Below are 57671 nucleotides of genomic sequence, written 5' to 3'. Positions count from 1 at the left end.
CCGACCAGGAACTGGTCGAGGAGGCGGAGGCCATAGAGCGGGACCCCAGCCTGGAGATCCCGGCCCTCACCGCCCGGCGCGAGCTGGAGCTGCCCGAGCCGACGCACGAGCTGGCCGACGAGCTTCTCGTGCACGAGACGGAGTGGCTGCGTGAGGTGCGCGATCTGCTGTGGGACGAGCGGCAGTTGGTGCTGTACGGGCCGCCGGGCACCGGAAAGACGTATCTGGCGCTGAAGCTGGCCGAGTTCCTCGGCGGCGGGCCCGAGCAGGTCAAGCTCGTGCAGTTCCATCCCTCGTACGCCTATGAGGACTTCTTCGAGGGGTTCCGGCCGCAGGAAGACTCACAGACGAGGGAGGTCGCGTTCCGTCTCACCGCCGGACCGCTGCGGGAACTCGCCGACCTCGCCTCCCGCGAGGGCAACCGGCACATCCCGCACTTCCTGATCATCGACGAGATCAACCGCGCCAACCTGGCGAAGGTCTTCGGCGAGCTGTACTTCCTGCTGGAGTACCGCAACAAGTCGGTGCGGCTGACGTACTCCGGCGACGACTTCGCCCTGCCGTCGAACCTGTTCGTCATCGGCACGATGAACACCGCTGACCGCTCGATCGCCCTTGTGGACGCGGCGATGCGGCGCCGGTTCGCGTTCGTGGAGCTGTCGCCGCGAACCGAACCGACAAGCGGTCTGCTGCGCCGCTGGCTGGAGAAGGAGGGCAGGAACACCGAGCCCGCCGACCTGCTCGACGTACTCAACTCCCGTATCGACGACGCGGACTTCCGCATAGGACCGTCCTATCTGATGAAGAAGGGTGTCTACCGGGAGGGTGGTCTGGAGCGGACCTGGCGGACGAAGATCCTGCCGCTGCTGGAAGAGCACCACTACGGGGAGGGCCTGGACATCGAGAAGCGGTACGGGCTGGCCGCGCTGCGGGAGTCGCTCGGGTGACCGCCATCGCGGAATCCGTGAACTCCGTGGCGCCCGTCGAGCTGGTGGAGCACGCGCCGGCCGTCCGCCGTGCCCTTCCCGACCCTGTCGGTCGGGCGCTGGCCGACGCCGAGATCGTGGAGGCGACCCGCGACCCGTACTCGCCCGGGCACTGGTCGCTGCGGGCGGGCAGCAAGGTCGGGGCGGTGACGGTCACTGTCCCGGGTGGCGCGCCGCTCACCGTGCGCGTCACGTCCAAGGTGCCCATCGTCCGTCTCTTCTTCCTGCTGGGCTACAGCCTCGATCGCAAGAGCAGTTGGCGGGACGGGGAGGTCGAGATCGCCGAGCACCGCGACCTGGTGCCCGCGCTCGCCCACGCTGTGGAACGGCAGGTCGACCGATCACTGCGGCGAGGACTGCTGCAGGGGTACAAGGCAACGGAAGAAACCGCTCTCGTCATACGGGGACGGCTTCGGGAGGCCGAGCAGATACGGCGCCGCTTCGGGGCGACACTGCCGGTGGAGGTGGCGTACGACGAGTTCACCACCGACATCGCGGAGAACCGCATCCTGCGTACAGCCGTCGAGCGTCTCCTGCGGCTGCCCGGTGTCCCGCACGAGGTACGCCGCAGGCTGCTGCACCAGCGGATCCGGTTGGCCGACGTGACCGCGATCGTACGTGGGAAGCCGATCCCCAACTGGCAGCCGACTCGTCTCAACGCCCGGTACCACCATGCACTGCACCTCGCCCGCGCGGTCCTGGACGGCGTCTCCGCCGAGCACGCGCCCGGAGGGCTCCGCGTCGACGGGTTCATGTTCGACATGAACAAACTCTTCGAGGACTTCGTGACCGTCGCGCTGCGGGACGCCTGTTGCGGCACCGGGCACACGGCCCGGCTCCAGGACCCGCACCACCTCGACGAGGCGGCCGCGATCCGCATGAAACCCGACTTCGTGCTCTACGGGCCGGACGGCACCCCGTGTGCCGTCGTGGACGCCAAGTACAAGGCGGAGAAACGCGGAGGCTATCCCGACGACGACCTCTACCAGATGCTGGCGTACTGCACCGCGCTGGGCCTTCGAGAGGGACATCTCGTGTATGCGAAGGGCAACGCCGCGCACGCGGCCCACACCGTGCGGCACGCCGGCATCGTCATCCACCAACACGCGCTCGACCTGGACCAGGAGCCCTCCGGTGTACTCACGGACATCGAGCAGATCGCACTCCGACTGGTGAACACACCGCGCGTATGATCGACTGCGGAGTGTCCGTCCAGGGTGGGGAGTTCACCTCGTGCCGCAGCTCGCGTTCGCCAACAGTTTCTGGGAGAGCTACGACCTCCTGGAGAAGCCCGTCAGGGCCGGCGTGCGCAAGGCGATGCAGAAGTTCCAGCAGCTCACCGTGGCCGAACTGCACGCGGACAAGGGACTGCACCTGGAGTCCGTGGAGAACGCCCGCGACCGGCGCATGCGGACGATCCGCGTCAACGACTTCTGGCGGGGCGTGGTCCTCGCCCCGGACGACGGCAGCGATGTCTTCCTGCTGGTCAACGTCGTCCGGCATGACGACGCCTACACATGGGCGGCCAAACGCCTGTACACGACGAACTCCGCGACGCGGGCGCTGGAAGTCCGCAACGTGGCCGCCATCGAGCAGCTGACCCCGGCGCTGGAGAAGGCGGCGGCCGCCGCGCCCTCACTGCTGTTCGCGAAGTACTCCGACACCGTGCTGCGTGAGCTGGGCATCGACGACCAGGTCATGAGGGCTGTACGGACCATCGTCGACAAAGCGCAGCTGGAGGCGTTCGGCACACTGCTGCCCGAGGACCAGTTCGAGGCGCTGCAGTATCTCGCGGAGGGGTTCAGCGCCGAGGATGTGTACCGGGACGTGGTGGCCGTGCGGCGACCGGTCGACGCCGCTCCCGACCCGGACGAGAGCCTCGCCGTCGCCATCGCCAACACCACCAGCCGCATCACCCTGGTCACCGGCCCGCAGGAACTCTCCGACATCCTGGAGAAGCCGTTCGCGGCCTGGCGGGTGTTCCTGCACCCGTCGCAGCGCCGAGTCGCCTATCGGGTGTCGTACGGCGGGCCGGTCCAGGTAACCGGTGGTCCGGGCACGGGCAAGACGGTCGCGGCACTGCACCGGGTCAAACACCTCCTCGCCCGTTCCCCCGACACCCGCGTCCTGCTCACCACCTTCACCAATGCGCTGGCCTCCTCCCTGCGCGAGAGCCTGTCCCTGCTCCTCGACGGCGACGTCTCGCTGCTCGACCGGGTGGACGTGACCACGGTCAACGCCTACGCGCACGGTGTGGTGACCCGCCACGACGGCAGGGCTCCTTCTCCCGTCAACGACCGGGAGGAACGGCAGCTGTGGGAACGCGTCGTCAAGAAACTCGGCCTACCGTGGACCGAACAGTTCCTGGCGCAGGAATACCGGCACGTCGTCCTTGCTCAGGATCTGCGAACCCTGGACGCCTACCGCGCCGCCTCCCGGCGCGGTCGCGGCAGCGCGCTGCCGTCCGCGCGACGGGACCAGCTCTGGCCCGCCGTCCAACTTTTCGAGTCGATGCTGCGCGAGCAGCGAGCCACGACGCATCTGGGGGTGTGCTCGCGTGCGGCAGAGCTGTTGAGCGGCTCGGCTCCCACCCATGACCACGTCGTGGTCGACGAGGCGCAGGATTTGCACCCCGCCCAGTGGCGAGTACTGCGTGGCGCGGTGGCACCCGGCCCTGACGATCTGTTCCTCACGGGCGATCCCCATCAACGCATCTACGACTCGAAGGTGTCGCTCGGTTCGCTGGGCATCCGGGTGACCGGGCGCGCCCATCGCCTCCGCATCAACTACCGCAGCACGGAGGAGATCCTCGCCTGGTCGACCGGCATTCTCAGCCCGGTGACCATCGACGACCTGGGCGGCGACGGCAGCGACAGCCTCGCCGGTTACCGCTCACTGCTGCACGGCCACCGACCGCACACCGACGGGTACGGCTCCGAGCAGGCGGAGGTCGCGGCTCTCGTCGACCGCGTCCAGGCATGGATCTCGCAGGGCGTCCGACCGTCCGAGATCGGCGTGTGCGCCCGTTTCAACGTCCTCCTCGACAAGGTCCACGACAAGCTCGCCGCGTCCCGGGTGCCGGTGGTCCGGGTCCGGGACGACCCCGGGCCGGGCGTGGAGGGTGTACGGCTCGCCACGATGCACGCCATGAAGGGATTGGAGTTCCGCTGTGTCGCCGTCCTGGGGGTGACCGCGAGCGCCGTACCGTTCGCCCGCGAGGTGACACCCGCTTCCGTGGACGCGTTGCAGCACGATTCGGATCTGCTGCGGGAGCGGTGCCTGCTTTTCGTGGCATGTACGCGAGCGCGGGAAGCACTGGCTGTCTCCTGGAGCGGGGTCGGCAGCCCGTTCCTCAACCCCGCGGGGTGAGAGCTCCGTTGCCCAACCCGTCCCGTGCCAGCGCCGCCGCCTCCCGGCTCAGCTCGGTCACCCGCCGCGCCCGCTCCTCGAACTCCTGGAGGGCTCGGAAGACGGCTCCGAACCGGCGTTGTTGGGCGATGTCCATCTGTGGGACACGGGCGCCCTTGCCATCGAGTCGGAAGGTGCCGCTCGCGCTCGTCGAGCGCCGGGTGTTCACCGCGCTGCGCAGAAAGCCCTGTAGGTAGTCGGTGTCGAGGTGCTCACTGACAGAGACCGGCTCCGGACGTTCCGGACCGCCGTACTCGACAAGACCGGCGCGTGCGAGGTCCGCGACGCTGACGGAGGGGCCGTCCAGGACGCCGGGATCCTCCCCCGCGGCCAACGCCGGCAACAGCTCGGCCAGCAACCGAACTTGTTCCGTCAACTCCTGTCGCAAATTTTCGTATTCAGACGCGTAGTTACGGTGTGACTCCTCGACATGGCGGCCGGGAGTAAGGTCCACCGTGTCGTCCAACAGGTCGATCAGCGGCACGTCCGCGGCTTGGCCGGGCCCTGGTTCCAACGTGCCGTCGGGATCGTTCGCGGTCAGGTCGACCATGCGCACAGTTCCCCCGGTGTCGCCGAGGGTTCGAGGGCGACGCAGGTGCCACAGGTGGACGGGCAGCGCGTGCGAGGAAGCGGTGCCAGGCGCAAGGGCGGTGATCTGGGTGAGAATGCCGCGCCGTACGAGCTCGGCACGGATGCGACGGCCGGCCTTGCGGTAGGCCACCGAGGCCGGCATGACCATCAGCACGCGGCCACCGGGCGCGGTGTGCGCGTAGGCGTGTTGCAGCCAGGCGAGCTCGCCTTCGGCACGTGAGGGGGTGCCGAGCTCCCAGCGAGAGTCGAGCAGCAGTTCCTCACGGCCCCAGTCCGTGTCGCCGACCGGCGGGTCACAGACGACGAGATCGGCCTTGAGGTCGGCCCAGCGGTCGTCCCGCAGGGAGTCACCGGTGGCGATGTCCACCCCGCCGCGTCCGGCCAGGTCGACACGCGATTGGGCGAAGGAGGCGCTGCGGGCGTCGGACTCCTGGCCATAGCGCCTTGGCCCGCGCTCCGGGCCGACGGCCAACAACAGTGTGCCGATACCGCAGGCCGGGTCGAAGAGCGTCGTGTCCGCCGACACCTCACCGGCGCAGTGGCGAACGGCACGGACCACGCGCGGTGACGTGACCTGATCCGATCCGGCCCTGCGTACCGAGTCGGTGAAGCGTTCGGCGAGCGCGTCGACGACCTCGGCGGCCGATCCCTGCGCTGCCAGTTCCCGCGCCAACCGGACGGCCTCGTCCGGCAGCCCGGTCGGCACCTCCGCGTCGGAGTGGGCGAGGAGCTGGGCGACGTCGGCGAGAGCCCCGACCATCTCGTCTCCGTACGCTCCGCGCAACGCCTGCCACAGTTGGACCTCCGCCGACACCTGCTGCCCCTTGCGCTGGCTGTCCAGCCAGGCCTGCACCTCGGCCAGATCGAAAAGCGGGCTGTTGACTCCACCACCCGCGGGCGCGGGGAAGTCGTCGTACCGCCGCCTCCAGTTGGATACGGCGGCACGGGTGACGCCTGCGAGCCTGGCGATCTCAGCGCCCGTGACCAGTGCGTTGACGGGAGCCGCAGGGGTGTCTGACATACCTGCCACCGTACACAGCGCAGCCGGACGACATCAATGAAGAACATTGTTGACGGCGTCAACGAGACACAGCAGTTTAGTTGCACACGCGCTGTGAATGAGCCCTCACTCGTTGAGTGGGGCCTCGAACAAGCGAGCTGCCCCTCGTCGTCGCTCTTCGCGCATTCCGGTGAACCCTCCGGACCAGGCGCGGCGTCCTCCACCCCTCCCCGTCCTCACGCAGCTCTGCCGTCGGCTTCTCCTTCCCGTCGGCCGTGGTGTCGTCCCTCCGCGCGGGGAGCACACACCGCGCGCCGGTGGCCGCCCCCCGACGGTCACCGGGACGAGGCTGTCAGGTGATGGGGGGCACGTCCTTGCAGTCGGGTACGCCCGCCAGCCAGGCCGGTCCCTTGATGTAGATGTTGGTGACCCAGGCCCGGTAGTCCGGCAGGTAGGACCAGACGTCGTTCTCGTAGCCCTCCGCCCTGACCATCTCCGCGTGCTTCTGGCAGTACACGCGGATGGTGGTCGAGTACGGGAAGGCGTAGACGCGGCGGGCCGCGAGGCTGGGCTCGGCCTTGGTCCAGACGCCGGTGCCCCAGGTCTGGTGGATGTTGCCGGTGGGCGCACCTGTGTTGACGCGCACGGCGCCGAAGTAGGTGCTGCCCAGGCGGACGTCACTGACCATCAGCTTGGTGCCGGACTGCCGGGCCTCGACCATCCTGCCGGCGCCGAGGTAGATGGCGATGTGCTGCATGTCCGTCGAGTCCTTGCCGTAGGCGAGGAGATCGCCGGGCAGCAGCGGGGCGAGACCCTGGGCGGCGGTGAAGCGGGCGGCGGCGCGGTGCGTGTAGAACTGCTGGCTGGCGACGCCGTTGAGGATGTCCGTGCCACCGGTGGCCTGGGCGTACGCGTACCGGACGAGGCCGGAGCAGTCGAACCCGCGTCGCTCGGGGTCGTGCTCGCTGGCCGGGTCGCTGGGGTCGACCTGCCCGTAGGTGGCCCCGGGGGTCGCGCCGTGGCCGCCGCCCCAGGTGTACCAGGTGCCGGCCGCGACCTCGGCGCAGGCGGCGGCGATCGCCCGCTCGGCGGCCGCGGACGCGCCGGGGGCGAGGGGGCGGCAGTCGCCGGCGGCGGGTGCGGCCGGTGCCGCGTGCGCGGTGGCGGTCGTGGCCACCGGTACCCAGAAGAGGACGGCCAGGAGTGCGATCAGTGTGCGTGTGATCAGTGTGCGGTTGAGTCCGGTCCGGCTCACCATGCCGGGACCCCCGATTCCTGGTTGACGTGGATCATGCGGTCGTTGTGGTCGTGCGGCGCTTGCGGTCGTGCAGCAGCTTGCCGTTTCTCCGCCCCGGCGCGGAGGCCCGGGTGTCGCCCCATCGGATCGGGCAACCGGGAAACACCTGGGAAACCCCCTGTGAGCAGGGCCGTCGGCCACTCACGTCCTCCCGCACCTCGGTCCCGACGAGACCGGCGTGCCCGGCAGCAGGCTGCCGCGTTCGGCGGGGCCGAGCCCGGCGCTGACGCGGCAGATCTTCTCCAGGCGTGCCCCGGGGTCGAGATCCCACAGCCGTACCGTCCCGTCGGTGCTGCTGCTGGCCACCGTCCGCCCGTCGGGCGCGAAGTCCACGCCCCACACGGCGTTGTTGTGGCCTGACAGCGTCGCCCAGGGCTGCCGCGCCCGCATGTCCCACAGCCGCACCGTGCGGTCGTTGCCACTGCTGGCGAGCATGCGGCCGTCCGGTGAGAAGGCGAGGCCCCGGGCCGAGCCGGTGTGTCCGGTGAGGGTTGCCTCGAAACGACGCGTGCGCACGTCCCACAGGCGTACGGCGCCGTCGTTGCCGCTGCTGGCGAGGGTACGGCCGTCCGGGCTGAACGCGACGCTGCGTACCGCGCCGGTGTGGCCGGTGAGTTCGTCCAGGGCCCGGTGCGAGGCGACGTCCCACAGCCGTACGGTCAGGTCGTCGCCGGCGCTCGCCAGGGTGCGGCCGTCCGGGCTGAAGGCGACGGCGTTGGCGTAGTCCTCGTGTCCTTCGAGGACGGCGATGTCGCGTCGTGCGGCGACGTCCCAGAGGCGGACCGTGCGGTCGGCGCCGGCCGAGGCGAGGGTCCTGCCGTTCGGCGCGAAGACCACCGAGAAGACCTCCCCGGTGTGGCCGGTGAGCTTCGCCAGGGCCTTGCGCCCGGCCACGTCCCACAGGCGGATCGTGCCGTCGGAGCTCGCTGAGGCGAGGGTCCTGCCGTCGGGGGCGAACGCCACCGAGAAGACCGCCTCGGTGTGGCCGGTGAGCCTCTTGAGGAGGCGGTGCGTGCGTACGTCCCAGAGCCGCACCGTGTGGTCGGTGTCGGCGGTGGCCAGCAGCTTCCCGTCGGGGCTGTAGGCCACCTGCCAGACCTCCGTGAACGGACGTGCCGTCAGCACCTGCCCGCCCAGGTCCCACAGGACGACGGACTGGTCGAAGCCGGCCGTGGCCAGCCGGGTCCCGTCGGAGGTCACGGCGACCCCCAGGACGTAGTCGGTGTGTCCGGCGAGCACGGCGGTCTGCCGACCGCCGCGCACGTCCCACAGGCGGGTCGTGCCGTCGCCGACCGCGCCGATCACCGCCGTACCGTCGGGCGTGTAGGCGACGGCGTTGATGTCGTCGCTGCTCCCGGTGAACACCGCTGTCTGCTCGCCGTCGCGCACGTCCCACAGCCGTACGGTGCGGTCGATGCCCCCGGAGACGACCTGCCGTCCGTCCGGGGAGAACGCCGCGCCCAGCACTTCGTCGGTGTGCCCTTCGAGGACGTCGAGCCGTTTCGCTCGGTCGGTGTCCCACAGGCGTACGGTCCGGTCGGCTCCGGCGGAGACGAGTTTCGTGCCGTCGGGGGCGTACGCCAGCGCGTTGAGGGTGCCCTTGTGACCGGTGAGCGAGGCCGTGCGCCGGGGCGTGCGCCCGGTGCTCCAGAGTTCGACGGTCCCGTCGGCGGTGGCGACGGCGAGCGTGCCGCCGCGCGGGTCGAAGGCCACCGCCCGGTCGCCCTTGGTGCCGGACGGGAGGGTGGCCGTCCGACGCCGGTCGCGGACGTCCCAGAGGGTCACGGGGCCGTCCGTCGACGTCGCCGCGACGGTCCGGCCGTCGGGGCTGAAGGCGACCGAGCGGACCCGGCCGGGGACGGTGAAGGTGGCCAGCGTCCGGTGGTCGCCGGTCGCGCGGCGCACGATGACGGTGCCGTCGGAGCTGGCCGTCGCCAGGGTGCGGTCGTCGGGGGCGAAGGCCACCGCGTTGACCGGGCCCCGGTAGCCGCCGAGCCGGGCGGAGAAGGGCTGGGCCTGGGTGCTGAGGAGGGCGCCGCGTGCCTCCACGGTGGTGTCGGCGCGGTAGGCCTCCTCCGCGAGCAGCATCGACGCCTCCGGCCGGCCCCCGGCGAGGGACGCGGACCGGACGGCGAGGGCCTGGGAGCGGGCGGCGCGCTCCTGGTCGAGGGCGCCCTCGCGCTGCTGGTAGGCGAGGCCGCCGGCGATCACGGCGAGCCCGAGCAGGACGGCGAGCGTGGCCAGCAGGGACTGCCGCAGCCGGACCTGCCGTGCGGCCTGTCGGCGGCGGCCGTCCTCCTCCGCCTGACTGGCCCTCAGGAAGGCCTCCTCGCCGGGGCCGAGGCGGCGCCGACCGTCGGACTCGTCGGCCCAGGCCCGTACGGTCTCCAGCCGGGTGCCCCGGTAGAGGGCGGACGGGTCGCGTCTCTCGCGCTCCCATTCGACGGCGGCGTGGGCGAGTTGCTGGTGCAGGAGGAGGCCGGCACGGTCGGCGTGGATCCAGTCGCGCAGCCGGGGCCAGGCGTGCAGCAGGGCCTCGTGGGTGATCTGGACCGTGTCGCTGTCCAGGGTGATGAGCCGGGCGCGGACGAACGCGTCGAGCGCGGCGGCCGCGCCGTCGGCGTCGCCGAGCTGTGCCATCAGCGCGGCCCGGCTCGTCCGGCGGCGGGTCGCTCCGGCGCCGTCCGCGACGACCACGAGCCGGGACAGGATGCGGCGGATCGTCCGCTGCTCGGCCGGGTACAGCCGGGCGAAGACGTTCTCGGCGGTGCGGGCGATGGCTCCCTGGATGCCGCCGGCGCGTTCGTAGCCGTCGACGGTGAGGGCGGAGTCCGTACGGCGCTGCCAGGTGGCGAGCAGTGCGTGGGAGACGAGCGGGAGCGCGCCGGACGGCGTCTCGTCGGCGCCGATCGCGGTGGGGTGCGCGGGGCCCGTCCCGGTGGGGAGCGCGGCGCCGGCCCCCGTGGTGTGCGCGGCGCCCCGGAGCGTCGCGTCCGGTGCGTCGCGCAGTCCGGCGTCGCGCAGGAGGAGCGGGACGAGGCCGGGTTCGAGGGTGACGCCGGCGAGTTCGGCGGGCCGGGTGATCGACTCCCGCAGCTCCGCCACGGACATGGGCGCCAGGACGAAGAGTCCGTCGGTGAGCACCGGGGTCAGTTCGGGCAGGCCCAGACAGCTGCCGGTGAAGTCGGCGCGGACGCCGAGCACCACGACGGCCGGCGCGTGCGTGTCGTCGCCCGGTCCGGTGGTCGCGAGGGCGCACAGCACCCGGACGTAGGCACGGCGTTCCTCGTCGTCGGGGCAGAGCGTGAACAGTTCCTCGAACTGGTCCACGATCAGGACGGGGCGCGGGGGCGGGGGTCTGCGGCTCCCCGGGGCCGGCGGCGGTTCGTCGGCCATCGCGCGTACGGCGGCGAGCAGGGCGGCGGGGTTCTCCCGCACCGTCTCCACGCTGACGCCGAGGTCGCCGCCGACGGCCTTGGCGGTGCGTTCCAGCAGTTCGTCGAGGGGGCGTGAGGTGGGGGTGAGCAGCACCACCGGCCAGCGGTCGGCGCCCGGCATGGGGAAGTCGCCGCGTTTCAGGGCGGGCACGAGTCCGGCGTTGAGCAGGGACGACTTGCCCGCGCCGGACGGGGCGACCAGCATCAGCGGCCCGCTGCCGACCCGTTCGAAGACCCGCTCCACCAGGGCGGCCGTGGCGCGCTCCCGCCCGAAGAACCACTCGGCGTCCTGCGGGGTGAACGCCGACAGGCCGCGATACGGACACGGGGCGTCGGACTGCCGCGCCGCGCTCTCCCCGTCGGGTCGCGCGTCACGGGGCGGGGCCTGCTGCACCAGCCGTAGCAACTCGCCCTCCGCGCGCAGTACTTCGTCGCAGAGACGGGCGACGTCGACGGTGGCGCGCTTGGCACCGGTCTCGATCTTGCTGAGGTAGCCCTTGCTGTAGTGGGTGCGGCGGGCCAGGTCGGTGAGCGACAGTCCGCGTTCCCGTCTCAGGCGTCTGAGTTGCGCGGGGAAGGACGGCGTGGTCAGCGCGGTCCCGTCCCCGTCGTTCCGGCGGTCCGGGTCCTCTCCGAACGGCGGGTCCCCCAAGGTGTCCCCCAAGGCAGTGCGGGCCGTGAGACGGCGGATGCCCAGGTTACTGTCGGGGCGGCGAGGACGACCAAACCTTTCACTCGGAGTGGCGAAAACACGAGCGTCCGGAACCGCGGGCCGATGCGGTTCCGGACGTCGTCCCCCGTTCTCCCCGTGGGGAGGCTACGGGCGGTTGAGGCGGATCGAGTTGATCGGCGTCATGTCCTTGTCGATCGACCAGCCACCGCCCGGGAGGTGCCCCTCGCAGCCCGTGCCGTTGTACCCGGTGCAGGTCTGCATGGTCGCGCCGCCGGTCTGGTTGTTGATGATGCGGTGGATCCCGTACATGTTGCTGAGGTTGTGGTAGCCGTACGTGTAGTACTTGTGCGACGGCACGTCGTTGTTCCAGCCCGCGTTCTCGGGATAGATACACACGTAGCCCTCCGGGCAGCCGTGAATGGTGGCTGCGGGCTTGGCCTGTGCCTGGGTGACGGAGGCGGTCATCACCGCGCCGGTCGCCAGTACGAGTGCCGCCGCGGTCCGCATCGCCTTGAGCTTGCGCATCGTTCCCCCTTGGTCATGGGTTCTGGGTGACGCATCCAGAGTTGCCCGGCCGCACCCCAGGGGTCGACGGGTTTCCTGTTGCCCGCCTGTGAGGCTGCCGGGAAACCGTTCGCGACCTGGGACGACGCCCCGTCGGAGGCAACCGCGGCGCCCCGGTCCGCGGAAAAGCGGAACCCCGTCTCGCACAATCAACGCTCAACCCATTGACGCGCTCATGCCCCCCTCTTATCTTCTGACCGAAGTTCCGCACGATGTACGACATATCGAACAAAACAACATCCCCACGCCTCAGGGCAGTTCACGCAGAAATGGGACGAGCGTTGAACAGAACCCTCAGGGCGGTCCTCGCCCTCCTCACCTCGGTGGCCGCCCTTCTGGGGCTCACCACCGCCTTCGCCGGCGCGGCCGGAGCCGCCCACCCGCCGGCGGGACAGGCGACGCGGTACACCATGACCGCGTTCACCAACAGCAGCGAGTCGAACATGTACGTCTACGACTCGCCGGACGCGACCGGGTTCACCCTCCGCAAGGGCCCCGCGTACACCCCGCCCTCCGGCCTCATCCGTGACCCCAGCATCTTCAAGCACACGGACGGCTACTACTACCTGACCTACACCACCCGCACCTGGTCGGCGCTCTCCACCACCATCGGCTTCGCCCGCTCCACCGACCGCCTCAACTGGACCTTCCTCTACGACTACACGGTCCCGATCAGCGGTCTGCAGCGCGCCTGGGCGCCGGAGTGGTTCGTCGACACCAACGGCAGCGTCAACATCATCCTGTCCGCGTCGATCGCCGCCGAGGGCGAGTACATCTTCAAGCCGTACAAGCTGACGGCGACGAACTCCGCCCTCACCGCGTGGTCGGCGCCCACCCGGCTTTCCGGCATCGGCCCGAACTACATCGACACCTTCATCGTCAAGATCGGCTCCACCTACCACGCGTTCACCAAGAACGAGACGACGAAGTACATCGAGTACGGCACCGCCTCCAGCCTCACCGGCCCGTACACCATCACGAAGACGGGCAACTGGGCGGGCTTCGGCTCCGGCATGGAGGGCCCGGCACTGGTCCAGCTCGACAACGGCGGCTGGCGGATCTACTACGACGCCTACGGCGCCGGGCAGTACTGGTACAGCGACAGCTACGACAACTTCGCCACCTGGTCGACCCCGACGCAACTCCCGGGCCTCACCGGCTTCGTCCGCCATCTGACGGTCCTCAAGGAGACGGTCTCCGGAGGCGTCACCCTCCCCACCAACACCACCCGCTCCCTCCAGTCCGTCAACTTCCCGGGCCGCTACGCCGTCGCCCGCACCGACAACCTCGGCTATGTCGACCCGGTGACGTCCTCCAGCACCACCGCCGTCAAGCAGAGCGCGACCTTCACCGTCGTACCCGGCCTCGCCGACGCCAACTGCTACTCCTTCCGCAACTCCGCCGGCCGCTATCTGCGCCACTGGGACTACCGCCTCCGCTTCGACCCGGACGACGGCACCACGGTCTTCGACAAGGACGCGACGTACTGCGCCCGCCCGGGCACGACCTCCGGTTCCGTCCGCCTGGAGTCGTACAACTACCCGGGCCGCTACATCCGCCACTACAACTACGAACTACGCCTGGACACCTACCAGGCCACGGACACCTTCCGAGCCGACAGCTCCTTCGCTGCGGTGAGCCCCTGGGCCTGACGCCGAGGAAATCCCCGCGCCCCGTCAGGGGCGCGGGGAACTGCGCGAGAAGCCCCACCGAACGGACGCTTGGGGGTCAAAGGGGCGCAGCCCCTTGAGGATGGGACGGGTAGGGGCGGCGGGGGCGAGAAAACCCCCACGCACCCCCACCCACCGACTCACCGCACCCGACTCACCCCTCACTCACCACCACACCCGGCGCCCGCACATACCCCGCCGGCCGAGCCGTGAACGTCCCCCGCCCCTGCGTCCGACTACGCAACCGCGTCGCATACCCGAACAGCTCCGCCAACGGCACGGTCGCGGTGACGACCACCGCCCCACCCCGCGCGACGGAGTCCGACACCCGCCCCCGCCGCGCGGCGAGATCCCCGAGCACCCCGCCCACCGCGTCCGAGGGCACGGTCACGGTGACATCGGCGACAGGCTCCAGAACCCCCATCACCCCGGCCCGCATGGCCTCCCGCAGAGCGAACCGCCCCGCCGTACGGAACGCCATCTCCGAGGAGTCCTTGGAGTGGGTCGCCCCGTCGACCAGCGTGACGGCGACCCCCGTCACCGGGTGCCCACCGAGCGGCCCCTCCACGAGCGCGTCCCGGCAGCCGGCCTCGACCGCGCGGACGTACTCCTGCGGCACCCGGCCGCCGACGACGGCCGAACGGAACACGAAGCCCGTCGCGGCCCCGTCGCTCTCCGCCTCCAGCGGTGCCACGTCCAGCACGACATGCGCGAACTGCCCGGCCCCGCCGTCCTGTTTGACGTGCCGGTACACCAGCCCGGCCACGCCCTGGACGAGGGTCTCGCGGTAGGCCACCCGGGGCCGGCCGACGGCGACGTCGAGCCCCTGGCTCTGCCTGACCTTCTCCACGGCGACCTCCAGATGCAGTTCACCCATGCCGGACAGCAGGGTCTGCCCGGTCTCGGGGTCGGTCCGTACGACCAGCGAGGGATCCTCCTCGGCGAGCCGTGCGAGGGCCGTGGCGAGCCGGTCGGTGTCGGTGCTGCGGCGTGCCTCGACGGCCACCGACACCACCGGGTCGGCGACGGACGGCGGTTCGAGGAGCAGCGGCGCCGCCGGAGCGCACAGCGTCGTCCCCGCGCGGGCGGACTTCAGCCCGACGACCGCGACGATGTCGCCGGCCACGGCCCGCTCCAGCTCGGCGTGCCGGTCGGCCTGGACCCGCAGGATCCGGCCGATCCGCTCGGTGCGCCGCGTCCCGGCGTCCAGCACGGTGTCCCCCTTCCGGATCGTGCCCGAGTACAGCCTTATGTACGTCAACCGTCCCGTGGCCGTGGCGCTCACCTTGAACGCCAGGGCCGCGACCGGCGCCTCGGCCTCGGCGGCGCGCTCCTGCTCAGTACCGTCATGCGTGCCGCGCACGGCCGGCACGTCCAGGGGCGACGGCAGATACGCCACCACCGCGTCGAGCAGCGGTTCGATGCCACGGTTGCGGTAGGCGGAGCCGCAGAGCACGACCACTCCCTCACCCGTGCGGGTGAGGTCGCGCAGCGCGGCGGCCAGCGTCGGCGCGGAGAGCGTGCCCTGCGCGCAGAACTCCTCCAGCGCCGTCGGATGCAGTTCCGCCACGGCCTCTTCCAGCCGCCGCCGTCGCAGCCCGGCCTCGTCCCTCAGCTCGTCGGGGACCGGGCCCTCCACGGCCGTGTCGGAACCGTCCGCCCACACCAGCGCCCGCATGCGCACCAGATCCACCACACCGACGAACCCGTCCTCCGTACCGATCGGCGACTGCACCACCAGCGGCGCCGGATGGAGCCGCTGCCGGATCGACTCGACGGCCGTGTCCAGGTCGGCGCCCGCGCGGTCGAGCTTGTTGACGAAGGCGATGCGGGGCACGCCGTGCCGGTCGGCCTGCCGCCAGACCGACTCGCTCTGCGGCTCGACGCCCGCGACGGCGTCGAACACCGCGATCGCGCCGTCGAGCACCCTGAGCGAACGCTCCACCTCGTCGGCGAAGTCGACGTGGCCGGGCGTGTCGATGAGGTTGATCCGATGCCCGTCCCAGGCGCAGCTGACGGCCGCCGCGAAGATGGTGATCCCCCGGTCGCGCTCCTGCGGATCGAAGTCGGTGACGGTCGTCCCGTCGTGGACCTCGCCCCGCTTGTGCGTGGTCCCGGTGGCGTACAGGAACCGCTCGGTGACGGTGGTCTTGCCGGCGTCGACATGGGCGAGGATGCCCAGGTTGCGGACGGCGTGCAGAGGGTTGGCGAGGGTGGTGACGTTGCTGCGCATGGCCCGTGGCCTTTCAGCTGAGCTGTTTCAGGGCAGCGCGATTCCCGTGCGTGGGCGCCATGCGAGGACGTCAGGCGTACGTCACGGGCTCCGGTACCGGCCGCGCAGCGGGCACCGGCCGGACGAGGACACGAGGATCACCTCGTACAGGGAACGGGGAACGACGACAGCGGTGCGCTCACACACGGCCGGCTCCCCTCATCTCGTCGTTTCGGTGGGGCGAGTCTAGAGAGATCGACGGGGCCGGGGCATCGCATTTTTCCGGGGGCCCCGAGCAGCCCGACGACAACGAAAAACCCCACCGACCGGAAACGGTCGACGGGGTCGATTCGATCTATGTGCTTGTTCTCTGTGCTTCTGTGGTGTCCGAGGGGGGACTTGAACCCCCACGCCCAATAAAGGGCACTAGCACCTCAAGCTAGCGCGTCTGCCATTCCGCCACCCGGACCAGGTGTCTGTCGCCTGGACGGGGGTGTTCCCCGCGGCGACATGGACAACAATACCAAGGTTTCGGAGTGCCCTTCACCTGCATATCCGGGCTCCGGGCGGGGTCGTGCGGGCCCCCGCGAGCGGGGCCGCACGACCTCACCTGGGGTGATCGGACGGTCACGATCCGGACAGGTCCGGCGTGGGTCAGGCGACGGACGGCATGAGGTGGTAGTCGGGGAAGTTGCCCGGCAGCCGCTCCCCCGCCGGGCCCCGGGTGACCGCCTTGACGAGCAGGTCGCCGCCGACGAAGGCGCCCCGCCAGGAGGCGCCGAAGCCGCCGAAGAGCTCGTCGCGGTCGCCGCGTGAGCGGGGCCTGCCGTGGCCGACCTTGAACGCCCGGATCTGGGGTGCGAGCCGCTCGTACGTCGCCCGGTCGTCGGTGGAGAGGGTGGCGACGAGCGCGCCGTTCGAGGCGTTCATGGCAGCGAGCAGCTCGGCCTCGGTGTCGACCAGGACGATCGTGTCGACCGGGCCGAAGGGTTCCGCGTGGTGGAGCGGGGAGGACGGGGGCGGGTCGAGGAGGGTGACGGGCTGGACGTACGCGCCGGTGTCCTGGCCGGGCAGGAAGCGCGCGTCGGCGAGCCGGCCCCGGTGCAGCGGGACGGCGCCCCGGTCGACGGCCTCGGCGACCTGGTCGGTGAGTTCCTTGGCCTTGGCCGCGTTGATGACGGGGCCGAAGTCCAGCGTCGGGTACGGGTCGTCGGGGTGCTCCACGGCCAGTGGGTGGCCGACCCTGAGGGTGCGGACCGCCGGAAGGTAGGCCGCCAGGAACTCGTCGAACAGTTCCCGCTGGACGACGAAGCGCGGGTACGCCGTGCAGCGCTGTTTGCCGTAGTCGAAGAGTTTGGGGATGACGGCGGACAGGGTGTCCCAGTCGGTGTGGTTCCAGATGCCCCAGGTGTTCAGGCCCTCCTGTTCCAGGACGTGGCGTTTGCCGAGGTCGGCGACGGCGGTGGCGACCGCGGCGCCGGTGTCGCGGCCGCCTACGAAGGAGACGCAGCCGATCTCGGGGGCGCGGACCAGCGCCTCGGACAGCTCGCGTCCGCTGCCGCTGACGAGGGTGACGGGGATGCCCTCGCGGGCGGCCAGCGCGGCGGCGAGGGTGAGGCAGGCGACGCCGCCGTCGGTGGGAGTCTTGGCGATGACGGCGTTGCCCGCCAGGGCCTGGACCAGCATCGCGTGGACGAGCACACTCATCGGGTAGTTCCAGCTGGCGATGTTGGAGACCGGGCCGTCGAGGGGGACGCGCCCCTCGACCATCGGTTCGATGCCGTCGACGTACCAGCGGACGCCGTCGATGGCCCGGTCCACGTCGGCCTGGGCCAGTCGCCAGGGTTTGCCGATCTCCCAGACGAGGAGCAGGGCGAGCAGTTCGCGGTGCTGGGTGAGGGCGTCGAGGGTGGCGGCGACCCGGGCGCGGCGTTCGGCGAGGGGGACGTGGCGCCATGCGCGGTGCTGGTCGAGGGAGGCCCGGACGGCGTGGTGCGCGGTGGCGCCGTCCAGGCGGGGCGGGCCGGCGATGGGGCTGCCGTCGACGGGGCTGGTGGCGGGCAGGGTCCGGCCGTCGGGCTGCCAGGCACCGTTCCAGAGGTTGAGGACCCGGTCGTCCCGGAAGGCCTCGGGGGCGACGGCCTGGCAGCGCCGCCAGGCGTCGGTCCAGGCCGTGCCGGACTTCAGGGTGAGGGTGGCGGGCGTGAGGGTGGGTGGTGCCATGGGTGTCTCCGCTCTCGGTGCACAGTCGGGGGCGGGAGGTGCGCCGGCCCCGTGCGGGGCCGGGCGGGCAGGGTGTCGTGCGGGAGGGTCAGGCCTCGGTCTCCAGGGCGGCGAGCACCAGCCGGGCCGTTTCGGTGGGCGTGCTGCCGACCCGCACCCCGACCGCCTCCAGCGCCTCCTTCTTCGCCTGCGCCGTGCCGGTGGAGCCGGAGACGATCGCGCCGGCGTGGCCCATCGTCTTGCCCTCGGGCGCGGTGAACCCGGCGATGTAGCCGACGACGGGCTTGGTGACGTGGTCGCGGACGTACGCGGCGGCCCGTTCCTCGGCGTCGCCGCCGATCTCGCCGATGAGGACGATCAGTTCGGTGTCGGGGTCGTCCTGGAAGGCGGCGAGGCAGTCGATGTGGGTGGTGCCGACGACGGGGTCGCCGCCGATGCCGACACAGGTGGAGAACCCGATGTCGCGGAGTTCGTACATCAGTTGGTAGGTGAGGGTGCCGGACTTGGAGACCAGGCCGATGCGTCCCGGCTTGGCGATGTCGGCGGGGATGATGCCCGCGTCGGACTGGCCCGGGGTGATCAGGCCGGGGCAGTTGGGTCCGACGATCCGGGTCCCCTTGGCCCGCGCGTACGCCGTGAAGGCGACGGAGTCGTGGACGGGGATGCCCTCGGTGATGACGACGGCGAGGCCGATGCCGGCGTCGGCGGCCTCGACGACGGCCGCCTTGGCGAAGGCGGGCGGGACGAAGACGACGGTGACGTCGGCGCCGGTGACCTCGATGCCCTCGGCGACCGAGCCGAAGACGGGGACGGCACGCTCGTCGAAGTCGACGGTGCGGCCCGCCTTGCGGGGGTTGACGCCGCCGACGACGTTCGTGCCGGCCGCGAGCATGCGGCGGGTGTGCTTCACGCCCTCGCCGCCGGTCATGCCCTGGACGAGGACCTTGCTCTCCTTGGTGAGGTAGATGGCCATGTCCGGGCTCCTCAGTTCGCGTGGGCGAGGTCGGCGGCGCGGCGCGCGGCGCCGTCCATGGTGGTGGCCTGGTGGACGAGGGGGTGGTCGCGGTCGTCGAGGATCGCCCGGCCGCGCACGGCGTTGTTGCCGTCGAGGCGGACGACGAGCGGTTTGGTCAACTGGACGCTGTCCAGCGCCTGGACGATGCCGTCGGCGACCGCGTCGCAGGCGGTGATGCCGCCGAAGACGTTGACGAGGACGGACTTCACATCCGGGTCGGAGAGGACGACGGAGAGGCCGTCGGCCATGATCCGGGCGGAGGCGCCGCCGCCGATGTCGAGGAAGTTGGCGGGGCGCGCGCCGCAGCCCGCGACCACGTCGAGGGTGGACATGACGAGTCCGGCGCCGTTGCCGATGACGCCGACCTGCCCGTCCAGCTTCACGTAGTTGAGGCCCTTGGCGGCGGCCGCCGCCTCCAGCGGGTCGTCGTGCGCGAAGCCCTCGTCACCCCAACGGGTCTGCCGGAAGCTCGCGTTGTCGTCGAGGGTGACCTTGCCGTCGAGGGCGAGGATCCGGCCCTGTTCGGTGCGGACGAGGGGGTTGACCTCGACGAGGAGGGCGTCCTCGCGGGTCAGCACCTCCCAGAGCCGCATCAGGACGTCGACGGTCTGCGGCGGCAGACCGGCCGCCTCGGCGATCTCGGACGCCTTCGCGGAGGTGACGCCCTCGACGGGGTCGATCGGGATGCGGGCCACGGCCTCGGGCCGGGTCGCCGCCACCTCCTCGATGTCCATGCCGCCCTCGGCCGAGGCGATCGCGAGGAAGCGGCCGGCGGCGCGGTCGAGGACGTACGAGACGTAGAACTCGCTCTCGATCGCGACGGGTTCGGCGACCATCACCGTGCGGACGGTGTGGCCCTTGATGTCCATGCCGAGGATCTGCCGTGCGGTCAGTTCGGTGGCGGCGGGGTCGGCGGCGAGCTTCACCCCGCCCGCCTTGCCGCGTCCGCCGGTCTTCACCTGGGCCTTGACGACGACGCGCCCGCCGAACCGGCGGGCGATCTCGCGTGCCTCCTTGGGCGAGTCCGTGACCTCGGCGCGTGGCACCGAGATGCCGTGTTCCTCGAACAGTTGCCTTGCCTGGTGCTCGAACAGGTCCATTCCGGCTCCTGACTCAAAAGTGCCGCACGCCCCCTGGACACCACCCACCGGATGCGGGATAACAAGCTTCATACAGTATTCGTCGACTGTATGCAATCAACCGCGAGCACACTCCAATCCCCTACGAAGGGACAGGACTTCGCCATGCCCGACGGCAACAGCCAGGACCTCATTTCCGGTGGTCACCTCGTCGCGAAGGCACTCAAAGCGGAGGGTGTGGAGGTCATCTACACCCTGTGCGGCGGCCACATCATCGACATCTACGACGGCTGCGTCGACGAGGGCATCGAGGTCGTCGACGTCCGCCACGAACAGGTCGCCGCACACGCCGCCGACGGTTACGCCCGCATCACCGGCAAGCCCGGCTGCGCGGTCGTCACCGCCGGCCCCGGTACGACCGACGCCGTGACCGGTGTCGCCAACGCCTTCCGCGCGGAGTCCCCGATGCTGCTGATCGGTGGTCAGGGCGCGCACACCCAGCACAAGATGGGGTCCCTCCAGGACCTGCCGCACGTCGACATGATGACGCCGATCACCAAGTTCGCGGCGACCGTCCCGGACACGGCCCGCGCCGCCGACATGGTGTCGATGGCGTTCCGCGAGTGCTACCACGGCGCCCCCGGGCCCTCCTTCCTGGAGATCCCGCGCGACGTGCTGGACGCCAAGGTGCCCGTGGAGAAGGCACGTGTGCCGAAGGCCGGCGCCTACCGGGCCTCGACCCGCTCCGCCGGTGACCCCGAGGCGATCGAGAAGCTCGCCGACCTGCTGGTGCACGCCGAGAAGCCCGCGATCCTGCTGGGCAGCCAGGTATGGACGACCCGGGGCACCGAGTCCGCCATCGAACTCGTCCGCACGCTCAACATCCCGGCGTACATGAACGGCGCGGGGCGCGGCACCCTGCCGCCCGGCGACCCGCACCACTTCCAGCTCTCCCGCCGGTACGCCTTCTCCAACGCCGATGTCATCGTCATCGTCGGTACGCCCTTCGACTTCCGCATGGGCTACGGCAAGCGGCTGTCGCCGGACGCCACCGTCGTGCAGATCGACCTCGACTACCGGACCGTCGGCAAGAACCGCGACATCGACCTCGGGATCGTCGGCGACGCGGGTCTGGTGCTCAAGTCCGTGACGGAGGCGGCTTCCGGGCACGCTTTTAATGGATACAGCAACGGGGGCGCGTCGAAGCGCAAGGAGTGGCTCGACGAGCTGCGGGCCGCCGAACAGACCGCCATCGAGAAGCGGCTGCCCAGCCTGAAGTCGGACGCCTCACCCATCCACCCGTACCGGCTGGTGAGCGAGATCAACGACTTCCTCACCGAGGACTCCATCTACATCGGCGACGGCGGCGACATCGTCACCTTCTCCGGGCAGGTCGTGCAGCCCAAGTCGCCCGGGCACTGGATGGACCCGGGCCCCCTCGGCACGCTCGGCGTCGGTGTTCCCTTCGTGCTCGCCGCGAAGAAGGCGCGGCCCGACAAGGAGGTGGTGGCACTCTTCGGCGACGGCGCCTTCTCCCTCACCGGCTGGGACTTCGAGACCCTCGTCCGCTACGACCTCCCCTTCGTCGGGATCATCGGCAACAACTCCTCCATGAACCAGATCCGTTACGGCCAGAAGGCCAAGTACGGCGAGGAACGCGAGCGCGTCGGCAACACCCTCGGCGACGTCCACTACGACAAGTTCGCCCAGATGCTGGGCGGTTACGGCGAGGAGGTCCGCGACCCCGCCGACATCGGCCCCGCGCTCCGGCGCGCCCGGGAGTCCGGCAAGCCGTCGCTCATCAACGTCTGGGTCGACCCGGACGCGTACGCCCCCGGAACCATGAACCAGACGATGTACAAGTGAGGTGCCCCCGATGACCCCTACCGCAGGCACGTCGACCAAGGCTCTCGAAGGCATCCGCGTCCTCGACATGACGCACGTCCAGTCCGGCCCGTCCGCCACCCAACTGCTCGCCTGGCTCGGCGCGGACGTGGTGAAGCTGGAGGCGCCGACCGGGGACATCACGCGCAAGCAGCTGCGCGACCTCCCGGACGTCGACTCCCTCTACTTCACGATGCTCAACTGCAACAAGCGGAGCATCACCCTCAACACCAAGACCGAGCGCGGCAAGGAGATCCTCACCGAGCTGATCCGGCGCTCCGACGTCATGGTCGAGAACTTCGGGCCGGGCGCGGTCGACCGCATGGGCTTCACCTGGGACCGTATCCAGGAGATCAATCCGCGGATCGTCTATGCCTCCATCAAGGGGTTCGGGGACGGTCCGTACACCAACTTCAAGGCGTACGAGGTGGTCGCGCAGGCCATGGGCGGGTCCATGGCGACGACCGGCTTCGAGGACGGACCGCCGCTGGCGACGGGGGCCCAGATCGGGGACTCGGGCACGGGCATCCACGCTGTGGCGGGGATCCTCGCGGCGCTCTACCAGCGGGAGAGCACCGGGCGCGGGCAGCGGGTCAACGTGGCCATGCAGCACGCCGTCCTCAACCTCTGTCGGGTGAAGCTGAGGGACCAGCAGCGGCTGGCACACGGCCCGCTCCGTGAATATCCCAACGAGGACTTCGGCGACGAGGTTCCCAGGTCCGGGAACGCGTCCGGCGGCGGCCAGCCCGGCTGGGCCGTGAAGTGCGCGCCGGGCGGCCCGAACGACTACGTGTACGTCATCGTGCAGCCCGTCGGCTGGCAGCCCATCAGCGAACTCATCGGCCGGCCCGAACTGGCGGACGACCCCGAGTGGGCGACCCCGGAGGCCCGCCTGCCCAAGCTCAACAAGATGTTCCAGCTGATCGAGGAGTGGTCGTCCACCCTGCCCAAGTGGGAGGTGCTGGAGCGGCTCAACGCCCACAACATCCCGTGCGGGCCGATCCTCTCCACCAAGGAGATCATCGAGGACGAGTCGCTGGTCTCCAACGAGATGGTCGTCACCGTGCCACACCCCGAGCGCGGCGAGTTCGTGACCGTCGGCAGCCCGCTGAAGCTGTCCGACTCCCCGGTGAACGTGGTCAGTTCACCGCTGCTCGGCGAGCACAACGAAGAGGTCTACGTCGGCGAGCTGGGGCTCGGCGACGAGGAGCTGCGCCTGCTCAAGTCGAACGGAGTGATCTGATTGATGGCCGAAGACCGGGTGCTGAGGGTGCGCGGACTCCTCGACGCCGTACGGGCCGAGGGCCGGAGCGCGCTGACCGCTCCCGAGGGCAAGGTGATCGCCGACGCGTACGGGATCGCCGTACCGGGCGAGGAGTTGGCGCGGGACGTCGACGAGGCGGTGTCGTACGCGGCGCGCTTCGGCGGGCCGGTGGTGATGAAGATCGTGTCGCCGGACATCCTGCACAAGACCGACGCGGGCGGTGTGATCGTCGGGGTGGAGGGCGCGGCCGACGTGAAGGCCGCGTTCCACCAGATCGTGGACAACGCGCGCGCGTACGCGCCCGCCGCCCGTATCGAGGGCGTCCAGGTGCAGGAGCTGCTGCCGAAGGGGCAGGAGGTCATCGTCGGCGCGGTGACGGACCCGACGTTCGGGAAGGTGGTGGCGTTCGGGCTCGGCGGGGTGCTGGTGGAGGTCCTCAAGGACGTCACGTTCCGGCTCGCGCCGGTCGACGCGGACGAGGCGCTCTCCATGCTGGACTCGATCCGCGCGGCGGAGGTTCTGCGCGGGGTGCGCGGGGCGGCGGCGGTGGACCGGTGGGCGATCGCCGAGCAGATCCGCCGGGTCTCCGAACTCGTCGCGGACTTCCCGGAGATCGCCGAGGTGGACCTCAACCCGGTGATCGCGACCCCGGAGGGGGCGGTCGCGGCGGACATCCGGGTGATCCTCGCGGAGTCGGTGCCCAAGCCGAGGCGCAGGTACTCGCGTGAGGAGATCCTCACCTCGATGCGCCGGCTGATGCAGCCCGCGTCGGTGGCCGTGGTCGGCGCCTCCAACGAGCAGGGCAAGATCGGCAACTCGGTGATGCGCAACCTCGTCGACGGGGGTTTCGCGGGCGAGATCCATCCGGTGAACCCCAAGGCCGATGACATTCTGGGCCGCAAGGCGTACAAGAGTGTCACGGACGTTCCCGGTGAGGTGGATGTGGCGGTCTTCGCGATCCCCGCCAAGTTCGTGGCCGCGGCGCTGGAGGAGGTGGGTCGCAAGGGCATCCCCAACGCCGTACTGATCCCCTCGGGTTTCGCGGAGACCGGCGAGCACGAACTCCAGGACGAGATCGTGGCCATCGCCGAACGGCACGGCATCCGGCTGCTCGGGCCGAACATCTACGGCTACTACTCGACCTGGCAGGACCTCTGCGCCACCTTCTGCACGCCGTACGACGTCAAGGGCGGGGTGGCGCTGACCTCGCAGTCCGGCGGCATCGGGATGGCCATCCTGGGCTTCGCGCGGACCACGAAGACGGGTGTCTCGGCGATCGTCGGGCTCGGCAACAAGTCGGACTTGGACGAGGACGACCTGCTGACCTGGTTCGGCGAGGACCCGCACACCGAGTGCATCGCCATGCACCTGGAGGACCTGAAGGACGGGCGGGCCTTCGTGGAGGCCGCGCGGGCGACCGTCCCGAAGAAGCCGGTGGTGGTCCTGAAGGCGGGCCGTACGGCGGCCGGGGCGAAGGCGGCTGGCTCGCACACGGGCGCGCTGGCGGGCGACGACGCCGTGTACGAGGACATCCTCAAGCAGGCCGGTGTCATCCGCGCGCCCGGCCTGAACGACATGCTGGAGTACGCGCGCGCGTTGCCGGTGCTGCCGGCTCCGCAGGGCGACAACGTCGTGATCATCACGGGGGCCGGCGGCAGCGGCGTACTGCTGTCGGACGCGGTGACCGACAACGGGCTGCACCTGATGGAGATCCCCCCGGACCTGGACGCCTCCTTCCGGACGTTCATCCCGCCGTTCGGGGCCGCGGGCAATCCGGTCGACATCACCGGCGGCGAGCCTCCGTCGACGTACGAGGCGACGATCCGGCTGGGCCTGGAGGACCCGCGCATCCACGCGCTCGTCCTCGGCTACTGGCACACCATCGTCACTCCCCCGATGGTCTTCGCGGAGCTCACCGCGCGCGTGGTGGCCGAGTTCCGGGAGCGGGGCGTCGAGAAGCCGGTCGTGGCGTCGCTCGCGGGTGACGTCGAGGTGGAGGAGGCCTGCCAGTACCTCTTCGAGCGTGGGGTCGTGGCCTACCCGTACACGACCGAGAAGCCGGTGGCGGTGCTCGGCGCGAAGTACCGGTGGGCCAGGGCCGCGGGACTGTTGGGGGGCGGTCGATGAGCTGAGCGACTGCTCGAACCACGGGGCCCGCGGACGACCGCTCGCCGCGGGCCCCGGCGCAAAGAAGCACGGACAGGGGGCGCTGGCCAGACTTACACGCGGAGGGTTCGATCGACATGGCAACAACTGACATCTCCACACCCGTCCCCTACCGGGAGGTGACGGACGCCAACGGCCGGATGTACCGGATCGGCGAGTCCGACCTGGACATCATGGGGCGCAAACGCAAGTGGATGGTCATCCTGCCGTGGGTGGGCATGATGGGCATCAGCTCGGCGGAGTACGCGTTCGCGTCCGCCGAGGAGACCCTGCACACGGCGCACAGCTGGAGCAACCAGCACATCTTCTGGATGCTGGGCGTCTGGGTGTTCTTCCAGGCCGCGGTGGCCTTCCCGGCCGGGAAGCTGCGTGAGAGCGGCAAACTGCCCGCCCGCTGGGCGATGATGCTGGGCGCCGTCGGCACCCTCCTCGGATACGTGTCCCTCGCGTTCGCGCCGCACGTCGTCGTCGCGTACATCGGGTTCGGCATGTTCAGCGGCATGGGCGCCGGCATGGTCTACGCGACCTGCGTCAACATGGTCGGCAAGTGGTACCCGGAGCGCAAGGGCGGCAAGACCGGCTTCGTCAACGGCGGTTTCGCCTACGGTTCGGTGCCCTTCGTGTTCATCTTCACCGGGTACATGGACCTGACGAACTTCCGCTGGGTGCTCGTCTCCGTCGGTGTGTTCCTCGCGGCGGTCGTCGCCGTGGCGGGCTACTTCTTCCAGGACCCGCCGAAGAACTGGTGGCCGGCCGAGGTCGACCCGCTGCGCAAGCCGGACGACCCGCGCGCGCGGCGCGCACTGGAGAAGAACCCGCCGGCCGTGAAGCAGTACACGCCGAGCGAGGCCTGGCGCACGGGCCGGGTGGCGCTGATGTGGTTCTGTCTGCTGTGCACCTCGGGTGTGAACATCTTCGGTATCGCCTTCCAGGTGCCGTTCGGCAACGAGGCCGGTTTCGCGGGCGGGATCGTGGCCACGGCGATGTCCTTGAAGGCGATCGTCAACGGCACGGGACGCGGTGTCATCGGCTGGCTCTCCGACCGCTACGGCCGCAAGCAGTGCCTGATCTTCGTCTGCATCGTGCTGGGCCTGTCCCAGTACGGCATCCTCTGGTCCGGCAACATCGGCAACCTGCCGCTCTTCCTGGTGTTCTCCAGCATCTCCGGATTCGGCGGCGGCGCCATCTTCCCGATGTTCGCGGCGATGACCGCGGACTACTTCGGCGAGAACAACAACGCCTCCAACTACGGCCTCGTGTACAGCTCCAAGCTGGTGTCCGGTCTGCTCGGCTCCGGGATGGGCGCCGTGGTCGTGGGCGCCTGGGACTACGCGGGCGCCTTCGTGCTCGCCGGTTCCATCTCGTTGTTCGCCGGTTTCGTGGCGATCTTCCTGCACCCGCCGGGGCGGCCCCGCTCCCGGCACATCGCTCCCAACCCCCGTCCGCTCGGTGACGAAGTGGCCTGACCGATGGCCTGACGCCTCCGCGTACGGCAGCAGGCGGCCGCCCCGTGGTCCCGCACCACGGGGCGGCCGCCTGCTGCCGTTGTCGCCCGGCGTCGGTCAGCACTTCTCCCGCAGCGAGTGCAGGTGCTCGCTGGAACGGCGGGCGAAGGTGAACGACTCGGAGGGGTTGTCGTGCTCGGCCTGCCAGTGGTGGGCGAGACGGTGGCCCTTCAGCCGGGTGACGGCCGAGATGAACTTCTGGTAGTCGATGTCGCCGTCGCCGACGTCGACCATGCGGTAGCCGAAGGGGTTCGACGGGTCGCTGTCGCCGTCCTTGACGTGGAAGAGCGGGTAGCGGTTCGGGCGGCGCAGGACGTAGTCGAGCGGCTCGAAGGGCGCGGGGGTGCCGTCGGGCCGCTTGGAGAAACGGAACTGGGCCACATACGCCCAGAAGATGTCCATCTCCAGGAAGACCAGGTCGGGGTCGGTCTCCCGGAGCAGCACGTCGTAGAGGCGGACCTTGGGGTTGTCGGTGGCGAAGGAGAACTCCTCGGAGTGGTTGTGCTGGTAGAACTTCATGCCCCGCGCCCTGGCCGCCGCGCCGTAGGTGTTGAACTCGTGGGCGGCCCGCTTCATCGCGTCGACGGTCATGCCGTAGCGGAAGGGACCGGCGGCGGTGCCGATGTGCTTGAGGCCGAGGGCCTGGGCGTCGTCGAGGACCTTGGTGAGGTTCTGGGCGAAGGTGTACGCGTTCGGGTCGCTCGCGTAGTAGCCGACGTGGCTGCCGATCGGGGTGAGCCCGTGGTTGCGGGCCAGGCGCTTGAGCTGGGCGAGGGTGATGGGGCCCGCCGAGCCCTGGGTGTAGCCGGCGAACTCGACCTCGTCGTAGCCGTACTTCTCCAGTTCGGCGAAGACGGGGGCGAAGCCGAGGGTGGAGACCTTGTCGCGCAGGCTGTAGAGCTGGATGCCGAGGCGGCCGGGCGGGAGGACGGGGCGGCCCCGGCCCTTGCCCGCTGCTCCGGTGGCGGTCGCGGCGTCGGTGCCCGCGGCCTGTGCCGGGGCGGCCGCGCCCAGCAGGGCGGCGACCGTGGCGCCGGCGGCCACGCCGAGCATGCCTCGTCTGCTGAGGCGGTGGGTGAGTTCGGGATCCGGCTGGTGGGTGCGGCTCATGCCTGGAACTCCTCTGCGTGGAAGGGCGTTGTCAGTGGTGGGTGCTTCACTTGTGACCAGTCAGGACCCGTGGGTCCTGGGCACCGGTCAGGACAGACCGGCAAGTCGGAGCAGGAGTGCTTTCACATCGGTGGCCGCGACACGGTCACCGACGGCTCGGGGGGTGGAGCAGATGATGAGCGGACCGTCGTCGTCGCTCGCGGGAAGGCGGCCGTGGCTGCCGCGAATAGGCGAGGGATCCAGCGGCACGACCGCCATGCGGTAGCGCAGCCCGAGTTTCTTGCGGGCCAGTGCCGTGGCCGCCTTGAGCTTCACCAGCGGGTCGAGCGGGTCCATGAACAGCTCGACCGGGTCGTAGCCGGGTTTGCGATGGATCTCGACGGTGCGTGCGAAGTCGGGCGCGCGGTCGTCGTCGAGCCAGTAGTAGTACGTGAACCAGGCGTCCGGCTCCGCGACGGCGACGAACTCGCCGGAGCGCGGATGGTCGAGGTGATGGGCCTTCTTGCCCTCGTCGTCGAGGAGTTGATCGATCCCGGGCAGGTCCGCGAGGGCTTCCCGGGTGGCGTCCAGGTCCTCGGCGCGGCGTACGTACACATGGGCGATCTGGTGGTCGGCGACGGCGAAGGCCCGTGAGGCCATCGGGTCGAGGTACTCCATGCCGTCCTGGGTGTGCACGTCGAGGAGGCCGGCGCGGCGCAGGGCGCGGTTGATGTCGACGGGGCGGTGCACGCGGGTGATGCCGTACTCGGAGAGCGCGACGACGGTCCGGCCTTCCGCGCGGGCGTCGTCGAGCAGGGGCGCCAGGGCCCGGTCGAGGTCGGCGGCCGCCTTCAGGGAGCGCGGGTCGTCGGGGCCGTGGCGCTGCAGGTCGTAGTCGAGGTGGGGGAGGTAGCAGAGCGCCAGGTCGGGGCGGCGGGTGCGGAGGATGTGGCGGGTCGCGTCGATGATCCAGCGGCTGGAGACCAGGTCGGCGCCCGGTCCCCAGAAGTGGAACAGGGGGAAGGTGCCGAGTTTCGCGGTGAGTTCGTCGTGCAGGGCCGGGGGCCGGGTGTAGCAGTCGGGTTCCTTGCGGCCGTCGGAGTAGTAGATCGGACGGGGGGTGACGGTGATGTCGGTGTCGGCGCCCATGGCGTACCACCAGCAGATGTTGGCGACCGTGTAGCCGGGGTGGGCGCGGCGGGCGGCGTCCCAGAGTCGGTCGCCGGCGACGAGGCCGTTGTGCTGGCGCCAGAGCAGGACGTCGCCGAGTTCGCGGAAGTACCAGCCGTTGCCGACGATGCCGTGCTCGGCGGGGAGCGTGCCGGTGAGGAAGGTGGACTGGGCGGCGCAGGTGACGGCGGGCAGGACGGTGCCGAGCGGGGCACGGGAGCCGGACTGTCCGAGCGCCTTGAGGTGGGGCATGTGGTCGAGGAGACGGGGGGTGAGGCCGACGACGTCCAGGACGAGGAGAGGGGTGGGCCCGGTGTCGGGCGGGGGCTCCGGGGTGGTGCTGCTGTTCGGGTTCACGGCAGCTCCTTGAGGCCGAGGTCGGTCAACAGGTCGCGGGCGAGGACGAGTTCGGCGGCGATGCCGTCGGCGAGCTGGGCGCGGGTGCTGGGGCGCAGCTCGGGCGGCAGGGCCTGCCAGGTGTAGGTCTCGACCTCCAGATGGCGGGTGAGGGGGTGGGCGCCGCCGACCAGGTGGGCCAGGGCGGCGGTGAGGACCGGGAGGGTGGAGGTGAGGGGTGCGGTGGGGGCCGCGTGGAGCGGGACGTGGAAGTGGGAGCGCCAGGGGGAGGCGTCGGGCAGGGTGTCGCCGCCGAGGGCTTCGCCGAGGTCGTCGGTGCCGCGCAGTCCCGCGGCGGTGGCGGTGCGGGTCTGGTGCAGGAAGCGGGGCTCGTCGAAGGCGGCGAGGGCTTCGCGGACCTCGGGGAGGTGGGGGTGTTCGGCGTGCAGGGCGGCCGAGAGCTGGGATTTGACGACCGGGACGCCGGCGCGGGTGAGCGCGTCCAGGGCGGTGTGCGGGTCTTCGAAGGAGGTGGCGAGGTGGCAGGTGTCGACGCAGATGCCGATGCGGTCGTGGCCTATGTCGGTCAGGGGGCCGATGGCGTCGGCGGTGGTCTCGACGGTGCAGCCCGGTTCGGGCTCCAGACCGATCCGGATGGAGCGGCCGGTCAGCTCGGCGACGGCGTCGAGGCGTTCGGCGAGGGTGCGCAGGGCCGTGCGGGACCGGGTGGCGCGGGTGTCGTCGTAGGCGGTACGCCAGGCCAGGGGCAGGGTGGAGACGGTGCCCTCGGTGACGTCGTCCGGGAGGAGCCGGGCGAGCACCCGGGCGAGGGAGGTGGTGTGGTCGAGGCGCTCGGGGTCGGCCCAGTCCGGCTTGTAGACGCGGTACTTGACCTCTTCGGCGCCGAAGCCCTGATAGGGGAAGCCGTTGAGGGTGACCACTTCGAGGCCGCGCCGGTCGAGTTCGGTGCGCAGGCCGCGCAGCGCGGACGGGTCGGTGACCAGGGCCGCGGCGGCGTCCCTGGCCAGCCACAGGCCGATGCCGAGGCGGTCGCGGCCGAGGCGGCGGCGTACGGGCTCGCAGTGGTCGCGGAGTTGGGCGAGGACGCCGTCGAGGGTCTCGGCGGGGTGCACGTTGGTGCAGTAGGCGAGGTGGACGGTGGAGCCGTCGGGGTGGCGGAAGCGCACGGTTCACTCACCGCCGCGCAGGATGCTGTTGCCCTCGTGCGTGGCGTCGGTCGCGGTGACGTCGAGGTCGAGTCGGCCGCTGAGTCCGTAGAAGGCGACCGGGTTGCGCCACAGCACCAGGTCGACGTCGTCCTCGTCGAAGCCGGCGGCGAGGAGCGCGTCGGCGACCCGGCGGGTCTTGAGGGGGTCGCTTCTGCCCCAGTCGGCTGCGGAGTTGACCAGCACCTTCTCCGGTCCGAACTTCCGCAGGACGGCGACCATGCGCTCCTCGTCCATCTTGGTGTCCGGGTAGACGGAGAACCCGAGCCAGGCGCCGCTGTCCCTCGCCTCCTCGACGGTGGTCTCGTTGAGGTGGTCGAGCAGCACCCGCTCGACGGGCAGGGCGGAGGCCCGTACGACGTCGAGCGTGCGGCGCAGACCGGCGAGCTTGTCCCGGTGCGGGGTGTGGACGAGAGCGGGCAGGCCGTGGTCGGCGGCCAGCTGGAGCTGGTGTTCGAGCGCGTGGTCCTCGGCCGGGGTCATGGAGTCGTAGCCGATCTCGCCGACCGCCACGACCCGGTCCTTGAGGAGGTAGCGGGGCAGCAGGTCCAGGACGGGTGTGCAGCGCGGGTCGTTCGCCTCCTTGGGGTTGAGGGCGAGGGCGCAGTGGTGGGCGATGCCGTGCTGGGCGGCGCGGAAGGGTTCCCAGCCGAGGAGGGAGTCGAAGTAGTCGACGAAGGAGGCGGGCGAGGTTCGGGGCTGTCCCAGCCAGAAGGCCGGCTCGACGACCGCGCGGACACCCGCCTCGTGCATCGCCTCGTAGTCGTCGGTGGTGCGTGACGTCATGTGGATGTGGGGGTCGAAGATGCGCATCAGGACTCCTCGGCGTCGGCCGGTGGGGGCGCGGTCAGGGCCAGGACGCGGTGCAGGTCCTCGGGTACGGGACGGCCCGCGGCGGTGCGTTCCTCGGCGAAGGCGCGGAGCATGCGGGCGAGTTCGGTGTCGCCCCGGGCCCGGCGGGTCAGGTCGGCGACCTCGTCGACGCGCACCCCGGTGAACAGGCACTTGAGGACGGCGTGCCGCCAGGGGTGCGGGGCCAGCCGGCGGGCGGCGTACGGGCCGAGGGCGGCGGCGACCAGGCGGGTGTCGTTGGTGCGCAGGGCGTCCTCGACGAGGTGCAGCGCCTCGGGGCCCGGCACGAGGTGGGGCAGGGCGTGCAGGACGGCTCGGCGTTCGTCGGCGGTGCCCTGGCGGTAGACCCGGGTGAGCGCGTCGGTGTCGGCGCGGGCCGCGTGCAGGATCAGGACGCGGACGGCGTCGGCGTGCTCGGTGCCGCAGCGCCGGCCCGCCTCAGCGAGGCGCAACTCCCAGACGGCGATGGGCCCGTGGCTGCCCGGATGGTCGGCGGCCTCCTCCAGCGCCCGGCCCAGCCAGGTGCGGGCGGCGGCCGTGAGGTGGGCATCGAGGTGGCGGCGCAGGTCGGCGGGGGCGGTGTGGGCCGGGTGGTGGATCTGGTGGGCTTCGTGGTGTGCCTGGTGGTGGGCCGCGTGGGCGTGGTCGGTCGTCGGCGCGGCCGGGGTGCGGGGGTGGGTCACGAGGTGCTCCCGGGGTCGGCGGTGCGGCCGGTCGTGCCGTGGCTGAGGGCGAGGGACTGTTCGAGGAAGGAGAGGGACTGCTCGGCGAAGTGCGGGCCGACGTGGGAGTGGCGGGGCAGTTCGACGACGGTCAGGGCCCGGTAGTCGGCGGCGGCGAGCGCTTCGAGGACGGGCGGGAAGTCGATCTCGCCCTCACCGAGGGGGAGGTGTTCGTGGACGCCGCGCCGCATGTCCTCGATCTGGACGTGCCGCAGCCAGGGCGCGGCGGCGCGGACGCAGTCGGCCGGAGGGAGGGGTTCGAGGCACTGGCAGTGGCCGATGTCGAGGGTGAGGCCGAGTGCGGCGGGGCTGTCCAGGGCCTCGCGGAGGCGGTGGAAGTCGGCGAGCGTGGCGAGGAGGTGACCGGGTTCGGGTTCGATCGCGAGGGGGACACCGGCGGCGGTCGCGGCGTCGAGGACGGGGGCGAGTGCCTCGGGGAGGCGTTTCCAGGCGGTGTCCTCGTCCGTGCCGGGCGGGGTGATCCCGCTGAAGCAGTGCACGGCGTGGGCGCCGAGGTCGGCGGCGACCCGCACCGCCCGGATCAGCAGGTCGGCCCGGCGGGCCCGGTCGTCGGGGTCGGCGTCGAGCAGGGTGGGACCGTGCTTGCGGCGGGGGTCCAGGACATAGCGGGCCCCGGTCTCCACGGTGACGGACAGCCCGAGCGCCTCCAGCCGCCGCGCGAGCCTCCGGGTGCGGGCGGCGAGGTCGGGGGCGAGCGGGTCGAGATGCATGTGGTCGAGCGTCAGCCCGACCCCGTCGTAACCGAGGTCGGCGAGGAGCGCGAGCGCGTCGTCCAGCCGGAGGTCGGCGAGCCCGTTGGTGCCGTAGCCGAAGGAGAGCTTCGGTCGAGGTGGCCGCGCGCTCATGCCGGGCTCCCGTCCGAAGGTCCCGGGTCGCCCGCGACCGAAGGCCCCGGCTCGCCCGCTTCGAAGCCGTGCGGCGGCTGCGGGTGCAGCGGGTTCGGCCTCAGGCGCGGGCGCAGCCGTTCCGCGAAGCCCGCCAGTGCCGCGTACTGCTCGCCCAGTGCCGCCGGGGCCTCCCCCGTGGGGTCCTTGAAATAGAAGCCCAGCTCGGTCAGGGGGCCGGAGAGGCCCGCCTCGTGGGCGCGGGACAGGAGGCGGGCGAGGTCGAGCACCAGGGGCGCGGCCAGGGCCGAGTCGCAGCCCTGCCAGGTGGTCTGGAGGAGCATGCGCGTGCCGAGGAAGCCGTCGAAGGCGATGTGGTCCCAGGCGGTCTTCCAGTCGCCGAGGGCGGGGACGTCGTCGATGTGGGTCTCGCCCTCGGGGGTCGCCCCGAGGCTGTCGGTCAGGACGCGCTCCTTGCCGGCGTTCTTGGCAGCGGCGGCGGCCGGGTCGGCGAGGGCGGCGCCGTCGCCACCGCCGAGCAGGTTGGTGCCGGACCACGCCCGGACGGTCAGGGCCCGTTGCGCGAACATCGGGCCCAGGACCGAGCGGAGAAGGGTCTGGCCGGTCTTGCCGTCGCGACCCGCGTACGGCAGTGCGGAGGAGGCGGCGAGGTCGGCCAGGGACGGGTGTTGGAGGCCGGTCGACGGGGTGAAGTTCACATAGGGGCAGCCGGCGCGCAGGGCCGCCGCCGCGTAGAGGGAGCTGGGCGGCAGGTCCGCCCCGGTGGGCGCGGGTTCCGTGGAGGCGACGTTCACCACCACGGCCCGGTCCAGGCCCCGGCGTCGTACGAAGTCCTGGATGTCGGTGGCGTAGGAGGAGATCAGCTCGTCGGGGGTCCTCGTGTCGCCCGGGAGGGGGCCGCCGGACCGGATCTCCCGGTCGGCGGCGGCCAGTTCGGCTCCGACGGCCCCGGGGAGGCCGTGGGGCAGGACGCCGCCGGCCGCGAGGGCTTCGGCCCGTTTGGGCAGGGGGCAGTCGACCGTGTCGTGGCCGCCGAAGACGAGGGAGGAGAGGGGCGGAAGGTGTGCGTCGGCGAAGAGAGGGGTCTCGGTGACCATGCCCGTCGGGGCGTGCAGGCCCGCCGTGACGGCCGCGCAGCCCGCGACGACGGTGGTGGCGACGGAGCCTCGTGCTCCGATCAGCCAGACACCGACACGCGGTGGGGAATCGGACGCGGACACGGGCGCGGACACGGACACGGCCGTGGACACGGGCGCGGGCATGGGCAGCCTCCTCGTCGAACCGGTGGTGGGAAAGCCGGTGGCCCTCCGTGGGGAAGAGGGGGAAGGGGGTGAGGGGAGAGGAAAGGGGCGAGACGGCGGGCGGAGGTCCGGCGTCCCCCGCCCGCCGTCGCTCAGTCGCCCGGCGGCGGGTCCGCCCGGTCGGCGGCCCGTGCGGGCAGTTCCTTGATCCGGATGTCACGGAAGGACACCTGATCGGCGGATCCGTGGTTCTGGATGCCGAAGTGGCCGTCCCGCAGGCTCCGTACCGGATCGGTGTTGGTGAAGTCGTTGATCTTCACGCCGTTGAGCCAGACACGGAGGCACTCGCCCTCCACGCGGATCTCGTACGTGTTCCACTCCCCCGGCGGGTTCAGGGCGCGGTCGCGCTTCCCGATGTCGGCGGAGCGGAAGCCGTAGACGGACCCGGTGGTGCGCTCGGGTACGTCCGTGGCGTCGATCTGGACCTCGTAGCCGTTGTTCACGGCCGACCAGGGGTCGTCCGAGGGCGGGAAGCCCACGAACACACCGGAGTTGTCGTCCCCGGAGGCGCCGGACATCCGCCAGTCGAGCTTCAGGGAGTACGACCCGAAGCTCCGGTCGGCGTACCAGAGCATCCCCATGCCACCCGCCGACGTGATCGTGCCGTCGTCGGACAGGGTGAAGGAGCCCGGACCGGCCTGCCGCCACGCGGAGAGGGAGGCCGCCGTGCCGTCGAACAGCGACCGGTAGCCGTTCTCCGGGCGGCAGTCGGCCTGGGCCTCGCCGATCGCCCACCGGATGCCGCCCAGCAGGTGCTGCCGGAAGGCGGGTTCGGCGAAGGACTCCTTCGTGTGGCCGCCGCCGGTGTAGAACGCGCGGCCGCCCTGATAGTCCTGGCACCAGGCGATGGGATGGTCGCCGTTCATGGTGCCGCCGGTGTACGACGACTCGTCGAGCGAGGCGAGGACATGGGCCCGCGCGCGGGGGTTGGAGCGGTAGTTGTACCACTCGTCCGTGCGGTTCCAGGTCGCGCCCAGGCCGGCGGTGGCCGGGTGGGCGTGGTCCTCGACGTCGACCGTCGCGGGCTGGATCGCGGGGTGCGACTGGAAGTACGCGCCGGCGAGCCCGCCGTAGAAGGCCCAGTCGTACTCGGTGTCGGCGGCGGCGTGGATGCCGACGTACGCGCCGCCGCGTTTGATGTACCGCTCGAACGCGCCCTGTTGGGCCGCGTTCAGGACGTCACCCGTCGTGGAGAGGAAGACGACGGCGTCGTAGCGTCCGAGGTTGCGGGCGGTGAAGGCGCCGGCGTCCTCCGTGGCGTCGACCGTGAAGCCGTGGGCGGCGCCCAGTTCCCGTACGGCCGTGATGCCGTCGGGGATGGAGTCGTGGCGGAACCCGGCGGTCTTGGAGAACACCAGCACCCGGCGCTCGTCCCGCTGTTCCCTGGAGCCGCCGGCCTCATCGGACACGGCCGGCCCCGACACGCATCCGATCAGCAGGGCGGCGCCTCCCGCGGCGGCCCACACGCGTCCTTGCTTCCGCATGGCCACCCCTCACCGCTTCGTGAAGGTGAAGTCGTCCACGTCGAACAGGCCGCCGGAGCCGCTCCCCTTGAACACCAGGTACAGCGTGGTGGTGCCACGCGGGGCGCGGGACAGGTTCGCGGTGACGTCCTGGAAGTTCTCCCAGCCGCCGGTCGGCGGCACGGTCGCGCTGCCGAGGAGACGGCCGGTCGGGGAGCCCGCCCGGACCTCCAGCTTGCCGCCGGCGCCCCCGGAGGAGACACGCGCGGTGATCTTCGTGGCGTTGGAGAGGACGTACGGCTCGAAGGAGATCCAGTCCCCGTTGGAGATGTCCCCGACGGTCTTGCCACCGTGGGCCGTCGGCTTGGACTGGACCGCGATGCCGGAGGAGTCGCCGTAGTGCTCGGCCTGGCGGTGGGTGGGCTGGACGACGTTCTGGTCGTGGGTGGTCAGCGGTGCCTGGCCGCCGCCTCCGCCGTCGGTGTACTCGGCGTCGAACACCCCGAAGATGTTGGCGTTCTCGTCGTGGCCGCCGTCGGCGCTGGTCTGGATGGTGCCGGTGCAGCCGTTGGCGGAGGTCACGGGGTGGCCGTGGCTGTCGTGGCCGAGGATGAAGGTGACCTTGACCTTGGCGCAGTCGATCGTGCGGCCGTCCTCCGGGTCGCTGACCTTCACCTTGAACGGTACGGCGTCACCGAAGGCGAACAGCTGCCCGTCCGCCGGGAGTTGCAGCTCGACCTTGGGCGCGGTGTTGCCGACGACGATCTGCACGCTCGCGCTGCCGGTGCGGCCGGTGGCGTCCTTCGCGGTCACGGTCGCCGTGTAGGTGCCGTTCTTCTTGTACGTGTGCGACGGGTTCGCGGCCGTGGAGGTACCGCCGTCGCCGAAGTCCCAGCTGTAGGTGAGGGCGTCGCCGTCCTGGTCGGTGGTGCCCGCCGAGGAGAAGCGGACCTTCAGTTTCGCCTGGCCGGAGGTGCGGTCGGCGGCGGCCTGGGCGACCGGGGAGTGGCCGTCGGTGGCGTTCTCGATGCGGTACAGGGCGGAGTTCTCGTCGCCCCCGAACCAGGCGAGTCCGTAGTCGAGGACGTACAGCGCGCCGTCCGGGCCGAAGGCCATGTCCATGATCTGGGTGCCGGTCCAGGGCACGTTGTTGATCGACTGGACGGTGCCGTCGGCGTCGCTGCTGATCCGCTTGATCCACCGGCGGCCGAACTCACCGGCGAAGAAGTCGCCGTCGTACGCCTCGGGGAACTTCACCGGGGAGTCGAGCGCGGCGTCGTAGTCGTAGACCGGGCCGCCCATGGGGGACTCGGAGCCGTCGCCGAACTCCGGGACGGAGTTGCCGTTGTAGGGGATCCAGGCGGGCTCGGCGGGCGGCAGGTCGGTGAGGCCGGTGTTGTTCGGCGAGGTGTTCTTCGGGGCCGCGCAGTCGAAGGCGGCGCCCGAGGTGCCGGTGGCGAAGTCGTAGTCGACATAGGCGTCGTTCTTGCCGGTGCAGTACGGCCAGCCGAAGTTGCCGGGTTTGGTCACCCGGGCGAACTCGACCTGCCCGGCCGGGCCGCGCGAGGGGTTGGCGGCGCCGGCGTCGGGGCCGTACTCGCCGACGTAGAGGATGCCGGTCTTCTTGTCGACGCTGAAGCGGAACGGGTTGCGGAAGCCCATCGCGTAGATCTCGGGGCGGGTCTTGTCCGTGCCGGGCGCGAAGAGGTTGCCGTCGGGGACGGTGTAGGAGCCGTCGGCGCCGACCTTGATGCGCAGGATCTTGCCGCGCAGGTCGTTGGTGTTGCCGGAGGTGCGCTGGGCGTCGAAGGCCGGATTGCGGTTGGCGCGTTCGTCGATGGGGGTGAAGCCGTCAGACTGGAACGGGTTGCTGTCGTCGCCCGTCGACAGATACAGGTTGCCCGCCGCGTCGAAGTCGATGTCGCCGCCGACGTGGCAGCAGATGCCGCGTGAGGCGGGGACGTCGAGGATCTTCTTCTCGCTGGCGTTGTCGAGGGTGCCGTCCGCCTTCAGGACGAAGCGGCTCAGCCGGTTGACGCCGTCGAAGGGCGCGAAGTCGGCGGCCGTACCGGTCTCGGGGGCATCGCCGGCCGGGGTGTTCAGCGGGGGCGCGTAGTACAGGTAGATGAAGCGGTTGTCGGCGAAGCCCGGGTCGACGCCTATGCCCTGGAGGCCCTCCTCGTCGTGGGAGTACACGTCGAGCTTGCCCGCGAGCCTGGTGTTGCCCGCCGCGTCGGTGAGGCGCAGTTCGCCGTCGCGCGAGGTGTGCAGGACCGAGCGGTCCGGGAGGACGGCGAGCGACATGGGCTCGCCGACCTCCGGCTCGCCCTTGGCGAGGGTGACCTGCTGGAAGTCCTCGGCGGCGGCCTTGGGTCCGGCGGCGGCCTGCTGTCCGGCGGCGGACCTCGGTCCGGTGTCGGCCGCCCCCGCCGCCGGCGCGGTGAGGGAGAGCGAGGCGCCCGCGAGCAGCAGACCGCTCAGCAGGGCGATCGGCCCGCGCAGTCCACGGCGTCTGAAGAGGCTGGTGGTGCTGGTAGTGCTCGTGGTGCCAGTGGTGCGTCTGGTGTCGTCGTACGGGTGCACGAAATGCCTCCAGTAAGGGGCTGGTCGTACGGAGGTGTACGGGTGTGTGCGGTACGCCGGGGTGCGCCGTCACCCCGGAAGACAGGAGCCGTTGTGGCAGGGAACCGTTACTCGTTGCCGCCGAACGCGGCGTCGAACGACGCCGTCGGCGGTTCGAAGTCGAACGCCTTGAGGTGGGCGAGCGCCTCGGGGGCACCCTGGAGCCGGTCCATGCCGGCGTCCTCCCACTCGACGGAGATCGGGCCCTGGTAGTCGATCGAGCGGAGCATCCGGAAGACGTCCTCCCAGGGCACGTCGCCGTGGCCGGCCGACACGAAGTCCCAGCCCCGGCGCGGGTCGCCCCAGGGCAGGTGCGAGCCGAGGCGGCCGTTGCGTCCGTCGAGGCGCTTGCGCGCCTCCTTGCAGTCGACGTGGTAGATCCGGTCGCGGAAGTCCCACAGGAAGCCGACCGGGTCGAGGTCCTGCCACACGAAGTGCGAGGGGTCGAAGTTCAGCCCGAACGCAGGACGGTGGTCGACCGCCTCTAGGGCGCGCTGGGTCGTCCAGTAGTCGTAGGCGATCTCGCTCGGGTGGACCTCGTGGGCGAACCGCACGCCCTGGGCGTCGAAGACATCGAGGATCGGGTTCCAGCGGGTCGCGAAGTCGTCGTAGCCTCGCTCGATCATCGACTCGGGGGCGGGCGGGAACATCGCGACCAGATGCCAGATGGCGGAGCCGGTGAAGCCGATGACGGTCTCCACACCGAAGGCGGCCGCGGCCCGCGCGGTGTCGGCCATCTCGGCGGCGGCCCGCTGCCGTACGCCCTCGGGCTCGCCGTCGCCCCAGATACGGGCGGGCAGGATGGCCCGGTGGCGTTCGTCGATGATGGCGTCGCACACCGCCTGGCCCACCAGGTGGTTGGAGACGGCCCAGCACTTCAGGCCGTACTTCTCCAGGAGTTCGTGGCGGGAGGCGAGGTAGGACGGGTCGGCTAGGGCCTTGTCGACCTCGAAGTGGTCGCCCCAGCAGGCGAGTTCGAGGCCGTCGTAGCCGAAGTCGCGGGCGAGGCGGCAGACCTCTTCGAGGGGGAGGTCGGCCCACTGGCCGGTGAAGAGCGTGAAGTCGCGCGGCATGTGCGGGGCCTCCTCAGACCGCTGTGGGGGTGTGGGTCGGGGTGTAGACGGAGTTCTTCTCGGCGCTCTCCTCCACCGCCGCGAGCACGCGCTGCACCTGGAGCCCGTCGGCGAACGACGGCTCGGGGCGCCGGCCCTCCGCGACGGCGTGCATCAGGTCGCGGGCCTGGTGGACGAAGGTGTGCTCGTACCCGAGGCCGTGCCCCGGCGGCCACCAGGCGTCGAGGTAGGGGTGGTCGGGCTCGGTGACGAGGATGCGGCGGAAGCCGGCGTGGGCGGCGGGCTCGGTGTGGTCGTGGTAGGCGAGTTCGTTGAGCCGTTCCAGGTCGAAGGCCAACGAGCCGCGCTCGCCGTTGAGTTCGATGCGCAGGGCGTTCTTGCGGCCGGTGGCGAAGCGGGTGGCCTCGAAGGAGGCGACGGCTCCGGAGGCGAAGCGGCCGGTGAACAGGGCCGTGTCGTCGACGGTGACCGCGCCCCGGCCGGCCGTGCCGCCGGAGGAGGCGAGACCGCTGGACACCCCGGCCGGCAGGGGCCGTTCGCGCACGAAGGTCTCCATCAGCGCGGACACCCCGACCACCGGCTCCCCCGCCAGGTACTGCGCGAGGTCGACGATGTGGGCGCCCAGGTCGCCGAGGGCTCCCGAACCGGCGGACTCCTTGCGCAGCCGCCAGGTCAGCGGGAACTCCGGGTCCACGAGCCAGTCCTGAAGGTACGTCACCCGCACGTGCCGCAGGGCTCCGAGCCGCCCCTCGGCGACCATGCGGCGGGCGAGCGTGGTGGCGGGCACCCGGCGGTAGTTGAAACCGACCATCGCCAACCTGCCGTTGGCGTAGGCCTCTTCGGCCGCCGCCGACATCTGCTCCGCCTCGGCGACCGTGTTGGCGAGCGGCTTCTCGCAGAGGACGTGCTTGCCGGCGGCCAGCGCGGCGAGGGCGATCTCGGCATGGCTGTCGCCGGGGGTGCAGATGTCCACGAGGTCGATGTCGTCGCGGGCGATCAGCCGCCGCCAGTCGGTCTCCGTCTCCGCCCACCCGTGCCGGTCCGCCATGGCCCGCACCGCGTCGCCGTCGCGCCCGCAGACGGCGGCGAGCACGGGGGTGAGCGGCAGGTCGAAGACCCTCCCCGCCGTGCGCCACCCCTGGGAGTGCGCGGCCCCCATGAAGGCGTAGCCGACCATCCCGACCCGCAGCTGCGGACGGTCCGCCCCACCGGCGATCCCGGCGGGCCAGGTCCCGGCGCGCGGACCGTCGCCGGCCGGCGTACCGGTGGGCGGGGCCACGGCTCCGGGAGCGGTCCCGGCCCCCGCGTCGGGCCCCGGTGCTCCTGACTCCTCCGCCTCGGCCTGGTCGGGCTGCTGCGGCTGTCCCATGCGTGTGTCCTCCTCGTGGTGGCGCGGTGGGGGGTGGGGCCCGACCCGGCGGTGGGGAGTCGTGTCCTGACTCGCCGTCGGGCGGGGCCCGTCACTTGAAGCCGGTGGCCATGTACTGGTCGACGTTGTCCTTGTCGACGACGGCCGAGTACAGCGTCAGCGAGGACGGGATCTCGAACTCGGCGAGGCCGCTCACCCCCTTGGCCTGCCCGAGGGCGCGGGCGAGGTCGATCGCGGAGGCGGCCATGGTCGGCGGGTAGAGGACGGTCGCCTTCAGCACCCCGTCGTCCTTCTTGATCGCCTGGAACGCGGAGAGCGCGCCCGCGCCGCCGACCATCAGGAAGTCGTCGCGGCCGGCCTGCTCGATGGCGCGCAGGGCACCGACGCCCTGGTCGTCGTCGTGGTTCCACAGCGCGTCGAAGTTCGACTGGGCCTGGAGGAGTTGGGCCATCTTGGCCTGCCCGGACTCGACGGTGAACTCGGCGGCCTGCCGGGCCACCTTCTTGATGTTCGGGTAGTTCTTCAGGGCGTCGTCGAAGCCCTTGGTGCGCTGCTTGGTCAGCTCCAGGTTGTCCAGCCCGGCGAGCTCGATGACCCGGGCGTCGCCCTTGTCCTTGAGCTGCTCGCCGATGTAGTGACCGGCGTTGAGGCCCATGCCGTAGTTGTCGCCGCCGATCCAGCAGCGGTACGCCTGCGGGGAGTTGAAGATCCGGTCGAGGTTGACGACGGGGATGCCGGCCCGCATCGCCTTGAGGCCGACCTGGGTGAGCGCCTTGCCGTCGGCGGGCAGCACGACCAGGACGTCGACCTTCTTGTTGATGAGGGTCTCGATCTGCCCGATCTGCTGGGCGGTGTCGTTCGAGCCCTCGGTGATCTCCAGGGTGACGTCCTCGTACCGCTCGGCGCGGCTCTTGGCGTTCTGGTTGATCGCGTTGAGCCAGCCGTGGTCGGCCTGCGGTCCGGCGAAGCCGATGGTGACCGCCTTGCCGGGCTTGTCGTCGGCGGCCGGCTGATCGGCGGCGGCCGGGTCATCCTTGGTCTCGTTGCTGGTGCAACCCACGAGGAGGGCGCCGGCCGAGACGGCGGCGGTCCCGAAGAGCAGTCCTCTGCGGCTGGTGAACTCTGGCATGGCGGTGGACCTTTCGCGTGTCGGCTCTTCGGTGGGTCAGGTCGTGCTGGCCGTGCGTCGCTGGACCAGGACCGCGGCGACGATGATCGCGCCCTTGGCGATCTGCTGGACGTCGCTCTGCAGGTTGTTGAGCGCGAAGATGTTGGTGATCGTGGTGAAGATCAGGACGCCGAGGACGGAGCCGGTGATGGTGCCCCGGCCGCCGCTGAGCAGGGTGCCGCCGATGATCGCGGCGGCGATGGCGTCGAGTTCGTAGAGGTTGCCGTTGGTGTTCTGGCCCGAGCCGGACAGCACGATCAGCAGGAAGGCGGCGATGCCGCAGCACAGTCCGGAGAGCAGGTACAGATAGAGCCGCTGGCGGCGGACGTCGATGCCCGCGAGCCGGGCCGCCTCCGCGTTGCCGCCGACGGCGACGGTGCGCCGCCCGAAGGTCGTGCGGTTCAGCACGAGCCAGCCGATGATCGTCACGAGTGCGAAGACCAGCACGAGCGGCGGGATGCCGAGGACATAGGCGTCGCGCTCACCGAGGTCGAGGATGGCGTCGACGGTGACGACCTGGGTGCTGCCGTCGGTGATCTGCAGGGCGAGACCACGCGCTGAGGCGAGCATGGCGAGGGTGGCGATGAAGGGGACCATCCCGCCGTACGCGATGAGCAGCCCGTTCACCAGGCCGCAGCCGACGCCGACGATCACCGCCGTGAAGAGGATGCCGGCGAAGCCGTACTCCTGTGTGGCCACGGTCGTCGCCCAGACCGAGGCCAGGGCGACGATCGCGCCGACGGACAGGTCGATGCCGCCGGAGGTGATGACGAAGGTCATGCCGACGGTGACGACGCCGATCACCGAGGCCTGGGTGAGGACGAGTTGGAGGTTGCGGGTGTCGAGGAACTCGTCGGGCCTGGTGACACCGCCGATGAGGATGAGCGCGGCGAGCACGCCGAGGAGGGAGAGCGTACGGACGTCGGCCCGGAACAGCATGGTCCGCCAGGCCGGGGGCTCGCTCGCCGCGGGGGCCTTGTCGATGCTGTCCCTGGGCGGGGACACGGGCTGGGTCATGACGCCGGGCTCCCTTCGCCGGTCGCGGGGCTTCCCGCCCCGGCCACCGGACTTCCCACACTGGCCACCGGGCTTCCTTCCATCACGAGGTCGAGGACACGGTGTTCGTCGAGTTCACGGGCGGGCGCGGTGTGCACGACCCGACCCTCGCGCAGGACGAGCACCCGGTCGGCGAGGCCGAGGACTTCGGGCACCTCGCTGGAGACCAGCAGGACGGCGAGTCCCTCGTCGGCGAGCCGGCGGACCACGGCGTACAACTCGGCGCGGGCGCCGACGTCGACGCCCCGGGTGGGTTCGTCGAGCAGCAGGACCCGGCAGCCGCGCAGCAGCCAGCGGGCGAGGACCGCCTTCTGCTGGTTGCCTCCGGAGAGGGTGCGGACGGGTACCGCCGGGTTGTCGGGGCGCAGGGACAGCTCGCGGGTCGCCGCGCGCGCCCCTTTCAGTTCCGCCGCCCGGTCGATCCAGCCGACGCGCGCGAAGCGGGACATCGACGACACGGAAACGTTTCTGGTGACGGACTCCAGCATCAGCAGTGCCTGCGCCTTGCGCTCCTCGGGGGCGAGCCCGAGCCCGGCCCGTACGGCGGCCCGCACACTGCCGAGCCTCAACTGCCTTCCGCCGACGCTGACTTGACCGGCCGTGGGCCTGCGGGCGCCGTAGATCGTCTCCAGGATCTCCGAGCGCCCCGAGCCGACGAGTCCGGCGAGCCCCACGATCTCACCGGGCCGCACCTCCAGGTCGAGCGGCTCGAACTCCCCGTCGCGCGCCAGTCCCCGCACCTCCAGGACGGGCGCGACCGAGGTCGGGGGCGTGGGCGGCCGATCGGGGAAGACGTACTCGACGTTGCGCCCGGTCATCAGTGCCACGACCTCGCGCGTCGGTGTGGACTTCGCGGGCAGCCCGCCCGCCACGGCCCGTCCGTCCTTCAGTACGGTCACCCGGTCGCCGATCCGGCGGATCTCCTCCAGGCGGTGCGAGATGTAGACGACGGCCACGCCGTCGGCGGTCAGGTCGCCGACGATCCTGAACAGGTTGTCGACCTCGTCCGGGTCGAGCGCGGCCGACGGTTCGTCCATCACGATCAGCCGTACGTCGTGGGAGAGCGCCCGCGCCATGGAGACGATCTGCTGCTGGGCAGCCGACAACTCCCCGACCAGCCGGGCCGGATCGACCTCCGGGTGCCCAAGTCGCTTGAGCAGAGCGCCAGTCGAGGCGCGCGCCGCCTTCCCCCGTACGACGAAGCCGGCGGCCGTGGGCTCGTGCCCGAGGTGGACGTTCTCGGCCACCGACAGGCCCTCCACCAGGTCGAGTTCCTGGTAGATGGTGGCGATGCCGAGCCGCATGGCGGCGATCGGGGATTTCAGGGTGACGGGTTCGCCCCGCCAGGTGATGGTGCCGTCGTCGGGCTGGTGGGCGCCGGCCAGGACCTTGATCAGGGTGGACTTCCCGGCGCCGTTCTGGCCGAGCAGACAGTGGACCTCGCCGGCCTGGACGTCGAGGTCGACGCCGTCGAGGGCCCGGACTCCGGGGAACGACTTGGTGATGCCGGACATGGTGAGCAGCGGTGGTTCTGGTGCCATGAGTTCCCCTTGGCGGGCGTGCGGGCCGGTTTCAGGGCGAATTCCGTCTGCTGGGCAGGCGTTTCGGGGCAGGGCGAGGCTGAGCGCTGTGCTGGTGGGGCCCGGCGGAGATGGGCCTAGGCGTGTGCGAACGGAAGAGGGCTCACGCGGGTGAGAACAGGTGGTCGCTGATGAGACGGGCGGCGCCGATGACTCCGGCGGTGGGCCCCAACTCCCCCAGCACGATGGGCAGATTGTTCGTCGCGAGGGGCAGTGACTGACGGTAGACCTGGGTGCGGATGGCGGCGAGCAGGGTGTGGCCGAGGCCGGTCACCCCGCCGCCGATCACCACCAGGCCGGGGTTGAAGAAGCTGACGAGTCCGGCGATGACCTGGCCGGTGCGGTTGCCGCCCTCGCGTATGAGGTCGAGCGCGGTGGCGTCGCCGGCGGCGGCCGCGGCGGCCACGTCGACGGCGGTCAGGGTGCCGTTGGTGTCCAGACGCGAGGCGAGTTCCACCGAAAGTCCCTGCTGGGCCGCTTCCTTGGCGTCGCGAGCGAGCGCGGCGCCGCTGAAGTGGGCCTCCAGACAGCCTCGGTTGCCGCAGGCGCAGGGGCGGCCGTCCGGTACGGCGAGGATGTGGCCGATGTCGCCGGCGCTGCCCGTCGTACCGCGGTGGACCTCACCGCCGACGACGATTCCGCAGCCGATGCCGGTGCCGATCTTGACGCAGAGGAAGTCACCCACGGAACGGGCCACGCCCGCGTGCTGCTCCCCCATCGCCATCAGGTTCACGTCGTTGTCGACCATGACGGGGCAGCCGAGTTCCTGGCTGAGCGCCTCGCGGACCGGGAAGCCGTCCCAGCCCGGCATGATCGGCGGGGCGACCGGGACGCCCTCCGGGAAGCGGACGGGTCCGGGGACGCCGATGCCGGCGCCGTCGAACCCTTCCGCGAGCCCGGAGGCCTTCAGCTTGGCCGCCATGGACAGCACCTGCTCGAAGACGGCGACCGGGCCCTCCCGCACGTCCATCGGCTGGTTGATGTGCCCGAGGATCTCCAACTCGGCGTTGGTGACGGCCACGTCGATGGAGGTGGCGCCGATGTCGACGCCGAGGAAGCGCAGCTGGGGAGCGAGTCGGATGTTGTGCGACCGGCGGCCACCGCGGGAGGCGGCGAGCCCGTCGGCCACGACCAGTCCCGTTTCCAGGAGCCGGTCCACCTCCACGGCCAGCTTCGACCGCGAGAGGTCCACCCGATCGCCCAGCTGGGCCCGAGAGTTGGGCCCTCCGTCGCGCAACAGCCGCAGCAGCCGTGCCTGGTGCGCGTTCGCGGGTCGAGCCGTCATACGTCTCACAAGCCCCTCCCCGCCTCAACCGGACGCTACGTCAGTCGGGTTCCGGCCACACCATCGCGACCGACCTTTCGCAGGGGAACGTAGCAGCGGCCGCCGGGGCTGGGAAGAAGTAGCGCACAGATTGCCGTCAACTTTCTCCACTCACAGGACAAAGCATCGCCCGACGACAAGTCCCGCAGGGCGCCCCGACAAGCATCCGAACATGCGACAAGCCCCCGTACCGAGCAACGACACCCGGGCGCCCGCGACTTCAGCGACCCCGACTGACCTGCGACGACCCGTCAGGGGCGACCTAGGCGGGCGGGGCGGGGCGGTGTAGGCGGGCGGGCGGCGTAGGCGGCAGGCGGGCGACGAAGCGGGCGGGGGCGCAGGCGCGCGGCGGGTGTGGATGGGCGGCCGACGCCAGACGCGGCGCGCTGGCTACGCAGACCGCCGACCGACGCACGCGCGCGGGCGAGGCAACCGGGCGGCGACAGCTGGCGCATGCGGGCAGGCCACGCAGCAGGCGGCGCGCGCAGCCGCGCACCGGGGGCAGTCGGGCGGCCGACGCCAGAGCCGCCGACGACGCAGACCGGCGACCGACGCAGGCGCGCGGGCGACGTAGATGGGCAGGCGACGCATGCGCGCGGGCGACGGCTGGCCTGCGCCGCGGGGCAAGGCTGGCCCGTGATTTGGGCGGGCGGCCGACGCAGGCCCCGGGGCCGACGCAGGCAGGGGGGCCGACGCAGGCAGCGGCCGGCCTCGCGTGGGCCCCGGCTACTTTTCCCGTTCGTGGTACGTCTTGCGCGTGTGTTCCGTGTGGGTGCGCATGACCTCGGTCGCGCGGGTCTCGTCGCGGGCGGAGATCGCGGCGATCAGCTCCCGGTGTTCGATCCAGGACTGGTGGCCGCGTTGGCGGGCGACGGGGGTGTAGTACCAGCGGACGCGGCGGTCGACCTGGGCGGCGAGTTCGGCGAGGACCGTGTTGCCTGCCAGCTCCATGACCTTGGCGTGGAAGCGGGCGTTGAGGGCGACGGTCGCGTCGACGTCGTCGGCCTCGACGGCTCGCTCCCCCTCCGCGCAGAGCTCCTCCAGTGCCGTGATCCCGGCCGTACCGGCGTTCGCCGCGGCGAGCCGGGCGGCTTCGGCCTCCAACAGGGTGCGGACCGTGAGGAGTTGGTCGGCCTCCGCCTCTGTCGGCTCGTGCACGAACGCGCCCTGGGCGGGCCTGAGATCGACCCACCCCTCGGTGTTGAGGCGCTGCAGCGCCTCGCGGACGGGCTGCCGGGACACCCCGAGGTGCCCGGCGAGTTCGCTCTCGACCAGGTGCTGGCCGGGCCGCAGCGCGCGCGTGGTGATGAGTTCGAGCAGGGCCTCGTAGACACGGTCGCGCAGTGGACCGGGGCGTTCGAGCTTGGGCACGGCTCCTTGCGGTAGTCCTGCCGACAACATCGCGATCCCCCTCCAGAGCGCCACCGGGCACTGCAAACGGAAAGTCGGCCAGAGGCAAAATCAAAGGCCAGTATGGATTGGCTTTCGTCTACAGTCTACGGCCCACAATTTCCAGCCCGATGGAGGGTCGGACTCGTCACACCGCCGCACCGCGCCCCGAACTCCCTGCTCAGGGGCAGCGCACCACCTGTCCCGCGTACGACAGGTTCCCGCCGAAGCCGAACAGCAGCACGGGGTCGCCGGAGGTGATCTCGCCGCGTTCGACGAGCTTGGAGAAGGCGAGGGGGATGCTGGCGGCCGAGGTGTTGCCGGAGTCGACGACGTCCCGGGCGACGACGGCGTTCACCGCGCCGATCTTCTCGGCGAGGGGCTCGATGATCCGCAGATTGGCCTGGTGGAGGACGACCGCGGCGAGGTCGGCCGGGGTGAGTCCGGCCTTCTCGCAGGCGGCGCGGGCGAGGGGCGGCAGCTTGGTGGTGGCCCAGCGGTAGACGCTCTGCCCCTCCTGCGCGAAGCGCGCGGGGGTGCCCTCGATCCGCACGGCGTTGCCCATCTCGGGCACCGATCCCCACAGCACCGGCCCGATGCCGGGCTCCTCGGCCGCCTCGACGACGGCGGCGCCGGCCCCGTCCCCGACGAGGACACAGGTCGTACGGTCGGTCCAGTCGGCGACCTCGGACATCTTGTCGGCGCCGATGACGAGGGCCCGGGTGGCGGCGCCCGCCCGCAGGGCGTGGTCGGCGGTGGCGAGGGCGTGGGTGAATCCGGCGCAGACGACGTTGACGTCCATGGCGGCCGGGTTCGGGATGGAGAGCCGGTTCGCCACGCGGGCCGCCATGTTCGGGGAGCGGTCGACGGCGGTGGAGGTGGCGACCACGACCAGGTCGACGGCCTCCGGACCGAGTCCGGCGGCGGCGAGCGCCTTGGCGGCGGCGTGCCCGGCCAGCTCGTCCACCGGCTCGTCGGGTCCCGCGATGTGCCGGGTGCGGATGCCCACTCTGCTCGTGATCCACTCGTCACTGGTGTCGACCAGACCCGCCAGGTCCTCGTTGGTGAGGACCTTGGCGGGCTGGTAATGGCCGACGGCGGCGATCCGCGAGCCGTTCATGGGTGGTTCCCCTCGTTGCCTGTGGTCAGCGGGATCCACCAGTCTGATCAGTGACCCACGGGTACGAGGACGGGTGAGGCGACAGTAAAGCGCGGCCCGAGTTGTGGGCTTCTGTCAGAGCCGCGACGAGCTCCGGCATGAACAGCGTGCCCGGGTCGGCGTGACCTCAGCAGAGATCGAGGCGGTTGAAGTCGTACGTCTCGTGGTCCGGGACCTCGTGCCGCGAGTTGTCCGCCGGGATGTAGGTCTGGTACCTGGGCCCCCAGAAATGGACTTGGGCCCCGCCGGTCTGGTGGTTGACGACAGCGAGCGCGTCGATGAAGTTCGAGAGCGACCGCGTATCGCACTTGTACAGGTGGAAGATGCTGTGTTTGCCGTCGCCTTGGCCGACCGAGACGCAGGCGATGCCATTGCGCGCGGCGCAATAAGCCAGCTTGATGTTCCGAGTGAGACTCGACACATCCCGCTCCACCGACTCGCCCGAGAGCAGCGGGTAGATCTCCGGTGTCCAGGCGGCCGTTCCGTTCGTACCGTTCGACGCCGCCTGTGCCGGTGCCTGCGCCGCCAGCGGCAGGGCCACTGCGGCGACCGTCGTCGCGACCATCGCGGCCGCCCGCTTGCTGATCCTTCTCAACCTCATGTGATCTCCTCCGTTGTCACGACCGATGCGGCTGTGAACCGACGGTGCGCAAGCTAGCCGCGGGACGGCGGGACAGGGCATCCGGAACGTGCGGGAGTCCGTTTCCCCGCCGCATCGGGCACCGTGGCGACGCGACAACCACGGAGACCGGTGACGGGGAGGGGTGGGGCTACATGCGGTTCCGACGAGGGAGAGGGCCGGGCAGGGGGGCGGCCGCGGTTCTGGCCGCGCTCGTCGCGGTCCTGACGACTCTGGTGGCCACGGCGCCGGCCACATCCGCCGCGCCGGGAGCCGCGCGCTCCGCGCCCGCCGCGCCGGCCGCCAGACCCGACTTCAGACTGCCCTTCGCCTGTGGGCAGACGTGGCAGCTGCAGACGTACTGGGGCCACGCGCCCGATGACAAGAAGCTCGACATGTACCGGGTCGGCGGGAACACCCTCGGCTCCCTGGTGGCCGCGTCCGCGGCCGGCACGGTCACCGAGTTCTTCGAGCCGGGCGGGCTGGAGATCAACCACGGCAACGGCTGGTTCACGGTCTATCTGCACATGGACCGCAGAGACGTACGGGTCGGGCAGCAGGTCGCCTCCGGGGCCACGATCGGGCGGCTGGGCCTGGTCGGTACCACCTCGGCCCACCTGCACTACGAGCAGCTCTACGACACCAACGGGGACAACAACGGCGAGAACGACGAGATAGTCCACCCGGTGATCCAGGGCACCGAGTACCGGCTCTCACCGGACAGCGACTTCCCCAAGGTGACCAGCACCAACGCCTGCGGCGGAGGTGGCGGTGAACCCGCGCGGTACTGGGTGGACACCTTCGCCGACGCGCCCGGTTACGCCGCCGTCGACTGCGTCGGCGACACCAGGCCCGCATGCGCGCCCCAGGGCAAGCTGTACAAGGGCACCAACTACGTCCTGTGCAAGAAGTGGGGGGACAAGGTACAGGTGGGCACCTCGTACAACCACTACTGGCTGCTGACCGATCTCGACGAGGTGGCGCCCGGTGGGAAGGGCCGTGCCTACGTGTCGGCCTACTACCTCCAGCGCTGGGGGAACGACGAGGCGAAGGACAACGACGGCCGGGTCATCCGCGACTGCGACCCCGACGAAGTCCCCAGGTGACGTCTCATCGTTGCTGAACTCGGTTGAGCTGCCGCACGGATGTCGGGGAGGGTCGGGGCATGGAGTACTTCTGCCACCACCGCGACCGGCTCGGATCCCTCCCCCTGCGCGAGGAGTTGACGGAAGCGCACTGGTCCTACATGGACGGGTACGAGAAGGAGCTGATCGCTCGCGGTCCGACCTTCACCACCGACGGCGAGACACTCACCGGCAGCGTCCACATCGTCGACCTGCCCGATGCCGCCGCCGCCCGCGCGTTCGCCTTCGACGAGCCCAACTACCAGGCCGGCGCGTTTCGGGACGTGCTGGTGCGCCGGTGGCGCAACCTACTGGGGCGCACCATGTGGGAGTTCCCCGGCGGCGCGAGCGGCGGCAACCGGTATCTGGTGCTCGGCCTGGGTTCGGGGCGGGCCGCCGACGTCGACGTGCCGTCCGACCGGGACGACCTGATCGCGTACGGTCCGCTGCTGTCCGACGACGGCGCCGCGTGGCTGGGAACGGCGGTGCTGCTCCGCGCCCCGGACCCGGCCACGGCACGCGCCGTACTGACCGCCGCCCGGTACGCCGACGTCGAGGTCCACGCCTGGGAGTTCGGCGGACGCCGCTGACGGTTCGGGCCCCGTGACCCGTGGGTCCGACCGCGGCGCCGCGCGCCCCGGTCCGTCAGCGACGCCCCGGGGTGTGCCTTGCGGGCACGGGGCGGGTGCCGGGGCGGGGCCCGGTGTAGCGCGGTGGGCGGCCCGGTGCCGCGTAGGCGAGGTGCACGAGCCGGGAGTGTTCCTGACGCATGTGCATGAGGGACTCGAGGATGTACCCGACGAGCAGCACGAGCACCGCGATCGTCATGATCGCGGCGGCGAGGATCGCCGTGGGGATGCGCGGCACGGTGCCCGTGCGGATGAAGTCGGCGATGACGGGGATGCCGAGGACGACCGAGACGAGGGCGAGGACCCCCGCGACCACGGCGTGGACGAGCGAGGGCCGCTCGCGCCGGGCGAGGTCGAGGATGACCCGCAGGATGCGCCAGCCGTCCCGGAAGGTGTGCAGTTTGCTCTCGCTCCCGGCGGGTCTGACCCGGTAGTCCACCTCCACCTCGGCCGTGGGGAGCCGCAGGTGGAGCGCGTGGACGGTCATCTCGGTCTCGGTCTCGAACTGGCGGGCGAGCGCCGGGAAGGACTTGACGAAGCGGCGCGAGAAGACGCGGTAGCCGCTCAGCATGTCGGTCACGTCGTTGCCGAACAGGAAGCGCACCGCGCCCGTGAGCAGCCGGTTGCCGGTCGCGTGCCCCATCCGGTAGGCGGCGCTGACCGTCTCGCGGCGGGCGCCGACCACCTGGTCGTAGGGACCCTCGAAGAGCAGGTTGACCAGGTCGCGGGCCCGGGAGGCGTCGTAGGTGTCGTCACCGTCGATGAGGAGCAGGGCGTCGGCGTCGACATCGGCGAAGGCACGCCGGATGACGTTGCCCTTGCCCTTGCGCGGTTCCTCCCGGACGATCGCGCCCGCGTCACGGGCGACCTCCACCGTGCGGTCGGTCGAGGCGTTGTCGTACACGTAGATGTCGGCCTCGGGGAGCGCCATCCTCAGGTCGCGCACGACCTTGCCGACGGTGGCCTCCTCGTTGTGACACGGCACGACACACGCGATCGTCGGTTGCACGGCCACTCCCTACCTGATCCCTGCCTGACCCTGCGTCGGATGACGACAGAATTTTCGGATGACGATAGGAAATAATGCGTTATGGGCGCGTCCGGGCGGTCGGGACGCGCCGGGTCGTTACTCTCGCCGTGTGCTGGTCCTCGTATCCATGGCGCTGCGTGTGCGTGACGCCGTCCGGGGCGTCTGGCGCGAGGCCGCCAAGTTCGGGGTCGTCGGGGCGCTGGCCTTCGTGGTGGACAACGGCGGCTACAACCTGCTGGTGTTCGGCCTTCCCGGCGGCGCGGAGGGCGGGGTGATGCGGTCCGCCCCCGTGTGGGCCTCCGTCGTCGCGACGGGCGCGGCGGCGCTCTTCAGCTGGGTGGGGAACCGCTACTGGACCTACCGCCGGCGGCATCGCGAGAACATGACGCAGGAACTGGCCCTGTTCCTGTTCGTGAACGTGGTCGGTGTCGCCCTCACCGCGGGCACGGTCTTCGTCTCGCGGCAGCTGCTCGGGGTGGATTCGATGGCCGGCGACAACACCGCCCGCGTCCTCGGCTGGGTCCTCGCCACCCTGTTCCGCTTCTTCACCTACCGGCGCTACGTCTTCGTCACGCCCTGACCCGCGTCACGCCCTGACCCACCTCGCGCTCTGACCCGCGTCGCGCCCTGCCCCGTACGGCCCTGTTGGCGCTGTTAGCATCCGCCGCATGGGACAAAAGGTGCGCATTCGGGGCGAAAAGCACTGGAACTGGTGGCTGACGGCTGTCGCCGTGGTGTGTTGCCTGACCACGGCCGTCGTCTTCAACCCGGGGTACATGAGTCCCGACAGCATCGACCAGCTCCGGCAGGCCATGGGCAGAACGCCGCTGACCGACTGGCATCCGCCCGTGCTGAGCCTGGTGTGGCGCGCGCTCATCGCCGTCACCGGCACGCCCGCGGCCATGGCCGTCCTCCAGTCCGTCGTCCTGTGGGGCGCGCTGTGGGTGCTCGCCCGCTGCGTCTGGGAGATGACCGCGAGCCGTGCCGGTTCGCTCGCCGTCCTCGGCCTCGGGCTGACTCCCCCCGTGCTGACGTTCGTCGGCGTGGTATGGAAGGACGTCCACGCGGCGTGCGCGCTGCTGGCGGCCTGCGCGGTGGCCTTCGTCGGGTTGCTGCTGCGGGACCGCGGCATCTCCACGGGGATGCGCTGGGGTCTGCTCTGGCTGGGCGTGCTCTTCCTCTCCTACGCCGTGCTCGTGCGCAAGAACGCCTTCCTCGCCGCGATCCCGATGTTCGTCCTGCTCGTCCTCGCGCTGTGGCGCTCCCCCGGGCGTCGCACATGGGCCGCGTGCACGGCGGCGCTGGTGGCTGCCGTCGTCGTGCCCGCCGCCGCGATCTCCCTGTTCGCGCGGCCGGTGCAGACGGATCAGGGCGCGCAGATCCTGCTCGACGACCTCGTCCACGTCCTGACCGTGGAGGAACTGCGGTCGGCCGACGTCCGGCCGGAGCTGCGGGACCGCCTGGTGGCAGCCGCCGAGGAGTGCGACCGGGTCGACGCCCTGTCGGACGCCTACTGGGCCTGCTACCAGCGCTCGGCGGACGGACTGTCCCGGGACGCGGACCAGCTCACCTCCCTGTGGCTGCGCGAGATGCGCGGACACGTCTCCGGCTATCTCCAGTACCGGCTGCGGGTCTTCACCGCCCTGCTCTTCGAGACGGGCTACGTGTACCAGCCGGGGGTCTTCGCCAACGAGCTCGGCATCGACGTGACCCGCCCCCGGCTGGAGGCCACCCTCGCCTCGTACGTCAACGGCTCGGCCACCGACCTGAAGCCGCTCTTCCGGGGGTGGTTCTGGCTCGCTGTCGCGCTCGTGCTCGCCGTCCGTCCCGGCAAGGGGACGTTCTCGCTGCCGATCCGGGCGCTGGGCATCAGCTCGGTGGCGTACGTGCTCGGCTATCTGCCCATCGTGCCGGCGACGAACTACCGCTACGTGTACTGGCCGGCGCTCGCCTGCGCGCTCGGCCTCCTCCTGCTCTGGCTGGACCGCGCCAGGCCCGGCCGGTCCACGGCCGGCTCCGGCGTCCGGCGCGACAGCGCCGCCGTCGCCGTCCCCAGCGGCGTGACGGCGCATCAGCCGACGGCCCCGGCGGAGCAGCCCCCGGCGTGACTGTGCCGATGCCGGGACCCCCGGCATCGGCACAGGTGGTCGGAGCTGTCAGCCGGTGAACAACTGTGTGGCCTTCCGTACGAGTTCGTACAGCCCGTAGGCGAGCGGTACGCCCACCCAGATCCAGGCGAAGGCGATCAGGGGGCGCCGGTCAGGCGGGTTCGGACTGCTGTCGCTGGACGACATCGGCGGCCTCCCTCGGGGCGGGGATGTGGAAGCGGGGGTGGACGGGGCGGACCAGTTCGTTGGCGACGAAGCCGATCACGAGCAGCCCGATCATGATGAAGAAGGACGTGCCGTAGAGGTCGGCGCCGGACTTGCCCGCCTCCTCCTGCCGGTCGGCGATCCAGTTGACGATCAGCGGTCCGAGGACACCGGCCGTGGACCAGGCGGTGAGCAGTCGGCCGTGGATGGCGCCGACCTGGTAGGTGCCGAAGAGGTCCTTCAGATAGGCGGGGATGGTGGCGAAGCCCCCGCCGTAGAAGGACAGGATCACCAGGGCGCAGACGATGAACAGGGGCTTGGAGGCGTCGCCGAACTGCGCGATCAGCAGATACATCAGCGCGCCGACGCCGAGGTAGACGCGGTAGATGTTCTTGCGTCCGATGAGGTCGGACGTGGAGGACCAGACGATACGGCCGGTCATGTTGGCCGCGGAGAGCAGCGCGACGAATCCGGCGGCCGCCGTGACGGTGACCGGGGTGGAGGAGTCGGCGAAGAAGTCCGTGATCATCGGGGCGGCCTTCTCCAGGATGCCGATGCCTGCGGACACGTTCATGCAGAGGATGACCCACAGGCACCAGAACTGGGGGGTGCGGATGGCGTTGCGGGCCGAGACCTGTGGGCCCGCGAGGACGCTCGGTCCGCTGTCGACCGGCCGCTCGGTACGCGGCACCCGGACCAGCAGCACGCCGAGCAGCATGAACACGGCGTACGACAGGCCGTGCACCAGGAAGGCCAGGGCGATGCCGGAGGAGTCGGCGCCGAAGGACTCCAGCATCTGGGCGGACCAGGGTGAGGCGATCAGCGCGCCGCCGCCGAAGCCCATGATCGCGATGCCGGTGGCCATGCCGGGCCGGTCCGGGAACCACTTGATCAGGGTCGAAACGGGCGAGATGTAGCCGATGCCGAGGCCGATGCCGCCGACGAAGCCGTAGCCGAAGACGATCAGCCAGTACTGCTCGGTGGCCGCGCCGAGGGAGGCGAGCAGGAAGCCGGAGGAGAAGCAGATCAGCGCCACGGTCATCGCCCAGCGCGGCCCGTTGCGCTCGACGAGGGTGCCGCCGAACGCGGCGGACAGGCCCAGCATGACGATGCCCAGCTGGAAGGGGAGGGCGCTCTGGGTGCCGCTGAGGCCGAGGGCGGATTCGAGCGGAGGCTTGAACACGCTCCAGGCGTAGGCCTGTCCGATGGAGAGATGTACGGAGAGTGCGGCCGGGGGGACGAGCCAACGGCTCCAGCCCGGAGGTGCGACGGGGGGACTCATGATCCCGGACGGTAGGGAGTGGCGGGGGCGTTGAGAAGGCGGCACGTCGACCGTATGCGATGAACGGTATCCACCGCGCGCCGAACGGTTGCGCGAACCCTTGTCGGCCCAACTTCCATACTGTAGACAATATTTCGTCGACAGATTCTCCCAGCGCCCAGGGCAGCGCAGCTCGGTGCGCCATCTCCGCGGTATCCCTCGACCGAACGGAGCTTCCTCACCATGAAAGTCGCAGTTCTCGGCGCCGGTGCGATCGGCGCCTATGTCGGCGCCGCGCTCCACCGCGCCGGCGCGGACACGCATCTCGTCGCCCGTGGACCGCATCTCGCGGCCATGAGGCGGGACGGGGTGCGCGTGCTCAGCCCGCGCGGGGACTTCACCGCCCGCGCCCACGCCACCGACGACCCGGCCGAGATCGGCCCGGTCGACTTCGTTTTCCTCGGCCTCAAGGCCAACTCGTACGCGGCGTGCGGGCCGCTGATCGAGCCCCTGTTGCACGGCACCACGGCGGTGGTCGCCGCCCAGAACGGCATCCCCTGGTGGTACTTCCACCGGCACGGCGGCCCGCACGACGGCCACCGCGTCGAGAGCGTGGACCCCGGCGGCGCGGTCAGTGCGGTGCTCGCGCCGGAGCGGGCCATCGGCTGTGTCGTCTACGCGGCCACCGAGCTCGAAGGGCCGGGCGTCGTACGGCACTTGGAAGGCACCCGGTTCTCCATCGGCGAGCCCGACCGCGGCGTGTCCGAGCGCTGCCTCGACTTCAGCGAGGCGATGACGGCCGGCGGCCTGAAGTGTCCGGTGGAGCCCGACATCCGGGGCGACATCTGGATCAAGCTGCTCGGCAACATCTCGTTCAACCCGATCAGCGCCCTGGCCCGCGCGACCATGCGGCAGATGTGTCTGCACGGCGGCACCCGCAAGGTCATCGAGACGATGATGGCCGAGACGCTGGCCGTCGCCGAGGCCCTGGGCTGCGAGGTCGGGGTCTCCATCGAACGGCGGATGGCCGGCGCGGAACGCGTCGGCGACCACCGCACCTCCACGCTCCAGGACCTGGAGCGCGGCAAACCGCTGGAACTCGACGTCCTGCTTGCCGCCGTCGTCGAACTGGCGGACATCACGGGCGTCGAGGTGCCCACACTCCGCACCGTCCACGCCATCTCGGACCTGCTCGCGTTGAGGAGCGCCGCGTGAAGAACCGGCAGAACCGGCAGAATCGGCAACCGAAGACCTACACCCGGCTCACCCACCCCCTCGTCCGCGACTCCCGCGACGAGCCCTTCCGGCAGGCGAGTTGGGAGGAGGCCCTGGACCGGGCCGCCCGCGGCATCGAGCGCAACCGCGGCGCGTTCGGCATGTTCTCCTGCGCCCGCGCCACCAACGAGATGAACTACGTGGCGCAGAAGTTCGCCCGCGTGGTCATGGGCACCAACAACGTCGACTCCTGCAACCGCACCTGCCACGCCCCGAGCGTGGCCGGCCTGTCGGCGGCCTTCGGCTCCGGCGGCGGCACCTCCTCCTACGAGGAGATCGAGCACACCGACGTCATCGTGATGTGGGGGTCCAACGCCCGCTTCGCGCACCCGATCTTCTTCCAGCACGTGCTGAAGGGGATACGGAACGGCGCCCGGATGTACGCGGTCGACCCGCGCCGGACCTCCACCGCCGAGTGGGCGGAGAGCTGGCTGGGACTGAACGTCGGCACCGACATCCCGATGGCCCACGCGATCGGCCGCGAGATCATCCACGCGGGCCTCGTCAACGAGGCGTTCGTCGAGCGGGCCACCACCGGCTTCGAGGAGTACCGGGCGCTCGTCGAGCCCTGGACGCTCTCCCTCGCGGAGAAGGTGACGGGCGTACCGGCCGCCGCCATAAGGGAGTTGGCGCACGCGTATGCCCGCGCCGAGCGGGCCCAGCTGTGCTGGACGCTCGGCAT

Annotated in this window: 43 protein-coding genes and 1 tRNA gene (2 of these 44 only partly in view); 14 read left to right on the top strand and 30 right to left on the bottom strand. The window is 71.0% G+C overall.

Features of this window, described 5'->3' with window-relative positions; genetic code table 11:
- The 3 genes in view from L3078_RS38175 to L3078_RS38165 are tightly spaced (at most 40 nt apart) and all read left to right on the top strand, a layout consistent with a single transcriptional unit that may run on beyond the window.
- Positions 1-947: the 3' portion of a DUF4357 domain-containing protein gene (locus tag L3078_RS38175; RefSeq protein ID WP_239758664.1), read on the top strand. 862 nt of this gene lie to the left of the window's left edge; the window shows 947 of its 1809 coding nt (coding positions 863-1809); its start codon lies off the left edge, out of view; its stop codon occupies positions 945-947.
- Complete coding sequence (locus L3078_RS38170) at positions 944-2179, top strand: McrC family protein (RefSeq protein WP_239758663.1); 1236 nt, start codon at positions 944-946, stop codon at positions 2177-2179. Before L3078_RS38175 ends, L3078_RS38170 begins: the two co-directional genes overlap by 4 nt.
- Positions 2180-2219: 40 nt before the next feature.
- Positions 2220-4355: a UvrD-helicase domain-containing protein gene (locus L3078_RS38165; protein ID WP_239758661.1), complete on the top strand. Its 2136-nt coding sequence runs from the start codon at positions 2220-2222 to the stop codon at positions 4353-4355.
- On the opposite strand, the gene L3078_RS38160 is transcribed toward L3078_RS38165, so the two are convergent.
- The 4 genes from L3078_RS38160 to L3078_RS38145 all read right to left on the bottom strand — a co-directional run bounded on the left by L3078_RS38160 (position 4339) and on the right by L3078_RS38145 (position 11917).
- Complete coding sequence (locus tag L3078_RS38160; RefSeq protein ID WP_239758660.1) at positions 4339-6006, bottom strand: N-6 DNA methylase; 1668 nt, start codon at positions 6004-6006, stop codon at positions 4339-4341. The genes L3078_RS38165 and L3078_RS38160 overlap by 17 nt on opposite strands.
- 331 nt (positions 6007-6337) lie before the next feature.
- Complete coding sequence (locus tag L3078_RS38155; RefSeq protein WP_239758658.1) at positions 6338-7243, bottom strand: C40 family peptidase; 906 nt, start codon at positions 7241-7243, stop codon at positions 6338-6340.
- Positions 7244-7423: 180 nt separating this feature from the next.
- Positions 7424-11371, bottom strand: coding sequence for an nSTAND1 domain-containing NTPase (locus L3078_RS38150; RefSeq protein ID WP_239758656.1), 3948 nt, complete (start codon positions 11369-11371; stop codon positions 7424-7426).
- Between the two features lie 165 nt (positions 11372-11536).
- Positions 11537-11917: a hypothetical protein gene (locus tag L3078_RS38145; RefSeq protein WP_239758654.1), complete on the bottom strand. Its 381-nt coding sequence runs from the start codon at positions 11915-11917 to the stop codon at positions 11537-11539.
- A 320-nt stretch (positions 11918-12237) separates the two neighbouring features.
- On the opposite strand from L3078_RS38145, the gene L3078_RS38140 reads away from it, so the two are divergent.
- Positions 12238-13608, top strand: a complete 1371-nt coding sequence (locus L3078_RS38140; RefSeq protein WP_239758653.1) for a glycoside hydrolase family 43 protein — start codon at positions 12238-12240, stop codon at positions 13606-13608.
- Between the two features lie 172 nt (positions 13609-13780).
- Here the strand turns inward: L3078_RS38140 and fusA are convergent, their stop codons facing one another.
- The 5 genes from fusA to sucC all read right to left on the bottom strand — a co-directional run bounded on the left by fusA (position 13781) and on the right by sucC (position 20176).
- Positions 13781-15859 carry an elongation factor G gene (fusA, locus tag L3078_RS38135; RefSeq protein WP_239758651.1) on the bottom strand — a complete coding sequence of 693 codons (2079 nt, stop codon included), beginning with the start codon at positions 15857-15859 and terminating at the stop codon, positions 13781-13783.
- Positions 15860-16219: 360 nt separating this feature from the next.
- Positions 16220-16307 (bottom strand) — tRNA-Leu (locus L3078_RS38130).
- 185 nt (positions 16308-16492) lie between these two features.
- Positions 16493-18061 carry an aldehyde dehydrogenase family protein gene (locus L3078_RS38125; protein WP_239758649.1) on the bottom strand — a complete coding sequence of 523 codons (1569 nt, stop codon included), beginning with the start codon at positions 18059-18061 and terminating at the stop codon, positions 16493-16495.
- Between the two features lie 88 nt (positions 18062-18149).
- On the bottom strand, positions 18150-19034 hold the full coding sequence (gene sucD, locus L3078_RS38120; RefSeq protein ID WP_239758647.1) for a succinate--CoA ligase subunit alpha: 885 nt from the start codon (positions 19032-19034) through the stop codon (positions 18150-18152).
- 11 nt (positions 19035-19045) lie between these two features.
- Complete coding sequence (gene sucC, locus L3078_RS38115) at positions 19046-20176, bottom strand: ADP-forming succinate--CoA ligase subunit beta (protein ID WP_239758645.1); 1131 nt, start codon at positions 20174-20176, stop codon at positions 19046-19048.
- A 144-nt stretch (positions 20177-20320) separates the two neighbouring features.
- Between sucC and L3078_RS38110 the strand changes: the two genes are divergently transcribed.
- From L3078_RS38110 to L3078_RS38095, 4 genes are all read left to right on the top strand, one after another.
- Complete coding sequence (locus tag L3078_RS38110; protein ID WP_239758643.1) at positions 20321-22021, top strand: thiamine pyrophosphate-binding protein; 1701 nt, start codon at positions 20321-20323, stop codon at positions 22019-22021.
- Positions 22022-22031: 10 nt separating this feature from the next.
- A complete protein-coding gene (frc, locus tag L3078_RS38105; RefSeq protein WP_239758642.1) occupies positions 22032-23282 on the top strand; it encodes a formyl-CoA transferase in 1251 nt (416 codons plus the stop codon).
- A 3-nt stretch (positions 23283-23285) separates the two neighbouring features.
- Complete coding sequence (locus L3078_RS38100) at positions 23286-25430, top strand: acetate--CoA ligase family protein (protein ID WP_239758640.1); 2145 nt, start codon at positions 23286-23288, stop codon at positions 25428-25430.
- 116 nt (positions 25431-25546) lie between these two features.
- Positions 25547-26935, top strand: a complete 1389-nt coding sequence (locus tag L3078_RS38095) for an OFA family MFS transporter (RefSeq protein ID WP_239758638.1) — start codon at positions 25547-25549, stop codon at positions 26933-26935.
- Positions 26936-27031: 96 nt separating this feature from the next.
- Here the strand turns inward: L3078_RS38095 and L3078_RS38090 are convergent, their stop codons facing one another.
- The 18 genes from L3078_RS38090 to L3078_RS38005 all read right to left on the bottom strand — a co-directional run bounded on the left by L3078_RS38090 (position 27032) and on the right by L3078_RS38005 (position 49340).
- Complete coding sequence (locus L3078_RS38090) at positions 27032-28084, bottom strand: sugar phosphate isomerase/epimerase family protein (RefSeq protein ID WP_239758636.1); 1053 nt, start codon at positions 28082-28084, stop codon at positions 27032-27034.
- 87 nt (positions 28085-28171) lie between these two features.
- The gene (locus tag L3078_RS38085) at positions 28172-29590 is read right to left on the bottom strand and encodes an alkaline phosphatase family protein (RefSeq protein WP_239758634.1); all 1419 of its coding nucleotides are present in this window, start codon (positions 29588-29590) and stop codon (positions 28172-28174) included.
- On the bottom strand, positions 29587-30756 hold the full coding sequence (gene eboE / locus L3078_RS38080) for a metabolite traffic protein EboE (protein ID WP_239758633.1): 1170 nt from the start codon (positions 30754-30756) through the stop codon (positions 29587-29589). Before eboE ends, L3078_RS38085 begins: the two co-directional genes overlap by 4 nt.
- Positions 30757-30759: 3 nt before the next feature.
- Complete coding sequence (locus L3078_RS38075; protein ID WP_239758631.1) at positions 30760-31608, bottom strand: TatD family hydrolase; 849 nt, start codon at positions 31606-31608, stop codon at positions 30760-30762.
- A complete protein-coding gene (locus L3078_RS38070; protein WP_420864141.1) occupies positions 31608-32330 on the bottom strand; it encodes an EboA domain-containing protein in 723 nt (240 codons plus the stop codon). Before L3078_RS38070 ends, L3078_RS38075 begins: the two co-directional genes overlap by 1 nt.
- Positions 32327-33235 carry a sugar phosphate isomerase/epimerase family protein gene (locus tag L3078_RS38065; RefSeq protein ID WP_239758629.1) on the bottom strand — a complete coding sequence of 303 codons (909 nt, stop codon included), beginning with the start codon at positions 33233-33235 and terminating at the stop codon, positions 32327-32329. The genes L3078_RS38070 and L3078_RS38065 overlap by 4 nt, the downstream gene beginning before the upstream one ends.
- A complete protein-coding gene (locus L3078_RS38060; protein ID WP_239758627.1) occupies positions 33232-34497 on the bottom strand; it encodes an inositol-3-phosphate synthase in 1266 nt (421 codons plus the stop codon). The genes L3078_RS38065 and L3078_RS38060 overlap by 4 nt, the downstream gene beginning before the upstream one ends.
- Positions 34498-34628: 131 nt before the next feature.
- Positions 34629-36020 carry a ThuA domain-containing protein gene (locus L3078_RS38055; RefSeq protein WP_239758626.1) on the bottom strand — a complete coding sequence of 464 codons (1392 nt, stop codon included), beginning with the start codon at positions 36018-36020 and terminating at the stop codon, positions 34629-34631.
- A 9-nt stretch (positions 36021-36029) separates the two neighbouring features.
- Complete coding sequence (locus L3078_RS38050) at positions 36030-38582, bottom strand: PQQ-dependent sugar dehydrogenase (protein WP_420864140.1); 2553 nt, start codon at positions 38580-38582, stop codon at positions 36030-36032.
- A gap of 107 nt (positions 38583-38689) precedes the next feature.
- The gene (locus tag L3078_RS38045) at positions 38690-39694 is read right to left on the bottom strand and encodes a sugar phosphate isomerase/epimerase family protein (RefSeq protein WP_239758624.1); all 1005 of its coding nucleotides are present in this window, start codon (positions 39692-39694) and stop codon (positions 38690-38692) included.
- A 13-nt stretch (positions 39695-39707) separates the two neighbouring features.
- On the bottom strand, positions 39708-41063 hold the full coding sequence (locus L3078_RS38040; RefSeq protein WP_239758622.1) for a Gfo/Idh/MocA family protein: 1356 nt from the start codon (positions 41061-41063) through the stop codon (positions 39708-39710).
- A gap of 91 nt (positions 41064-41154) precedes the next feature.
- On the bottom strand, positions 41155-42192 hold the full coding sequence (locus tag L3078_RS38035; protein ID WP_239758620.1) for a substrate-binding domain-containing protein: 1038 nt from the start codon (positions 42190-42192) through the stop codon (positions 41155-41157).
- Positions 42193-42228: 36 nt separating this feature from the next.
- Positions 42229-43248 carry an ABC transporter permease gene (locus tag L3078_RS38030; RefSeq protein WP_239758618.1) on the bottom strand — a complete coding sequence of 340 codons (1020 nt, stop codon included), beginning with the start codon at positions 43246-43248 and terminating at the stop codon, positions 42229-42231.
- A complete protein-coding gene (locus L3078_RS38025) occupies positions 43245-44828 on the bottom strand; it encodes a sugar ABC transporter ATP-binding protein (protein ID WP_239758617.1) in 1584 nt (527 codons plus the stop codon). Before L3078_RS38025 ends, L3078_RS38030 begins: the two co-directional genes overlap by 4 nt.
- Before the next feature lie 142 nt (positions 44829-44970).
- Positions 44971-46152, bottom strand: coding sequence for an ROK family transcriptional regulator (locus L3078_RS38020; RefSeq protein ID WP_239758615.1), 1182 nt, complete (start codon positions 46150-46152; stop codon positions 44971-44973).
- A gap of 765 nt (positions 46153-46917) precedes the next feature.
- On the bottom strand, positions 46918-47592 hold the full coding sequence (locus L3078_RS38015) for a GntR family transcriptional regulator (RefSeq protein ID WP_239758613.1): 675 nt from the start codon (positions 47590-47592) through the stop codon (positions 46918-46920).
- A gap of 169 nt (positions 47593-47761) precedes the next feature.
- Positions 47762-48700 carry a beta-ketoacyl-ACP synthase III gene (locus L3078_RS38010; protein WP_239758612.1) on the bottom strand — a complete coding sequence of 313 codons (939 nt, stop codon included), beginning with the start codon at positions 48698-48700 and terminating at the stop codon, positions 47762-47764.
- A gap of 166 nt (positions 48701-48866) precedes the next feature.
- Positions 48867-49340 carry a hypothetical protein gene (locus tag L3078_RS38005; RefSeq protein ID WP_239758610.1) on the bottom strand — a complete coding sequence of 158 codons (474 nt, stop codon included), beginning with the start codon at positions 49338-49340 and terminating at the stop codon, positions 48867-48869.
- Positions 49341-49513: 173 nt separating this feature from the next.
- Between L3078_RS38005 and L3078_RS38000 the strand changes: the two genes are divergently transcribed.
- Positions 49514-50464 (top strand): M23 family metallopeptidase, encoded by a 951-nt coding sequence (locus L3078_RS38000; protein ID WP_239758608.1) that lies wholly within the window; start codon positions 49514-49516, stop codon positions 50462-50464.
- Positions 50465-50523: 59 nt separating this feature from the next.
- The gene (locus L3078_RS37995; protein ID WP_239758606.1) at positions 50524-51072 is read left to right on the top strand and encodes a YciI family protein; all 549 of its coding nucleotides are present in this window, start codon (positions 50524-50526) and stop codon (positions 51070-51072) included.
- Between the two features lie 55 nt (positions 51073-51127).
- On the opposite strand, the gene L3078_RS37990 is transcribed toward L3078_RS37995, so the two are convergent.
- Positions 51128-52126: a glycosyltransferase family 2 protein gene (locus L3078_RS37990; RefSeq protein WP_338059547.1), complete on the bottom strand. Its 999-nt coding sequence runs from the start codon at positions 52124-52126 to the stop codon at positions 51128-51130.
- Between the two features lie 124 nt (positions 52127-52250).
- Here L3078_RS37990 and L3078_RS37985 point away from each other — a divergent pair, with 124 nt between their 5' ends.
- Positions 52251-52721: a GtrA family protein gene (locus L3078_RS37985; protein ID WP_239758603.1), complete on the top strand. Its 471-nt coding sequence runs from the start codon at positions 52251-52253 to the stop codon at positions 52719-52721.
- A gap of 88 nt (positions 52722-52809) precedes the next feature.
- Complete coding sequence (locus L3078_RS37980; RefSeq protein WP_239758601.1) at positions 52810-54249, top strand: hypothetical protein; 1440 nt, start codon at positions 52810-52812, stop codon at positions 54247-54249.
- A gap of 48 nt (positions 54250-54297) precedes the next feature.
- On the opposite strand, the gene L3078_RS37975 is transcribed toward L3078_RS37980, so the two are convergent.
- Both L3078_RS37975 and L3078_RS37970 read right to left on the bottom strand, forming a co-directional pair.
- Positions 54298-54435, bottom strand: a complete 138-nt coding sequence (locus L3078_RS37975; RefSeq protein ID WP_239758599.1) for an MFS transporter small subunit — start codon at positions 54433-54435, stop codon at positions 54298-54300.
- The gene (locus L3078_RS37970; protein ID WP_239758596.1) at positions 54401-55735 is read right to left on the bottom strand and encodes an OFA family MFS transporter; all 1335 of its coding nucleotides are present in this window, start codon (positions 55733-55735) and stop codon (positions 54401-54403) included. Before L3078_RS37970 ends, L3078_RS37975 begins: the two co-directional genes overlap by 35 nt.
- Before the next feature lie 222 nt (positions 55736-55957).
- Here L3078_RS37970 and L3078_RS37965 point away from each other — a divergent pair, with 222 nt between their 5' ends.
- Both L3078_RS37965 and L3078_RS37960 read left to right on the top strand, forming a co-directional pair.
- Positions 55958-56929 carry a 2-dehydropantoate 2-reductase gene (locus L3078_RS37965; RefSeq protein ID WP_239758595.1) on the top strand — a complete coding sequence of 324 codons (972 nt, stop codon included), beginning with the start codon at positions 55958-55960 and terminating at the stop codon, positions 56927-56929.
- A protein-coding gene (locus tag L3078_RS37960) for a molybdopterin oxidoreductase family protein (RefSeq protein ID WP_239758594.1) crosses the window boundary here: on the top strand, positions 56926-57671 show its 5' end (the start). 1192 nt of this gene lie beyond the right edge of the window; the window shows 746 of its 1938 coding nt (coding positions 1-746); it begins with the start codon at positions 56926-56928; its stop codon lies beyond the right edge, outside the window. Before L3078_RS37965 ends, L3078_RS37960 begins: the two co-directional genes overlap by 4 nt.

Source organism: Streptomyces deccanensis (assembly GCF_022385335.1).
Taxonomy (GTDB): domain Bacteria; phylum Actinomycetota; class Actinomycetes; order Streptomycetales; family Streptomycetaceae; genus Streptomyces; species Streptomyces deccanensis.
Note: the sequence above shows the minus strand (reverse complement) of the source record. Positions and strands in the feature narration are given on the sequence as shown.

What these genes read in the sequence shown, in the direction of transcription:
- L3078_RS38160 (WP_239758660.1), bottom strand. Translation starts at nt 6,006, where the DNA reads ATGTCAGACACCCCTGCGGCTCCCGTCAACGCACTGGTCACGGGCGCT.
- L3078_RS38155 (WP_239758658.1), bottom strand. Translation starts at nt 7,243, where the DNA reads ATGGTGAGCCGGACCGGACTCAACCGCACACTGATCACACGCACACTG.
- L3078_RS38145 (WP_239758654.1), bottom strand. Translation starts at nt 11,917, where the DNA reads ATGCGCAAGCTCAAGGCGATGCGGACCGCGGCGGCACTCGTACTGGCG.
- fusA (WP_239758651.1), bottom strand. Translation starts at nt 15,859, where the DNA reads ATGCGCAGCAACGTCACCACCCTCGCCAACCCTCTGCACGCCGTCCGC.
- L3078_RS38125 (WP_239758649.1), bottom strand. Translation starts at nt 18,061, where the DNA reads ATGGCACCACCCACCCTCACGCCCGCCACCCTCACCCTGAAGTCCGGC.
- sucD (WP_239758647.1), bottom strand. Translation starts at nt 19,034, where the DNA reads ATGGCCATCTACCTCACCAAGGAGAGCAAGGTCCTCGTCCAGGGCATG.
- sucC (WP_239758645.1), bottom strand. Translation starts at nt 20,176, where the DNA reads ATGGACCTGTTCGAGCACCAGGCAAGGCAACTGTTCGAGGAACACGGC.
- L3078_RS38110 (WP_239758643.1), top strand. Translation starts at nt 20,321, where the DNA reads ATGCCCGACGGCAACAGCCAGGACCTCATTTCCGGTGGTCACCTCGTC.
- frc (WP_239758642.1), top strand. Translation starts at nt 22,032, where the DNA reads ATGACCCCTACCGCAGGCACGTCGACCAAGGCTCTCGAAGGCATCCGC.
- L3078_RS38100 (WP_239758640.1), top strand. Translation starts at nt 23,286, where the DNA reads ATGGCCGAAGACCGGGTGCTGAGGGTGCGCGGACTCCTCGACGCCGTA.
- L3078_RS38095 (WP_239758638.1), top strand. Translation starts at nt 25,547, where the DNA reads ATGGCAACAACTGACATCTCCACACCCGTCCCCTACCGGGAGGTGACG.
- L3078_RS38090 (WP_239758636.1), bottom strand. Translation starts at nt 28,084, where the DNA reads ATGAGCCGCACCCACCAGCCGGATCCCGAACTCACCCACCGCCTCAGC.
- L3078_RS38075 (WP_239758631.1), bottom strand. Translation starts at nt 31,608, where the DNA reads ATGCGCATCTTCGACCCCCACATCCACATGACGTCACGCACCACCGAC.
- L3078_RS38065 (WP_239758629.1), bottom strand. Translation starts at nt 33,235, where the DNA reads ATGAGCGCGCGGCCACCTCGACCGAAGCTCTCCTTCGGCTACGGCACC.
- L3078_RS38060 (WP_239758627.1), bottom strand. Translation starts at nt 34,497, where the DNA reads ATGCCCGCGCCCGTGTCCACGGCCGTGTCCGTGTCCGCGCCCGTGTCC.
- L3078_RS38055 (WP_239758626.1), bottom strand. Translation starts at nt 36,020, where the DNA reads ATGCGGAAGCAAGGACGCGTGTGGGCCGCCGCGGGAGGCGCCGCCCTG.
- L3078_RS38045 (WP_239758624.1), bottom strand. Translation starts at nt 39,694, where the DNA reads ATGCCGCGCGACTTCACGCTCTTCACCGGCCAGTGGGCCGACCTCCCC.
- L3078_RS38040 (WP_239758622.1), bottom strand. Translation starts at nt 41,063, where the DNA reads ATGGGACAGCCGCAGCAGCCCGACCAGGCCGAGGCGGAGGAGTCAGGA.
- L3078_RS38035 (WP_239758620.1), bottom strand. Translation starts at nt 42,192, where the DNA reads ATGCCAGAGTTCACCAGCCGCAGAGGACTGCTCTTCGGGACCGCCGCC.
- L3078_RS38030 (WP_239758618.1), bottom strand. Translation starts at nt 43,248, where the DNA reads ATGACCCAGCCCGTGTCCCCGCCCAGGGACAGCATCGACAAGGCCCCC.
- L3078_RS38025 (WP_239758617.1), bottom strand. Translation starts at nt 44,828, where the DNA reads ATGGCACCAGAACCACCGCTGCTCACCATGTCCGGCATCACCAAGTCG.
- L3078_RS38020 (WP_239758615.1), bottom strand. Translation starts at nt 46,152, where the DNA reads ATGACGGCTCGACCCGCGAACGCGCACCAGGCACGGCTGCTGCGGCTG.
- L3078_RS38015 (WP_239758613.1), bottom strand. Translation starts at nt 47,592, where the DNA reads ATGTTGTCGGCAGGACTACCGCAAGGAGCCGTGCCCAAGCTCGAACGC.
- L3078_RS38010 (WP_239758612.1), bottom strand. Translation starts at nt 48,700, where the DNA reads ATGAACGGCTCGCGGATCGCCGCCGTCGGCCATTACCAGCCCGCCAAG.
- L3078_RS38005 (WP_239758610.1), bottom strand. Translation starts at nt 49,340, where the DNA reads ATGAGGTTGAGAAGGATCAGCAAGCGGGCGGCCGCGATGGTCGCGACG.
- L3078_RS38000 (WP_239758608.1), top strand. Translation starts at nt 49,514, where the DNA reads ATGCGGTTCCGACGAGGGAGAGGGCCGGGCAGGGGGGCGGCCGCGGTT.
- L3078_RS37995 (WP_239758606.1), top strand. Translation starts at nt 50,524, where the DNA reads ATGGAGTACTTCTGCCACCACCGCGACCGGCTCGGATCCCTCCCCCTG.
- L3078_RS37980 (WP_239758601.1), top strand. Translation starts at nt 52,810, where the DNA reads ATGGGACAAAAGGTGCGCATTCGGGGCGAAAAGCACTGGAACTGGTGG.
- L3078_RS37975 (WP_239758599.1), bottom strand. Translation starts at nt 54,435, where the DNA reads ATGTCGTCCAGCGACAGCAGTCCGAACCCGCCTGACCGGCGCCCCCTG.
- L3078_RS37970 (WP_239758596.1), bottom strand. Translation starts at nt 55,735, where the DNA reads ATGAGTCCCCCCGTCGCACCTCCGGGCTGGAGCCGTTGGCTCGTCCCC.
- L3078_RS37965 (WP_239758595.1), top strand. Translation starts at nt 55,958, where the DNA reads ATGAAAGTCGCAGTTCTCGGCGCCGGTGCGATCGGCGCCTATGTCGGC.